Annotated in this window: 53 protein-coding genes and 1 tRNA gene (1 of these 54 running past the window's edge); 32 read left to right on the top strand and 22 right to left on the bottom strand. The window is 61.3% G+C overall.

The genetic code is table 11. From position 1 onward, the window contains the following. Nucleotides 1-167: 167 nt before the first annotated feature. Nucleotides 168-1097, bottom strand: coding sequence for a CAP domain-containing protein (locus AEYBE204_RS24150; protein ID WP_023460977.1), 930 nt, complete (start codon nt 1095-1097; stop codon nt 168-170). A 170-nt stretch (nt 1098-1267) separates the two neighbouring features. Between AEYBE204_RS24150 and AEYBE204_RS24155 the strand changes: the two genes are divergently transcribed. After that, nucleotides 1268-2395 (top strand): GNAT family N-acetyltransferase, encoded by a 1128-nt coding sequence (locus AEYBE204_RS24155; protein WP_023460978.1) that lies wholly within the window; start codon nt 1268-1270, stop codon nt 2393-2395. Here AEYBE204_RS24155 and metG read toward each other — a convergent pair. Next, complete coding sequence (gene metG, locus AEYBE204_RS24160; RefSeq protein ID WP_023460979.1) at nt 2392-4104, bottom strand: methionine--tRNA ligase; 1713 nt, start codon at nt 4102-4104, stop codon at nt 2392-2394. The genes AEYBE204_RS24155 and metG overlap by 4 nt on opposite strands. Before the next feature lie 160 nt (nt 4105-4264). On the opposite strand from metG, the gene AEYBE204_RS24165 reads away from it, so the two are divergent. Further along, nucleotides 4265-4340: transfer RNA gene (locus AEYBE204_RS24165), tRNA-Thr, on the top strand. A gap of 83 nt (nt 4341-4423) precedes the next feature. Next, nucleotides 4424-4693, top strand: a complete 270-nt coding sequence (locus tag AEYBE204_RS24170) for a hypothetical protein (protein ID WP_023460980.1) — start codon at nt 4424-4426, stop codon at nt 4691-4693. Here the strand turns inward: AEYBE204_RS24170 and AEYBE204_RS39825 are convergent. Both AEYBE204_RS39825 and AEYBE204_RS24175 read right to left on the bottom strand, forming a co-directional pair. Continuing rightward, nucleotides 4690-5778: a VOC family protein gene (locus tag AEYBE204_RS39825; protein WP_023460981.1), complete on the bottom strand. Its 1089-nt coding sequence runs from the start codon at nt 5776-5778 to the stop codon at nt 4690-4692. The two genes, AEYBE204_RS24170 and AEYBE204_RS39825, sit on opposite strands and share 4 nt — an antisense overlap. 87 nt (nt 5779-5865) lie before the next feature. Next, on the bottom strand, nt 5866-6420 hold the full coding sequence (locus AEYBE204_RS24175; protein WP_023460982.1) for a hypothetical protein: 555 nt from the start codon (nt 6418-6420) through the stop codon (nt 5866-5868). 113 nt (nt 6421-6533) lie between these two features. Here AEYBE204_RS24175 and AEYBE204_RS0119875 point away from each other — a divergent pair, with 113 nt between their 5' ends. From AEYBE204_RS0119875 to AEYBE204_RS24185, 3 genes are read left to right on the top strand one after another with little or no spacing between them, the layout of a single operon-like run. Further along, complete coding sequence (locus tag AEYBE204_RS0119875) at nt 6534-7211, top strand: hypothetical protein (protein WP_023460983.1); 678 nt, start codon at nt 6534-6536, stop codon at nt 7209-7211. A gap of 9 nt (nt 7212-7220) precedes the next feature. Next, nucleotides 7221-8255 (top strand): hypothetical protein, encoded by a 1035-nt coding sequence (locus AEYBE204_RS24180; protein ID WP_023460984.1) that lies wholly within the window; start codon nt 7221-7223, stop codon nt 8253-8255. Nucleotides 8256-8294: 39 nt separating this feature from the next. Continuing rightward, nucleotides 8295-8777: a cytochrome c family protein gene (locus AEYBE204_RS24185; RefSeq protein WP_023460985.1), complete on the top strand. Its 483-nt coding sequence runs from the start codon at nt 8295-8297 to the stop codon at nt 8775-8777. Between the two features lie 202 nt (nt 8778-8979). On the opposite strand, the gene gmk is transcribed toward AEYBE204_RS24185, so the two are convergent. From gmk to fabD, 7 genes are all read right to left on the bottom strand, one after another. Continuing rightward, nucleotides 8980-9621 carry a guanylate kinase gene (gene gmk, locus AEYBE204_RS24190; protein WP_031229787.1) on the bottom strand — a complete coding sequence of 214 codons (642 nt, stop codon included), beginning with the start codon at nt 9619-9621 and terminating at the stop codon, nt 8980-8982. Nucleotides 9622-9623: 2 nt separating this feature from the next. Then, complete coding sequence (locus AEYBE204_RS24195) at nt 9624-10505, bottom strand: YicC/YloC family endoribonuclease (RefSeq protein WP_023460987.1); 882 nt, start codon at nt 10503-10505, stop codon at nt 9624-9626. Continuing rightward, complete coding sequence (gene mltG, locus AEYBE204_RS24200) at nt 10502-11584, bottom strand: endolytic transglycosylase MltG (protein ID WP_031229789.1); 1083 nt, start codon at nt 11582-11584, stop codon at nt 10502-10504. Before mltG ends, AEYBE204_RS24195 begins: the two co-directional genes overlap by 4 nt. Nucleotides 11585-11586: 2 nt before the next feature. Then, complete coding sequence (gene fabF / locus AEYBE204_RS24205; RefSeq protein ID WP_023460989.1) at nt 11587-12870, bottom strand: beta-ketoacyl-ACP synthase II; 1284 nt, start codon at nt 12868-12870, stop codon at nt 11587-11589. 222 nt (nt 12871-13092) lie between these two features. Then, the gene (locus AEYBE204_RS24210) at nt 13093-13332 is read right to left on the bottom strand and encodes an acyl carrier protein (protein ID WP_023460990.1); all 240 of its coding nucleotides are present in this window, start codon (nt 13330-13332) and stop codon (nt 13093-13095) included. A 173-nt stretch (nt 13333-13505) separates the two neighbouring features. Next, a complete protein-coding gene (gene fabG / locus AEYBE204_RS24215) occupies nt 13506-14246 on the bottom strand; it encodes a 3-oxoacyl-[acyl-carrier-protein] reductase (protein ID WP_023460991.1) in 741 nt (246 codons plus the stop codon). 184 nt (nt 14247-14430) lie between these two features. After that, a complete protein-coding gene (fabD, locus tag AEYBE204_RS24220) occupies nt 14431-15375 on the bottom strand; it encodes an ACP S-malonyltransferase (RefSeq protein ID WP_031229791.1) in 945 nt (314 codons plus the stop codon). Between the two features lie 236 nt (nt 15376-15611). On the opposite strand from fabD, the gene AEYBE204_RS24225 reads away from it, so the two are divergent. The 11 genes from AEYBE204_RS24225 (at nt 15612) to AEYBE204_RS24275 (ending at nt 29446) form a co-directional block, all read left to right on the top strand. Further along, nucleotides 15612-17522: a S9 family peptidase gene (locus tag AEYBE204_RS24225; protein WP_023460993.1), complete on the top strand. Its 1911-nt coding sequence runs from the start codon at nt 15612-15614 to the stop codon at nt 17520-17522. Nucleotides 17523-17606: 84 nt separating this feature from the next. Further along, nucleotides 17607-18128, top strand: coding sequence for a peroxiredoxin (locus AEYBE204_RS24230; protein ID WP_023460994.1), 522 nt, complete (start codon nt 17607-17609; stop codon nt 18126-18128). A 151-nt stretch (nt 18129-18279) separates the two neighbouring features. Next, nucleotides 18280-18657, top strand: a complete 378-nt coding sequence (gene rpsF / locus AEYBE204_RS24235) for a 30S ribosomal protein S6 (protein ID WP_023460995.1) — start codon at nt 18280-18282, stop codon at nt 18655-18657. Between the two features lie 12 nt (nt 18658-18669). Beyond that, a complete protein-coding gene (rpsR, locus tag AEYBE204_RS24240; protein ID WP_023460996.1) occupies nt 18670-18945 on the top strand; it encodes a 30S ribosomal protein S18 in 276 nt (91 codons plus the stop codon). 11 nt (nt 18946-18956) lie between these two features. After that, a complete protein-coding gene (gene rplI, locus AEYBE204_RS24245) occupies nt 18957-19541 on the top strand; it encodes a 50S ribosomal protein L9 (protein WP_023460997.1) in 585 nt (194 codons plus the stop codon). Between the two features lie 99 nt (nt 19542-19640). Continuing rightward, nucleotides 19641-20294: a TIGR02466 family protein gene (locus AEYBE204_RS24250; RefSeq protein WP_031229799.1), complete on the top strand. Its 654-nt coding sequence runs from the start codon at nt 19641-19643 to the stop codon at nt 20292-20294. 339 nt (nt 20295-20633) lie between these two features. Then, nucleotides 20634-23075: a TonB-dependent siderophore receptor gene (locus AEYBE204_RS24255; protein ID WP_031229800.1), complete on the top strand. Its 2442-nt coding sequence runs from the start codon at nt 20634-20636 to the stop codon at nt 23073-23075. A gap of 340 nt (nt 23076-23415) precedes the next feature. Continuing rightward, the gene (locus tag AEYBE204_RS24260; protein WP_023461000.1) at nt 23416-25794 is read left to right on the top strand and encodes a TonB-dependent siderophore receptor; all 2379 of its coding nucleotides are present in this window, start codon (nt 23416-23418) and stop codon (nt 25792-25794) included. A 120-nt stretch (nt 25795-25914) separates the two neighbouring features. Then, entirely contained in the window at nt 25915-27537 is a 1623-nt protein-coding gene (locus AEYBE204_RS24265; RefSeq protein ID WP_031229801.1) for a S41 family peptidase, read from the top strand. Continuing rightward, on the top strand, nt 27537-27878 hold the full coding sequence (locus tag AEYBE204_RS24270) for a hypothetical protein (protein ID WP_023461002.1): 342 nt from the start codon (nt 27537-27539) through the stop codon (nt 27876-27878). The genes AEYBE204_RS24265 and AEYBE204_RS24270 overlap by 1 nt, the downstream gene beginning before the upstream one ends. Nucleotides 27879-27979: 101 nt before the next feature. After that, nucleotides 27980-29446, top strand: a complete 1467-nt coding sequence (locus AEYBE204_RS24275) for a replicative DNA helicase (RefSeq protein ID WP_235068067.1) — start codon at nt 27980-27982, stop codon at nt 29444-29446. A 48-nt stretch (nt 29447-29494) separates the two neighbouring features. Here the strand turns inward: AEYBE204_RS24275 and AEYBE204_RS24280 are convergent, their stop codons facing one another. Next, nucleotides 29495-29887 carry a PEGA domain-containing protein gene (locus AEYBE204_RS24280; protein WP_023461004.1) on the bottom strand — a complete coding sequence of 131 codons (393 nt, stop codon included), beginning with the start codon at nt 29885-29887 and terminating at the stop codon, nt 29495-29497. A gap of 137 nt (nt 29888-30024) precedes the next feature. On the opposite strand from AEYBE204_RS24280, the gene alr reads away from it, so the two are divergent. From alr to AEYBE204_RS24315, 7 genes are all read left to right on the top strand, one after another. Beyond that, nucleotides 30025-31095, top strand: coding sequence for an alanine racemase (gene alr, locus AEYBE204_RS24285; RefSeq protein WP_023461005.1), 1071 nt, complete (start codon nt 30025-30027; stop codon nt 31093-31095). 77 nt (nt 31096-31172) lie between these two features. Further along, complete coding sequence (radA, locus tag AEYBE204_RS24290; RefSeq protein WP_023461006.1) at nt 31173-32540, top strand: DNA repair protein RadA; 1368 nt, start codon at nt 31173-31175, stop codon at nt 32538-32540. Nucleotides 32541-32630: 90 nt separating this feature from the next. Continuing rightward, nucleotides 32631-33125 (top strand): CvpA family protein, encoded by a 495-nt coding sequence (locus AEYBE204_RS24295; protein WP_023461007.1) that lies wholly within the window; start codon nt 32631-32633, stop codon nt 33123-33125. A 126-nt stretch (nt 33126-33251) separates the two neighbouring features. Next, nucleotides 33252-34745, top strand: coding sequence for an amidophosphoribosyltransferase (purF, locus tag AEYBE204_RS24300; protein WP_023461008.1), 1494 nt, complete (start codon nt 33252-33254; stop codon nt 34743-34745). Beyond that, nucleotides 34745-35482: an SDR family NAD(P)-dependent oxidoreductase gene (locus tag AEYBE204_RS24305; protein WP_023461009.1), complete on the top strand. Its 738-nt coding sequence runs from the start codon at nt 34745-34747 to the stop codon at nt 35480-35482. The genes purF and AEYBE204_RS24305 overlap by 1 nt, the downstream gene beginning before the upstream one ends. 60 nt (nt 35483-35542) lie before the next feature. Next, nucleotides 35543-36871, top strand: coding sequence for an aminotransferase class III-fold pyridoxal phosphate-dependent enzyme (locus AEYBE204_RS24310; RefSeq protein WP_023461010.1), 1329 nt, complete (start codon nt 35543-35545; stop codon nt 36869-36871). After that, nucleotides 36871-37704 (top strand): PhzF family phenazine biosynthesis protein, encoded by an 834-nt coding sequence (locus AEYBE204_RS24315; RefSeq protein WP_023461011.1) that lies wholly within the window; start codon nt 36871-36873, stop codon nt 37702-37704. Before AEYBE204_RS24310 ends, AEYBE204_RS24315 begins: the two co-directional genes overlap by 1 nt. A 109-nt stretch (nt 37705-37813) precedes the next feature. Here AEYBE204_RS24315 and der read toward each other — a convergent pair whose 3' ends face one another. The 7 genes from der to AEYBE204_RS24350 all read right to left on the bottom strand — a co-directional run bounded on the left by der (nt 37814) and on the right by AEYBE204_RS24350 (nt 44191). Continuing rightward, entirely contained in the window at nt 37814-39406 is a 1593-nt protein-coding gene (gene der / locus AEYBE204_RS24320; RefSeq protein WP_023461012.1) for a ribosome biogenesis GTPase Der, read from the bottom strand. Nucleotides 39407-39531: 125 nt separating this feature from the next. Further along, the gene (locus AEYBE204_RS24325) at nt 39532-40929 is read right to left on the bottom strand and encodes a PQQ-binding-like beta-propeller repeat protein (RefSeq protein WP_369751794.1); all 1398 of its coding nucleotides are present in this window, start codon (nt 40927-40929) and stop codon (nt 39532-39534) included. A 40-nt stretch (nt 40930-40969) separates the two neighbouring features. Then, nucleotides 40970-41707 (bottom strand): tetratricopeptide repeat protein, encoded by a 738-nt coding sequence (locus AEYBE204_RS24330; RefSeq protein WP_023461014.1) that lies wholly within the window; start codon nt 41705-41707, stop codon nt 40970-40972. 159 nt (nt 41708-41866) lie between these two features. Beyond that, nucleotides 41867-42685, bottom strand: a complete 819-nt coding sequence (gene panB, locus AEYBE204_RS24335; RefSeq protein WP_023461015.1) for a 3-methyl-2-oxobutanoate hydroxymethyltransferase — start codon at nt 42683-42685, stop codon at nt 41867-41869. A gap of 48 nt (nt 42686-42733) precedes the next feature. Beyond that, nucleotides 42734-43162 (bottom strand): hypothetical protein, encoded by a 429-nt coding sequence (locus AEYBE204_RS24340; protein WP_023461016.1) that lies wholly within the window; start codon nt 43160-43162, stop codon nt 42734-42736. A gap of 4 nt (nt 43163-43166) precedes the next feature. Then, nucleotides 43167-43751, bottom strand: a complete 585-nt coding sequence (locus AEYBE204_RS24345; protein ID WP_023461017.1) for an RNA polymerase sigma factor — start codon at nt 43749-43751, stop codon at nt 43167-43169. Between the two features lie 56 nt (nt 43752-43807). Then, complete coding sequence (locus AEYBE204_RS24350; protein ID WP_023461018.1) at nt 43808-44191, bottom strand: DUF6249 domain-containing protein; 384 nt, start codon at nt 44189-44191, stop codon at nt 43808-43810. A gap of 174 nt (nt 44192-44365) precedes the next feature. Between AEYBE204_RS24350 and AEYBE204_RS24355 the strand changes: the two genes are divergently transcribed. Beyond that, nucleotides 44366-44944: a PadR family transcriptional regulator gene (locus AEYBE204_RS24355; RefSeq protein WP_023461019.1), complete on the top strand. Its 579-nt coding sequence runs from the start codon at nt 44366-44368 to the stop codon at nt 44942-44944. Nucleotide 44945: 1 nt separating this feature from the next. Continuing rightward, nucleotides 44946-45752, top strand: coding sequence for a siderophore-interacting protein (locus tag AEYBE204_RS24360; RefSeq protein WP_023461020.1), 807 nt, complete (start codon nt 44946-44948; stop codon nt 45750-45752). On the opposite strand, the gene AEYBE204_RS24365 is transcribed toward AEYBE204_RS24360, so the two are convergent. Both AEYBE204_RS24365 and AEYBE204_RS24370 read right to left on the bottom strand, forming a co-directional pair. Beyond that, nucleotides 45749-47596: an FUSC family protein gene (locus AEYBE204_RS24365; RefSeq protein ID WP_023461021.1), complete on the bottom strand. Its 1848-nt coding sequence runs from the start codon at nt 47594-47596 to the stop codon at nt 45749-45751. The genes AEYBE204_RS24360 and AEYBE204_RS24365 overlap by 4 nt on opposite strands. Before the next feature lie 4 nt (nt 47597-47600). Beyond that, complete coding sequence (locus tag AEYBE204_RS24370; RefSeq protein WP_023461022.1) at nt 47601-47948, bottom strand: arsenate reductase; 348 nt, start codon at nt 47946-47948, stop codon at nt 47601-47603. Between the two features lie 239 nt (nt 47949-48187). On the opposite strand from AEYBE204_RS24370, the gene kdpF reads away from it, so the two are divergent. From kdpF to AEYBE204_RS24405, 6 genes are all read left to right on the top strand, one after another. Beyond that, the gene (gene kdpF / locus AEYBE204_RS24380) at nt 48188-48280 is read left to right on the top strand and encodes a K(+)-transporting ATPase subunit F (RefSeq protein ID WP_023461024.1); all 93 of its coding nucleotides are present in this window, start codon (nt 48188-48190) and stop codon (nt 48278-48280) included. 22 nt (nt 48281-48302) lie between these two features. After that, entirely contained in the window at nt 48303-50012 is a 1710-nt protein-coding gene (gene kdpA / locus AEYBE204_RS24385) for a potassium-transporting ATPase subunit KdpA (protein ID WP_023461025.1), read from the top strand. 6 nt (nt 50013-50018) lie between these two features. Next, entirely contained in the window at nt 50019-52085 is a 2067-nt protein-coding gene (gene kdpB, locus AEYBE204_RS24390; protein WP_023461026.1) for a potassium-transporting ATPase subunit KdpB, read from the top strand. Nucleotides 52086-52362: 277 nt separating this feature from the next. Beyond that, the gene (kdpC, locus tag AEYBE204_RS24395; protein ID WP_023461027.1) at nt 52363-52929 is read left to right on the top strand and encodes a potassium-transporting ATPase subunit KdpC; all 567 of its coding nucleotides are present in this window, start codon (nt 52363-52365) and stop codon (nt 52927-52929) included. Continuing rightward, nucleotides 52926-55589, top strand: a complete 2664-nt coding sequence (locus AEYBE204_RS24400; protein ID WP_023461028.1) for a sensor histidine kinase KdpD — start codon at nt 52926-52928, stop codon at nt 55587-55589. Before kdpC ends, AEYBE204_RS24400 begins: the two co-directional genes overlap by 4 nt. After that, nucleotides 55586-56266: a response regulator gene (locus AEYBE204_RS24405; protein ID WP_023461029.1), complete on the top strand. Its 681-nt coding sequence runs from the start codon at nt 55586-55588 to the stop codon at nt 56264-56266. The genes AEYBE204_RS24400 and AEYBE204_RS24405 overlap by 4 nt, the downstream gene beginning before the upstream one ends. A gap of 11 nt (nt 56267-56277) precedes the next feature. Here the strand turns inward: AEYBE204_RS24405 and AEYBE204_RS24410 are convergent, their stop codons facing one another. After that, nucleotides 56278-57671, bottom strand: partial view of a hypothetical protein gene (locus AEYBE204_RS24410; RefSeq protein WP_023461030.1) — the 3' portion only. Its footprint extends 649 nt past the window's final position; 1394 of the gene's 2043 nt are visible here — the last part of the coding sequence; its start codon lies off the right edge, out of view — the gene reads right to left on this strand; the stop codon is at nt 56278-56280.

A 57671-nucleotide genomic window follows, 5' to 3' on the forward strand; every position in this document is an offset into this window, starting at 1 on the left:
GGCAGGGTCGCGACCCTGCACCCCTAATCGGGCGCAGGTGTCGAAGCCTTGAACTAAATGAAAGCCCGCTGAGTCCCCTCAGCGGGCTTTTTCTTTTCTCCCTCCTCCCTACGCAGTGGGGAGGTGGATTTTTGCCAAAGGCAAAAAGACGGAGGGGGCGCGAAGCGCTACTGAACAATCCTGAACCAGTAGCTGTAATCGCGCGGGACACCCCTCACCTTCACATTGGTGATGCTGACGTCGTAATAAACGCCGTATGACAGCGCCGGAGTCTGAACCTGCAAATTGTTCGGCATCCCGAAGCCGTAATTGTCATAGGCGATTTTCCCAAGACTCATCGCACCACCGCCGCGCCGCGTGATAGTCACCTTGGCATTCGAATAATCGACGGCCTGATTGTTCCAGCTTGAGCTCGTGTCGATGATCGCGCCGAACGATAGCAACGCTTTCGGATCGAAATATTTGGCCGGATAATCGCCGTACGGATAGGCGACGAACTCGGCCTTGGTCGTCGTCGCGCTGCTCGACGGATAGATGACCTTCATTGCGGCGCCTTCGGTCATGCCACCCGCTGTCGCCCCGCTCACACGCCCGAAAGCGATCTGTTTCAGGAACGGATCGAGTATCCAGCGGCGGTGACCGACATTGTCCGGCACGGCGTTCAGCGCATCTGTCACCCAGCCGATGACGATGGCTTCGGTCGAATCGAAACTCAAATAGGGCGATATCAGCCCGCCGTGCAAATTGCCGCTGTTAGCCCCCTTCGCGCCCGCCGGCGAATAACAACGCCAGTCTTTTGACGGCGAATGGCTCAGTTGACCGTTGGCCGCCGTCATCAGCGATATCTGCATCACCTCTTCGTCACCGGCCGGGTCGTAGACCACTGGCGGCAAGGCGTGCAGACGACGGATATCGTTGACCGTATCGAGTGCCTTTTGCTTTTCCGCCGCTGTCAGTTCACCCGACTTGCAGCCGCCGATATCCGGCGCAACGCGATAAAGCGCGGCGGCTTTCGACGCATAGGCCGGGTCTTGGGCAATAGCCTGACCGGTTATCAATGCAGACATCATGACGATGGCGGAAACAAGCGTTTTCATGGAAATCCCCTTCACGCCGGGAACTGTGCCACAGGCCCACCGGTGCAAAAACCCGCGTTCAGGGGTTACCGCATAAAAAGATACCGTGTTTACCTGTCATTTGTTTCAGGCATGTAATGTGCAGCGCGATTAAACACTGTGCCAATTCAGCCTTCAGGGGAATATCTCACATGACTATCACGCGGGTGGACGTGATCAGACCGGCTGAACTGAGCGACACCGACAAGGATTTATGGTCGCAGTGGGTCTCTGAAAATCCAGACTTGTCAGGTTCTTATTTCGATGTCCGTTACGTCGTGGCCCTGTGCGAAACCGTGCCGCACGCCCGCGTCGCCAAACTTTACGCCGATGGTTACCTTATTGGATTCCTGCCGTTTCAAAAGCGTGGTGGCGTCATCCAGCCGCTCGGCGCGCCGTTGACCGATTTTCACGGCGTGATTGCCGCATCAGGGACTCGAATCGACATCGGAGAGGTACTCAACCATCTCAAGGCGCGCCGGATCGAGTTCAATGGCTGGGTCAATCCGCTGCTACAAGGCACGGAACGATTCCGTCTTTATGCCGACCTCGGCGACGGTTTCGATGCTCATTACAAGGCCTGCTACGACGCGCATAAGAAGTTTTATCGCAACACCGAACGCTGCCGCCGCAACCTGCAAAAAGACCTGCCGGGCCTGACGTTTTCATGGGAAGCCGCCACGCCCGACCTGATCGACTGGGTGGTCACGCACAAACGCCGTCAGTATAAGCGTACCGGACTCCACGATGTCTTCGCCTGCGGCTGGACGCAGGACATGCTAAACACCCTGAGCGCGCAAACCGACGCGCGTTTCGGTCTGATGGCAGGGGTTTACCGCCACGACGGCAAGGTGATCGCCGCCGAAATCGCCCTGCGCAGCGACGACAGTTTGCACCTGTGGTTCCCGGCCTACGAACCGGACTATAGCCGCTACGGCCCCGGCATCCTTTTGTCGCTGGATATCCTGAAAGCGGCGGCGCAGGACGGCATTACCCGTGTCGATTTCGGCTGCGGCGACGAGGTCTATAAGGCGACCATGACGACTAAACGTCAGCCTTGTCGCGAAGGCTATGTCCAGACGACCGCACCGCTGATCGACCTGCATCTAAAGACGCGGGTGTCGATCATCCGCGCCTGCGAGACGCGCCTGTCGGGTCAGGTCATGGCGGGCTGGCAGCTATCGCGTCGTGTGGTCATGCGCACGCGCAAGTCGGTTCTGGCTTTCGTCAGCCTGCTTGGCCTGATCGGCGGCACGATGATCGCCGCCGAAATGTTTTAGGCCTCCCCACCAAACCGCGCGGCCCAGTCAGCGAGCATGTCCTCGTCGATCTTCTTGAACAGCACCTCGCCCGAGGCGACCAGCGTACCCGACACGAGCTTCGACAGTTCCGCCCTGGCGTCCGTGGTCGGCCAGTCGAGCGGCAAGGTTGTGCTCACCGTGGCGGCGATCTTTTCCGCCGTGAACGGGATCAGCGGTTGGGCCAGCGCCGCGAATAACCGCACCAAATTCAGCCCGTGGCGCACTACGACCCCGGCGCGCACGGCGTCGGTCTTGAGCGCGGTCCACGGCGCGGCTTCCTGCAAATAAACGTTGCCGAGCACCCAGATGGCGCGGACGGCTTGGGCGGCCTTGCGCATCTCCATCGCCTCGAAGGCTTCGGTCGCCTCGGTCAGCAGCACCGACAGGTCGGCATAGAGCTTCTCTTCCAGTTCACCCGCTTCACCGCCTTCGGGGACAATGCCGCCCATCTTGGTCTCGGTGAACTTGGTGATGCGGTTGACGAAATTGCCCAGCACGTCGGCGAGGTCCTTGTTCACCGCGCCCTGGAACTGCTCCCAGGTGAACGACGAATCCGAGCCTTCCGGCGACTGCGAGATCAGATACCAGCGCCAGTAATCGGCGGGCAGAAGCTCCAGCGCCTGATCCATGAAGACGCCGCGGTTCATCGAGGTCGAGAACTTGCCGCCGTACCAGTTGAGCCAGTTGAAGGCCTTCAGCGTATCGACCATCTTCCACGGTTCGCCCGACCCGATGATCGTCGCCGGGAAGCTGACCGTGTGGAAGGCGACATTGTCCTTGCCCATGAATTCGACATAGGTCACGTCGTCGGCGCCCTGATCGAGACGCCACCATTTCGCCCAACCGTCGGCATCGCCCTGTGCGTTGAAATATTCCTGCGTGGCACCGATATATTCGATCGGCGCATCGAACCATACGTAGAAGACCTTGTTTTCAAAGCCTTCGCGCGGTTGACCGTCTTTCGTCACCGGCACGCCCCATTTCAGATCGCGTGTGATGCCACGGTCGATTAGCCCCTCTTCGAGGTGCTTCATGGCGATGGACTTGGCCAGTTGGGGCCACTCGGTCTTCGATTCGATCCACGCGCGCAGTTGCGGCTCGACCTTGGTTTGCAACAGATAGAGATGCTTGGTGTCGCGCACTTCGAGGTTCCGCGAGCCCGACACCGCCGAATAAGGATCGATCAGGTCGGTCGGATCGAGCAGTCGCCCGCAATTGTCGCATTGATCGCCGCGCGCCTTTTCGAACTTGCAATGCGGACAGGTGCCTTCGACGTAGCGGTCCGGTAGGAAGCGCCCGTCATCGATGGAATAGACCATCTTGTCGGTGCGTTCCTCGATCAGACCGTTGGCGTCCAGCGCCTCGCAGAACATCTGCGTCAGGGCACGGTTTTCCGGCGACGACGACCGCCCGAACCAGTTATAGCTCAGGCCGAAGGCGTCACCGGCGTTTTTCTGCACCTCGTGCTGCTCGTCGCAATAGGTGCGCACGTCCTGCCCAGCCTTGGCGGCGGCAAGCTCGGCGGGTGTGCCATGCTCATCCGTGGCGCAGATGTACAGAACCTCATGCCCGCGCGCCCGCATGAACCGCGCATAGACGTCGGCCGGCAGCATGGACCCGGCCAGATTGCCGAGGTGCTTGATGCCGTTGATATAGGGAAGCGCGGAAGTGATGAGGATACGGGACATAAGACCAGCGAAACGGTAATGAAAATCAGTGCGCTGTTCTTAAACTATGTCGGACAGGGAAAACACCGTCTTCACCGGAATTAATCACAAAATTGTCGCCGCGCCTTCGTCTTTGCCGTTGCCTTTGTGACATCGCATAGGCATAACGGCCCACCTGTGTGCCGGTTTAGCTCAGTTGGTAGAGCAGTTGTTTTGTAAACATCAGGTCACGAGTTCGAATCTTGTAACCGGCACCAGACCTTCCTTTACTTTGACGCGCATTGGTTTTTTACGCGCCCCGGCGTTAGTCTCGAAGGCTAACCAATAAGGGAGACGACCCATGCCCGGTCTGGCCTATCGCTTCTTCGACAACAATACCGGTGAAGAGGTTTTCGCTTCGGACGACTTCGATTTCGTAGCGACACCGACGGTCAATCACCAGATCAAGGACCCCGACCTGATGACGCGCTACGGCGGTCCGGCCATCATCAATCGCATCGAACAGGGTGAGGTCAATAAGGTCGGCGCCGTCGAATACCGCATCTATATCGACGGTTCGGAAGAGCGGCTCAATTCTCAGGAAATCGACCAGAACTACCGGCGATCTTAAGACGCCAAACCGATCTGCCACGACACGCCGAAGCGATCATTGACCCAGCCGAAGCGCGGGCTGAAATCGTAGGCCGCCAGCGGCATCAGCACCTGCCCACTTTCGGACAGAGCGGCAAACAGCCGATCGACTTCGGCTTCTGTAGGAACCGATACGGTGACCGAGGTTGCCGGCGTAAAGCCGAATTCGTGCTTTATGGGGCTGTCGAGACAAGTGAACGGGCTGTCGTTGAGGGTGAACCGCGCCTGACGCACGGTGCCGGGTTTGCCGCCCTCTTTTGAGACGTATTTGTCCAGCGAAACGACGCGGGAGTTGGGAAACAGCGACACGTAGAAATTCATGGCCGCTTCGGCCTGACCGCTGAACATCAGGGTCGTGGCGATCATGGGCGCGGCTTCCTGCCCAGGCTCATCCCTGACCATGTCGGGGAAATCGGCATCGCGTGACACCGCCTGACGCAGCAGGGATTGCACGTCCTCCCGCGCATCCAACTGGCTTTGCAGGCTGCGCAACATCTCAGCATTTTGCTCAAGATCGTTGATCAGGCGCACATTTTCCATCGCGACGGAGGCCGAGTCCGCCAAAGCCTGAAGGATCATGACTTCTTCGGGCGTCGGACGGTGCCGGTAAGCCCAGTAATTGCCGATCGAGCCCACCGGCTGATCCGAGCGAATAGGCACCATAACGAGACTTTTGACGAAGGTCGGACGATAGGCTTCGTGCGGGATGCGCGGGTCACTATAGATATCCTCGATGACTGCCGTTTCGCGGTTGAGCATGGCCCAGCCGCTGATGCACAGGCTCAGGGGAAAGCGCTTGCCTTTCCACAGGGGCGCGATGGCGTTTTCATCGACGTAGTAGCACTGCTCGCCGTCGCGCAGAACGAAGGTGGCTCCGTCGGCGCCGGTAAGGTCTCGCGCGGCATCCCGCACGATACGAATGACGTGATTCAGGTCGCGGGCACGAGACAAGTCCTGCACCACCTCGACCAGACGCTCCATCGCCGAGGCATACAGGGCCGAATAGGCTTTTTCGCCCTGAGGCAGAAACGGCAGATCCGGCAATGCCGTGCGATACGCCGCCATATAATCCTCCCGCGCACAAATATTTCCTCAACCTTACGCTGATTATATTAACGAAAATTACCGGCGGCGGCGGTCAAAACCGCGTGACTAGGGCTGGATAAGGTTTGGGCGATACGTCTTTATCTGATCAAGCAATACTGTGTCGCTGACGGTCAGGCCGCCGAGCCCGACATGCAACTCAGGGCATTTTTGCCAGCGGGCCGCCAGACGGTTGAGAGCAAAGATCGGATAGGCCATCGACGGGCGATAATCCTCCGGCCAATCCACTGGGGCCGGTTTCAGGTCCATTTGCAGCACCCATTGCCAGCCTTTGCGATAAAGGCGCAGGGTTGCGATATCGTCCCAGCGCACCGGGCCGCGCGTCAAACGCCGGTCGAACAGGCCCGTGTGGTCGATGCGCAGGATCAAGCCGGGCCGGATCAGATCGATCGCGTGCGTCAGCCACAAAGGCACGAAGACCAGACACATCAGGGCGATAAATAGCGCGCCCTGTGTAAATTCGAACCGCGTCCCTTCCGGCGTGTGCACGATTTCCCAGCCCGCGCCGAGGCCGATCAGCAGCCACGCTTCAAAACCCAGCAAGGCGGCGATACCCATGATGACGATGAGATTATAGAAATGCGTAAAACGGGCTTCGAGCATGCCTCGTCCTAACCGAATCGTGCGGCAATTTCACATGACAAGGTTTGTAAGTGGGGGCTTTGCTGATTTGCGCCTAAGCATAGTGACGTTATCAAAAATCAGGGGAAACATCTATGTCCGACATTCTAGCCCGCCGCGCCTTGCTCGGCACACTCGCGCTCCTGCCGCTGGCCGCCTGTGCCAAGCCCGAAGCGACCGGCGATGCGACCGCAACCGAACCGGCTTCGGCCCCTGCCACCGATGTGACTCAATGGATGACTTGGGAAGGTGGGGTCGATCTGGCCGCCGTCACAGACGCGTCGCTGAAGCAGCCCAATGTCATCGTCCACGTGGCCCGTCTGGTCACCACGCCCAGGGGCAGCGCCGCCAGCGGCATGATTCTGTTTCAGCCTGACGCCGCCAAGCCGCCGCTGGTCATGGGCTTCGTCTCCGGCAAGCCCGAAGTCGGCGCCTATTTCGGTCCGCAAATCTTCAAGGGCACGCCGTTCGAGACCGCGCCCGCCCTGCCCGCCGAGATCGTCATCGACGACAGCAAGGCCCCGTCAAGCGTCTCGGCGAAAATCACGGTCGGCGGCCACGTGTTCGAGGTAACGCTGGACGGCCTGTCGCCGCTGCAAACCGTCACCCGCCCCGCCGGTGCTCTGCCCTTCTCGCAGCAGGGGATCGAGGCCGCCGCCAGCAAGGCCAGCCTCAAGGTCGACGGCAAGGATGTCGTCATCGTCGTGCCGCCGGTCGGTGTGTCGGGCGGTCCCGCCGCCGTGTGGTCGCCTGCCGGCACCTATGCACGTTAGATCACGCACATGAAGCGCCTGAGACAAGCCCTTATATTCGCGTTGTTTTTGGCCATCCCGTTCGTGGCCTCTGCGGCTCGGCCTCAGCCGCCGAAGGTCGTCGCCGATGCGGCCATGAAGATGTATTTCGACTACGACTACGCCGATCCGGATAACGCCTGGGCCCCGCGCCCAAGGTCCGATCAAACGGCCTACTTCGTCAAAAAGCAGGTCCTGCGACCCGTTTATCTCAGCGGCAATGCCGAACCGGACTGGATGATCGACGTCGAAGCCGATCCACAAGGCGCGCTGTGCGGCACCGGCGGCTGCCCGCTGCAAATCTGGGTCAAGGAGGGCGACGGCTATACACTAGTCATGGACAAGCAGGTCCGTGAATGGAAACTGCACGCGGTTCAGAACGAAAAGCGTCAGTGGCTGTGGGTCGATCTGCATGGCACGGCCTGCGGCAGTTTCGGGGCCGACGAATGCCCGTTTGCCTTTGAATGGTCGCCGGACGGCTATCTGATGCCGTCGGCACGCTACGCCAAAGCCCCCCTGGTCCACATTGCGGCTCTGCCGCAGGCGATGGACAACTATCTGAGCGACGCCCCCGATCCGCCCGCACCGCTCGCGGTGCTGATCGCAACCACCAGTGAGGCCTGTAAATCGCGTGGCGGCGAACTGGCCAGCGAACAGGCCCTCGCCAATCGCACGCCCGACCTCAACGGCGACGGCATTGGCGACTGGAGCTTCGACAACGACAATTCCTATTGCGCGTTCCCCGACACCGAAGACTTCGTAGCCAGACGCGCCGAAGATCCATGCGGCTATCTCGACTGCCGCACCGTGCTATTCGTGTCGATCAAGGCTGCCAACGGCACGAAATGGCGCCAGCAGGACATCGGCAAGAACCAATACGCCTATCGCGTCGATCCAGTCGCCGGTTTCACGCCCGTACACCTGATCCCGCTGGCAGGGCATGAGGACAGCAACAGCGAGCCCTGCGGCGTTTCGACGCTGCAATTCTGCCGCATCGAGCCGATTGTCGTCTCGCCAAACTTCTGAGCCTGCGCTACATCGTCTCCGGACTAAGGGAGGCAAACGATGCGTGTGGCGATAACGGTTGTGGCGGCGGGATTGTTGTTGACGGCATGCGGCGAAAAACCAGCCAGCGCGCCAAAGGCCGCCCCACCGGCCGGCCCGACCGAGGCCGAAAAAGCCGCCCTGCTCGCCACCTTGCCTGCGCCGTACAATACCGCCGATCTGGTGGCGGGCGAAAAGGCGTGGAACAAGTGCCGATCCTGCCATACGGCGTTTGAGGGCGGGATTAACATGGTCGGCCCGAACCTGCACGGTGTCTTTGGCCGTGTGGCGGGCAGCAAAGCCGATTATCAGTTTTCCGACGCCATGAAGGCCCACGGAATTAAGGACAAGGTAACCTGGGACTATGCGACGTTGGACGACTACCTGACGCACCCTCAATCCACCGTCCCCGGCACCAAGATGGGCTTTCCGGGCATCAAAGACGAGACCGAGCGCCATAATCTGATCGCTTATCTTAAGGTCGAAACGACACCGAAGAAGTAAACGTTGTCTGCATATCTATACCTCCCCAGCTTGCTGGGGAGGGGGACCGCACGAGCCACGAAGTGGTGAGATGTGGTGGTAGGGGCCAGCGCTTCAATTCCAACGCACGGAGGGTGAACCATCGTGAGCGAGCCCACCTCCGTCTGCTTCGCTTGCAGCCACCTCCCCCAGCGCGCCGGGGGAGTATAAGAAATAGCCTCGTTTAAATCTCTTCGCCCATCAGTTCATCGACAAACGGCGCGATCCACAAACCGCGCGAGCGGCGCGCCGTTTCCGAGTGATAGATGTGGACCAGTTCCGCATAGGACCGGTCGAAATCGTCGTTTAAAATTACATAATCATATTCCGCCCAGTGCGCGATCTCACCCTTGGCGCGACTGAGGCGGCGCTGGATCACGTCGTCGGCGTCCTGCGCACGGGCATAGAGACGGCGCTTGAGTTCTTCCATCGACGGCGGCAGGATAAACACCCGCACCACGTCGGACGGGGCCTTGGCCGAGATACGCTGCGCCCCTTGCCAGTCGATGTCGAACAGGACGTTCTGACCCTTGGACAGCGCGTTTTCGACCGGTTCGCGCGGCGAGCCATAACGGTGATCGTGAACCGCCGCCCATTCCAGCAGGGCATCATCGCGGACCAGCCCGTTCATCGCGTCGTCGCTGATGAAGTGGTATTCGCGGCCATCCTTTTCACCCGGCCGCGCCGAACGCGTCGTCACCGAAATCGACAGATCGAGATCCGGATGATCGGCCATCAAACGGCGGCACAGAGACGTCTTGCCCGCGCCAGACGGCGAGGAGACGATCAGCATGAGACCACGACGAAGACGCTGGGAATTGGGCATTTCTACTCTACGTTTTGAACCTGTTCACGGAACTGATCGATCACGGCCTTGAGGTCCAGACCGATTTTCGTCAGGTCGTTGAAGGCCGATTTCGAACAGAGGGTATTGGCTTCGCGCATGAATTCCTGCGACAGGAAATCGAGTTTACGCCCCTGCGACGCCGCATCGGTCAGCAGTTCGTGCGCCGAGGCGATATGAGCGCGCAGGCGATCCAGTTCTTCGCGCACATCGGCCTTGACGGCCATGACGGCGGCTTCCTGAAGGATGCGCTCCTGAAGATCGCTGTCGGGGAGAAGCTCGTTCAGGCGGCGCGAGAAGCGCTCGCGGATCGTATCGGCCTGCTGCGATGTGAGCGCTTCGGCGCGATCGACGCCGTCGGTAATGGCCGCCAAATGCTGGCTGAGGATGTCGTGCAAGGCGCGACCTTCGTGCAGGCGCGCTTCTTTCAGTTGTTCCAGCACCGCGCCGAGATCGGCCAGCAGCGGCGCTTCGATCGCTGCGAATCCGTCCGGCGTTTCTTCGGTTCCGGCAGCTTCGATTACACCGCGCAAGGACAACAGACCGTGCAGGCTGGGCATGGTTGCCTGCCCTTGCGCCATCAGGCTTTGGCCGACCTCCAGATAGTAGTCGAGCAGCTTGTGATTGACGGTAAATTCGGATTTGGTTTCCGCCGTGCGCACGGTAAGCGTCAAGGACACCTGTCCGCGCTGAAACCGCGCCTTGCCGAGATCTTTTGCCGCGCGCTCCACGGCATCGTACCCGGCGGGGGTACGCACCTTGATATCGAGCGATCGCCCATTGACCGAACGCGCCTCATAGACCCAGCCGATATCGCCATGGCGGCCTTCGACGCGGGCGAAACCGGTCATGCTCGACAAGGTCATTGGCCAGACTCCTTGGGGGCGTCCTTTGCCACGGTTTGCGCCGCATCGGCCTTGATCTTGCCGCCGTCGGCCTCGATGACGCGCCATTTGGCGACATTAAGCAGGTGCTGCTCGTAGGTCTCGGCAAAGACGTGACCGCCCGTGCCGTCGGCGACGAAATAGACGTCCTTAGTCTCCGGCGGATTCAGCACGGCCTCAAGCGCCGCCTTGCCCGGATTGGCGATCGGCGTCACCGGCAACCCGTCGATCAGATAGGTGTTCCACGGTGTCGGCGTATCGAGTTCCGAACGCTTCAGACCACGCCCCAACGGCTCGCCCTTCGACACGCCATAGACCACGGTCGGGTCCGATTGCAGCCGCATCCCGGTACGCAGGCGATTGACGAAAACCGCGGCCACCTTGGGGCGTTCCGAGGCGATGCCGGTTTCCTTCTCGACCACGGAGGCGAGGATCAGAGCCTCTTCCTTGGTCTTGATCGGCAGGTTTTGCGCGCGCGTTTCCCACAGTTCGTCCAGCGTCTCACGGCCCGCCGCCAGCATCCGGTCGAGCACGGCCTGACGCGTCTCGCCGATCTCGTACTGATAGGTTTCCGGCAGGATGGAGCCTTCGGGCGGTACGTCGATGTCGCCCTTGAGCCCGGTCGTCGCCATCAGGATACGCACGGCCATCGCGGAAGTACGGCCTTCGGGGATGGTGACGAAATGCTGGACGACACGGCCTTCGAGAATCTGATCCAACACACCCATCATCGACAGGCGCGAGGGAAACTCGTAGGTCCCGGCGCGCAGGGATTTATCGCGGCCGTCGAATTTGGCCGCCAGACGGAAGGCTGACACCGAGCGGATCACTCCGGCGGCCTTGAGTTTTTTGGCGATGGCGTTGAGTCCCTGCCCGCGCTCGACGACGACCCAGGTTACCTCGCCGCCCTTAGCCGATGGACCGGGGCCGTAGGTATTGGCATAAACAAAGAGTCCTGCCGCCAGAAGCAGCAGGACGATTCCGGACAAAAGGCCCGCCACAGGCGCCATCAGGCGCTTGGATTTTCGCCGCGGGGCAGGACGGGCCTTTCGTTTCGTCATGGCTAGTCGACTTTGCCGAGGATGAGCGCCGCATTGGTGCCGCCGAAGCCGAACGAGTTCGACATGACGGTGTCGATCTTCATCGGCTTGGCTTTATGCGGCACAAGGTCGATGGTCGTCTCATAGGCCGGATTGTCGAGGTTGATCGTCGGCGGGGCGACCTGATCGCGGATGGCCAGGGCGCAGAAGATCGCCTCGACCGCACCCGCGCCGCCGAGCAGGTGCCCGATGGCCGACTTGGTCGAGGAAACCGTGCCGGTCGCCGCGCGCGCGCCAAGGAACTTCTCGATGGCTTTCAGCTCGATACCGTCGGCCATGGTCGACGTGCCGTGCGAATTGACGTAGTCGATGCTTGCCGGGTCGATATTGGCGTTCTTGGCCGCCGCGATCATGGCGCGGTAGCCGCCGTCGCCGTCTTCCGAAGGCGCGGTGATGTGGTAGGCGTCGCCCGACAGGCCGTAGCCCAGCACTTCGGCGTAGATTTTCGCGCCGCGCGCCTTGGCGTGTTCGTATTCTTCGAGGACGACGATGCCCGCGCCTTCGCCCATGACGAAGCCATCACGGTCCTTGTCGTAGGGGCGCGAGGCCTTGGTCGGTTCGTCGTTGAAGGCCGTGCACAGGGCGCGGCAGGCGATGAAGCCCGCTATCCCGATCGGCACGATCGCCGATTCGGCGCCGCCTGCGACCATGACGTCGGCGTCGCCGGACTTGATCAGGCGGGCAGCGTCGCCGATGGCGTGGGCCCCGGTGGCGCAGGCCGTGACGACCGCGTGGTTCGGGCCCTTGAGGCCGTGACGGATCGAGACCTGACCCGATGCCAGATTGATCAGGGACGACGGAATGAAGAAGGGCGAGATGCGCTTCGGCCCTTTTTCCTTAAGTTCCAGCGCGGTTTCGGCGATGACGCCCAGGCCACCAATGCCCGATCCGATCATGACACCGGTACGGAACTGATCATCCTCGGCTTCGGGGTGCCAGTTGGCATCGTTCAGGGCTTCGTCGGCGGCGGCGATGGCGTAAAGGATAAAGTCGTCGACCTTGCGACGTTCCTTGTTCGACAGGACTTTCGACGGGTCGAACGAGCCTTCGATGTCGGGACCGCCGCCACCGCGTCCATCGACGCTGGGGATTTCACAGGCGATGGTACAGGCATAGTCCGTCGTGTCGAAAGCGGTGATCGGACCGGCGCCCGATTGACCTTCCAGCAGACGTTTCCAGGAAATTTCGACCCCTGCGCCCAGCGGCGAGACGAGACCAAGACCTGTGATGACAACGCGACGAACCATTCGATACCCTTATCGTCTTAGAGCGATATGCTGAAAAGTGTGAGCGCTTTTCAGCTACCATATCGCGACAAAACAAGAAATTTAGATCGGAATGACGATTCTATCTAAGTCATTCTGATCTATAGAACGCATCCTGAAATGCGTCCTGAATAGCAAGAGGGCGCGGCTTAGGACCGGTGTGAAAACCCGTCGTAAACCACGCCCTTTTTCCGGTAATTCAGATTAAGCGGCAAGCTTTTCCTGAATGTAGTTGACGGCGTCGCCAACGGTCAGGATGTGCTCGGCCGAATCATCGGGAATTTCGATGTCGAACTCTTCTTCGAAAGCCATGACCAACTCGACGATGTCGAGGCTGTCGGCTTCCAGATCGTCGATGAAGCTCGCCTTATCGGTGACCTTATCCGGATCGGCATCCAGGTGATCGATCACAATCTTGCGAACACGTTCAAGAACTTCAGACATATCGGGCCCTCTAGAGGTTTTGGTAAACACGACCCAAAGCGGCTTAAGGCTTTGTTGGGGCCGGGTAGAAGAATCTAAGCCAACTGCCTTTTATGCACACTGTGTGCAGGTTTCAAGCGGTTTTAACGGTGGCTCAGGGTGGTCTTGCACAACTAAACGCGATGAAACGTCGATTAGATCATCACCATGCCGCCATTGACGTGCAGGGTTTGACCGGTGACGTAACCCGCCTCGTTGCTGGCGAGGTAGACGGCGGCCGACGCGATGTCGGCCCCTTCCCCCAGCTTGCCAGCGGGTATCTTAGCCAAGATGGCCTCACGCTGGGCATCATTCAAGACGTCGGTCATCGGCGAGGCGATAAAACCGGGCGCGATGCAGTTCACCGTTATGTTACGGCTGGCCACTTCCTGTCCCAGAGCCTTGGAAAAGCCGATCATGCCGGCCTTCGAGGCGGCATAGTTGGTCTGGCCCGGATTGCCCATGACGCCAACCACCGAGGTGATGCCGATGATGCGACCGAAGCGGCGCTTCATCATGCCCTTCACGGCGGCGCGCGACAGGCGGAAATAGGATTCGAGATTGACCTTGATCACCGCTTCCCAGTCCTCGTCCTTCATACGCAGGATCAGGCCGTCCTTGGTGATCCCGGCATTGGCGACGAGGATGTCGAGCGGCGACCCGGCGGCGGCTTCGGCCTTGGCGATCAGACCGTCGACTTCGGCGGCGTCGGACAGGTTGCAGGGCGCGATAAACGCATTGTCGCCGAGTTCGGCGGCCAGTTCCTGAAGCACGGCTTCGCGCGTGCCGGACAGGACGACCTTCGCGCCCTGCTTGTGCAGCGCGCGGGCGATATTGGCCCCAAGGCCGCCGGTGGCACCCGTAACGAGCGCGGTCTTGCCGGAAAGATCGAACATGGTGGCTCCTTAATTCAAGGGAAGATTTACCACGGAAAACACGGAAAGCACGGACTTCTTTGCGCTGAAATCCCGCCCGAAGGGCCGTCCTTCTATTTTGTTGCTGGTGAAGGTTTCAGGCGCTTTGCGCTGATATTCTCACTGTTTTTCCGTGCTTTCTGTGTTTTCTGTGGTCAAAAATACTTTAGAGACTCTTGACGAAGGCTTCGAAATCAGCCGCACCGTTCAAGGCAACGGATTCCGCATCGGGCGCAAGCCGCTTGATCATCCCGGTCAGCACCTTGCCCGCACCCAGTTCGGCAAATTTCGTCACGCCGCCTTCAGTTGCCAGCCACTGCACCGATTCGCGCCAGCGGACGCGGCCCGTGACCTGTTCGACCAGCAGCGGAACATATTGCGCTTTGTCGCCGACGGGTTGCGCCGTGACATTGGCGACCAGCACCGACTTCGGATCGTGGATCGTTGTCTTGGCCAGAGCCGCAGCCATTTCTTCGGCGGCGGGCTTCATCAGCGGGCTGTGGAAGGGGGCGGAGACGTTCAGCAACATGGCCTTGGCGCCCAGTTCCTTGGCCTTTTCGATGGCCAGATCGACCGCGGCCTTTTCACCGGAAATGACGATCTGACCGGCATTGTTGTCATTGGCCACCACCACGACACCCGCCGCACGACCGGCCTCACAGGCGGCTTCGGCCAGATCGAGATCGGCCTTGGCCCCGATCAGGGCCGCCATAGCGCCTTCGCCCACCGGTACGGCGCGCTGCATGGCCTGACCACGCAGTTTCAGCAGACGCGCAGCATCTGAAAGCGTCAGGACCTCCATCGCCGCCAGTGCGGAATATTCGCCGAGCGAGTGTCCGGCACAGAAAGCAGCTTGCGACACGTCGACGCCGAAATCGGCCTTAAGCACCCGCACCACCGCCAGCGAGGTCGCCATCAGGGCGGGCTGGGCGTTTTCAGTCAGGGTCAGATCGGCTTCCGGGCCTTCGCGCATCAGCTTGAGCAAGTCTTGCCCCAGAGCGTCATTGACCTCTTCAAACACCGCGCGCGCCGCGGCGAAGGTGTCGTAAAGCTCTCCGCCCATACCGACGCTCTGCGCGCCCTGCCCCGGAAAAACGAATGCCAAAGTCATGTGTCTGGGTCCGAACCTGTTGATATCAAGGGCGCATGGGTTAGGCCAAACCGCCCCTGAGGGCAAGAGGGTCACCTGATTTTGAGCGAAGCGACATAGTCGAACACTTTTTATTCACAGGCCCGATCACAGTTTCATCTTTAATCGGGTTGGCGAATAATAAAGCTTATGGTTACATTTGCATCCGTCGGATCGGCCTTAAAAGGCCGTGTCCGGCCTGTTTTGGGGGAAATATCATGACGACATCCACGGTGACGCGCCGCCATTGGCTGCTGACGGTCAGCGCCCTTTGCACCGCACAGGCCCTGCCGGTTCGTGCCGCCGGGAACATAGCTCCGCCACCGCTCGATGCCTTCGGACGTCTTCCGGCGGTCAGCGAGGTCGCTTTGTCGCCCAAGGGCGACCGCATCGCAATGATAATGCGCAAAGGCGATGAACGCGTCCTGTTCGACTATAATATCGTTACCGGTGCCATCAACACCATGCCCATCGGCACGGTTAAGGTGGACGACCTGACATGGATAGACGAGACCTATCTGCTGGTCACGACGCACGAGACCTTGACGTTCGGGCGCAAGGTCGATTTTTATCAAAATATAATCATCGATCCCGGCCTGAAACAACAACCCAAGGGGCTGTTCAAGGACCCGGTGTTGTCCAACGGCACCCCCAACACCATAGAGGTCGATGGCCGCAAACACCTGATCTACCTTGCTCAGGGCAACCTGATCCTCCAAGACCCTGCCACACGCAAGACGCGGTATCTGCGCACGGGCCTACCCCATTATACGTTCCTCATTTCCGATACCGGCGAACTTCTGGCCGGTTACGACTATGATCTGGATCGCAGTAAGTGGATACTCGCCTATCCCGACGGTAAAGGCTGGAAAACGGTCTTCGAGCGCAAGGGGCGACTGGAACTGCCTTCGGTCGCGGGGATGAGCCGCGACGGTAAATCCGTCATCCTTTTCCTTCAGGATGACAACCGCCCGCACGGTTATTACGAAGTCCGCAGCGACGGATCGATCGGCGAACAACTCAACCCCGATCACCTCAACAGTGATCTGATCTTCCATCCACGCACCCGACGGCTGGCTGGTTTCACCAATTACACCACATGGGTGGACTACGTTTTTGAAGACGCTGAACTGAAAGCGGTTTCCGATACGGTGTCCGCTGCCCTCAAAGGTCGGCGATTCAGCTTCTCTGCCTTTGCCGAAGACCCGCAGAAGTGCCTTGTACGGACCGAGGGCGACAAGGATGCCGGGACCGTTTTTTATATCGATCTGTCCACCGGCACGGTGGCCCAGATCGGACGCACCTACCCCGATATCCCCGAAGCATGGCTCGCACCCAAAAAGCCCATTCTGTATAAGGCACAGGATGGACTTGAGATCGACGCCTACCTGACCCTGCCGCCCGATCCCGTGCTGAATGGCCGTGAGGCGAAAAGCCTGCCGCTGATCGTCATGCCGCACGGCGGGCCGGAATCGGCTGACGATATGGGCTTCGACTATATGGCTCAGGCCGCCGCCTCACGTGGTTATGCCGTTTTGCAACCGAATTTCCGGGGATCGTCGAACAAGGGCCAGAGCTTTGCCGCCAAAGGGTACGGCGAATGGGGTCGCAAGATGCAGACCGACCTGTCGGACGGCGTACGTCATCTGGCGACGCAGGGTACGATCGACCCCGCGCGCGTGGCGATCTGCGGTTCGTCCTATGGTGGCTATGCGGCGCTGGCGGGCGCGGCCTACGACAAGGGCATCTATCGCTGCGCTGTGGCGGTGGCCGGAGTCAGCGACCTGCCGCTGATGATGAAGGAAACCCTGCGCGAGAACTATAATTACGAATTCGGTTCCGTGCTGTATGTGCGTCGCATGCTGGGGGACGAAGCGCAGTGGCCCGTCTATTCTCCCGCCCGAAATGCCGAGAAAATCGATATTCCTGTGCTTTTGATCCACGGCACCCATGATTCTGTCGTAAGCATCGAACACAGTCAGAAGATGCATGCAGCCCTGCAAAAAGCCGGCAAACCGGTGGAATTCATTACGCTGGAAGGCGAAGGTCACCACATGCAGGACGAGGCCAGTCGCATCACGAAACTGAAAGCCGCACTGGCCTTCATCGAAAAATACAATCCTGCCTAGGGCCGGTGTGTAGACGTTTTGACAATTTTCGTAAGCCGAACCGCCGGTATTGACGTATAAGGTCGAAACCTCAGGAGACTCGCCATGAAAATCGCACTGACCGTTGCCGCCCTCGCGCTGGCCGCCTCATCCCCCGCCTTCGCCGCGCTCAAGGTCGGCGACAAGGCCCCCGATTTCAAGGTCAGCGCTGCCACCAACGGCGATGTGGCGGATTTCTCGCTGAAGCAGGCATTGAAAAAAGGGCCTGTCGTCGTCTATTTCTACCCCAAGGCCTTCACCGGCGGCTGTTCGCTGGAGGCGCGTCAGTTCTCGGAAAACATGGATACTTTCAAAGCGCGGGGCATCAGCGTCGTTGGTCTGTCCGCCGATGACGTGCCGACCCTGACCAAGTTCTCGAAAGCCGACTGCGGCGGCAAGTTCCCGGTGGGCTCGGACCTCGGCGCCAAAATCGCCGCGAAATACGACGCCAAGCTGCCCGCCGTCGCCATGTCGGGCCGTGTGTCCTACATTATCGGGAAGGACGGCAAGATCGCTTTCGTTCACGACTCGGGCAACGCCTCAACCCACGTGCCCAGCCTACTGGAAGCGTCCGCCAAGCTGAAATAATACCGTCGGGCCTTGTACTTTCGGGCGTTATCGACTATAGCGCCCGCTTCGCCGCGAGGTGGTCACTCCGTATTCCACGGAATCTGATCCATCGTGCCCTTGAGACTTCCGCTCAAGAGTGCGCCACCTCGCCTTTCGGAAGAGGATATAAATGGCACTCTACGAACACGTCGTGATTGCACGACAAGACATTTCGCCGCAACAGGCGGAAGGTCTGAACGACACCCTGAAAGCCCTGATCGAAGAAAACGGCGGCTCGGTCGCCAAGATCGAATACTGGGGCCTGCGTAACCTCACCTACCGCGTGAAGAAGAACCGCAAGGGTCACTATTCGCTCCTCGCCATCGATGCCCCGGCTGCTGCCGTGAAGGAAATGGAACGTCAGTTGTCGATCAACGAAGACGTCATTCGCTTCCTGACCGTCCGCGTCGAGGAACTCGATCTGGAACTGTCGCCGGTTCTGTCGCGCCGCGACCGTCCGGAGCGCCCTGAGCGCGCCGAACGCACCGCCGAATTCGCCGAGCAATAAGGAGCATTGACCATGGCTGAAGATACCACTGCCGCCGTCGGCTCGCCCGTCGGCAACGGCCCTGCCCGCCGTCCGTTTTTCCGCCGCCGCAAGGTGTGCCCGTTCTCCGGCGCCAACGCCCCGAAGATCGACTACAAGGACGTGAAGCTGCTGCAACGCTACATTTCCGAGCGCGGCAAGATCGTGCCGTCGCGCATCACCGCCGTGTCGCAAAAGAAGCAGCGTGAACTGGCCAAGGCCATCAAGCGCGCCCGCTTCCTGGCACTGCTGCCGTACGTTGTGAAGTAGGAGACACCCACATGAAAGTTGTTCTCCTGGAACGAGTCGAAAACCTCGGTCACATCGGTGAAGTCGTCTCGGTTAAAGACGGTTTTGCCCGTAACTTCCTCCTGCCGCGCCACAAGGCTCTGCGCGCCAACGCCCAGAACCTGAAGTTCTTCGAAGCGCAAAAGGAACAGATCGTCGCCCGTAACGCCGCCAACCGCGCCGCTGCCGAAACGCAGGGTTCGGAGCTTGACGGTCAGCAGTACGTGATGATCCGTCAGGCCGGCGAAACCGGTCAGCTTTACGGTTCGGTCACCGGCCGCGACGTCTCCGACGCCATCGCCGAAACCGGTGCCAAGGTCGAGCGCAACCAGATCGTTCTGGACACGCCGATCAAGACGCTGGGCGTCCACAGCCTGAAGGTCCGCCTCCACGCCGAAGTCTCGATCACCATCACGGTGAACGTGGCCCGTTCGGCCGAAGAAGCCGAGCGTCAGGCCGCTGGCGAAAACGTCATCGCTTCGCAATTCGAAGAAGACCGTCAGGCGGATGATGCCGCTGCCGCGGATCTGCTCGAAGGCGGCGCTGGCCAGGCCATCGCTGACTCTTACGAATACTAAGAATATTCTGCGTTTCTGACGCGGATATTTGAAGACAATTGACCCCTGAGCCATTCTGGTTCAGGGGTTTTTTGATAAGAAACGCCGCCAAGGGGGAACATGATGAAAAACATACCGGCACCCGGATCGCTGACGCCGCTATTCGTCACCGAGGTCTACCGAACCGAGCTGGCCGGTACGTCCGCCGATTCCCTGATCACGCGGCTGGAACAGGCGTGCCTGCGCCTCGCCGCCGAAGACACCAAGGGACAGGCGTGGTCGGAAGCTCAGGGCTATCTGGGCTATACATCTTACGAGAGCATCGTCGATCCGACGAAGATCGATCCCGACTTTGCCGAATTGAAGGACCTGCTTGACGTTCAGGCCCTGATCTTTGCGAAGCTGCTCGAACTGGACCTGCGCGGCAAGACACCCCGGCTTGCCGCCGTGTGGATCAACATCCTTGAGCCGCACGGTTTTCATGGCGGCCATATCCATCCGCACAGCATGTTTTCCGGCACGATCTACATCAGCGTCCCGGAGGGCGCCAGCGCCCTGCAATTCGAAGATCCGCGGCTCGGCTTCATGATGCACGCGCCGGAACGCCTGCCGACCGCCCGCCCCTATCGTCAGATCATGGCGCCGATGGCGCCCGCCCGCGGCACCCTGCTTCTGTGGGAAAGCTGGTTGCGTCACGAAGTGCCGGTTAATCGTGCTAAATCCAAACGCATTTCGATCAGCTTCAACTACGATGTCGATTTCCGCCAACCCTGAGACGAAAGATTCAGGAGATTGCGGCACGGTCGTGTCATAAAATTGATACATATTTCAATTTTTAATTCCCACCTCGACCGCACTTAATTCGCAATTGCAGCATAAATTATCGCCGCATCGCACCATGATCCGTTTGCCGAACATTAAGCAAACCGAGGAACACGTAGATTTCATGAAAAATTAAACGTCTTAAGGTTTGAGAAGCCCATAGCCTGCTTATTTTGAAAACGTTTTACGCTCAGGGTTCGCAAATTTTTACCGCAGTGCACCCACTTCCAAATTGATACAGTTGTGACAACCTTTCGTTCGTCGGTTCAAAAACAACGAAAGTGTACCCTTATGACTCGTTCGAAATTCCGCCTATTGATGCTGGGCACAGCGCTCACCCTGTCCATGTCTCTGCCCGCCACCTTTGCTGCCGCTCAGGATACCGCAGCGGACGAACCGACCGAGGTCGTAGTCACCGGCACGCGCACGGCCCGCCGCTCAAAGCTCGAAACCCTCGCCCCCGTCGATGTCATCAAGGCCGATACGCTTCAGGCGCAGGGCTCGTCCGAACTGGCCGAAGGCCTGTCGCGTCTGGCGCCGTCGATTACCTTCCAGCGCCCGGCAGTCACCGATGGTACCGACAGTGTACGTCCAGCGTCCTTGCGCGGCCTGTCGCCGGATCAGACCCTAGTTCTGCTGAACGGCAAGCGCCGCCATGCTTCGTCGCTGGTCAATATCAACGGTTCGGTCGGTCGCGGTTCGGCCGCTGTCGATCTCAACACCATTCCCGAAACGGCGCTGGGTTCCGTCGAAGTGCTCCGGGACGGCGCCTCGGCCCAATACGGGTCCGACGCCATCGCCGGGGTGATGAACCTGCGTCTGCGCGAAGCGTCCTCCGGCGGCAGCCTCGGCCTGTCGTTCGGCTATTACGACACCAAGGTCGAAACCGCCAATACCAGTTACGACGCCAAGGATGGCGAAACCACCACGGTCAGCGGCTGGATCGGTCTGCCGCTGTTCTCGGACGGTTTCCTGACCCTGTCCGGCGAAATCAAGGATCGCAAGCCGACCTCGCGCGGCGGTCTCGATACCCGCATCACCCCGGCAGCGGTCAAGTCGCGCTACGGCGATCCGCAGGAACGCGCCGTCACCCTGTTTGCCAATGCGGGTAAGCCTATCAACGATGTCTGGTCGGCCTATGGCTGGGCCAGCTATCAGAACCGCCGCGACGACAGCGCCGCCAACTACCGTCAACCCGCCAACGCCGGGAACGTGCTGGCCATCTACCCGAACGGCTTCCTGCCGATCATTCAGGCCCATACCAAGGACTATTCGCTCACCGGCGGCCTCAAGGGCATCATCGGCGGCTGGGATTCGGATTTCAGTCTGTCCTACGGCAATAACAAGCTCAGCTACGCTACGGTCAACAGCGTCAATGCCTCCTACGGCACGGCGTCGAAGACCTGGTTCTATTCGGGCTATCTGCAATATGGCCAGACCCTGCTCAATGCCAGCTTCAGCAAGCCCTACGAGGTAAGCTGGTTGGCGGCACCACTCGACGTCGCCTTTGGATTCGAGGCGCGCAAGGAGACCTATAAGATCGGTCAGGGCGAGACTCAGTCCTGGGCCCTTGGTCCCATCGCCGCCCAGCAGGGCGCGCAAGGCTTCCCCGGCCTGTTCCCGCAGAACGAAGCCGACGTCGATCGCAATAATTTCGGCGCCTATCTCGATTTCGAAACCAAGCTGACCGACAAACTGAGCGCCGGTGTGGCGGTTCGTTATGAGGATTATTCGGATTTCGGCGACAATGTCTCGGCCAAGCTGTCGGGGCGTTACGACTTCACCGACTCGTTCGCCATTCGCGGCTCGGCCTCGAACGGCTTCCGTGCCCCGTCCTTGCAGCAACAATACTTCTCATCGACCGCGACCAACTTCGTCAGCGGCGTGCCACTGCTGATCACCACCTTCCCGGCGACCAGCAATGTCGCCAAGGCGCTGGGCGCGGCACCGCTCGAAGCCGAAACCTCGGAAAACCTGGCCCTCGGCTTCGTCTTCCACAAGGGGCCGTTCGATATCACGGTCGATGCCTACAATATCAAGATCGAGGACCGCATCGTCCTGACCGAAAACCTGATCGGCAAGAGCGGCCCGACCATCACCAATCAGGGTATCTACAATCTGCTGGCGCCCTTCGGCGTCGATGCCGCCCGCTTCTTCATGAATGGCGTCGATACGACGACCAAGGGCATCGACATCGTCGCCAACTATCGCCTGAACACCGACAGCTTCGGCGACTATACCTTCAGCCTCGCCGCCAACCACGGCGAAACCGAAATCGATCGTTTCCCGGCCAACAATACACTGTCGTCACTGCCCGTGCCGCCCGCTCTGTTCGCGCGCGTCAATCAGAACCTGCTCACCACCTCGACCCCCGAAGACAAGTTCAATGCCTCGGTGGATTGGAAACTCGGTGGCTGGGGCGCATCGATCAACGCCGTACACTATTCGTCGATCCTGTCGGCCCAGACCAATGCCGTCTACGACTTCGAAACCGGCGACAAGACCGTGGTCAATGTGTCGGCCAATTATCGCTTCGCCAATAAGGTCGTCTGGTCGGTGGGCGTCGACAATATCGGCGACGTCTATCCCGACCCCACGCCAATCACGACGCTGGCCGGGACTCTGACCCCGACGGCGACCACCGCCTATAACGGCGGCGCCGGGTTCAGCCCGCGCTCACCGTTCGGCTTCAACGGTCGCTTCCTTTACACGCGGATCACCAAGAGCTGGTAATTTTTTACCCGTGAAAAGCATTTTGCCCCGCAGGTCCGCCTGCGGGGTTTTTCGTGGTCATCATCCTGTCGCCGAATTGCCACTATTTCCTATCTAAATAGTTTTATATTAATGGACGCAGCACCCTAAAGCGTTTTAAGTTTTGAGTTGCAACTTAAATTAAAATTTTGATATTATTTAACTAAATGTCATTTTTACTTTTCAAGTCATCTTCATAGTTAGATTTTCTAACGCTCTCCAGCAGAACATTTGCCTTCATGCGCCCCTTTAAAACGCTCTAAGCGAGGGCGAGATATGGCCCAGTTTCAGCCATAAACCTTTCCTTCCCGGAGCCTTCCTAATGTCCAGAACCTCTTTGTTTGTCGCCGCCCTGACGGCCTCCACCGCCCTCACCTTCGTCCCCGCCTATGCACAGGACACCGCCAGTGACGAGGTCACCGAAGTCGTTGTCACCGGGTCGCGCGCTCAGCCGCGTTCGCGTCTCGATACACTCGCCCCTGTCGATGTGATCCGCAAGGACGCCCTCGATGCGCAAGGCTCGACCGAACTGGCGCAGGCCCTGTCGCGCGTCGCCCCATCCCTGACCTTCCCGCGCCCGTCCGCCGTCGACGGCACCGACTCGATCCGTCCGGCGTCTCTGCGCGGCCTGTCGCCGGATCAGACGCTGGTTCTAGTCAACGGCAAGCGCCGCCACACCTCGGCCAATGTGAACACCAACGGCTCCACGGGCCGCGGCTCGTCGGCAGTCGATCTCAACGCCATCCCGACCGCCAGCCTGAGTAATGTCGAAATCCTGCGCGACGGTGCTTCGGCCCAGTACGGTTCGGACGCCATTGCCGGGGTCGTAAATCTGAAGCTGCGCGAAGCCCGCTCTGGCGGCGGCCTGACCGCCACCTACGGCCAGTACAATACAGAAGTCGAGGCCGCGCGTTCCTCGCGCAAGGAAAACGACGGCCGCACCTATAATGTCGGTGGCTGGATCGGCCTGCCACTCGGTACCGACGGCTTCCTGACCCTGTCGGGCGAATATCGCAACCGCGAATCTACCAACCGCGCCGACACCGATCCGCGCGTCACGCCGAACCGCGTCACCAGTCGTTACGGCGATCCAGAGCAGGAAAGCCTCGCTCTGTTCGCCAATGCAGGTAAGCCGCTGGCAAATGGCTGGGAACTCTATGGCTTCGCCGGGTTCCAGGACCTGCAATCGCAAAGCGCCGCCTTCTTCCGCGATCCGGCCAATTCGGGCAATGTCGCCGCGATCTATCCCAACGGCTTCTTGCCGCTGATCGACGTCAAGTCGAAGGACTATTCGGCCACCGTCGGCACACGCGGCAACTGGGGGGAATGGACGTCCGACTACTCGTTGACCTTCGGGCGCAATGAGCTTGAGTTCAACACGCTCAACTCGATCAACGCCTCGATCGGCGCGACATCCAAGACGAATTTCTACGCCGGTCAGGTCACCTATGATCAGGTGGTGTTCAACGGCGATATCAGCCGCCCCTACGACATCGGCCTGCACGGTCCGCTGACGCTCGCTCTGGGCGTGGAAGCCCGTCATGAAAACTACCAGATCGAAGCCGGTGAGCTTCAGTCCTACGTCTTCGGCGGCGTCTCCGGCAAGACCGCCGGGGCTCAGGGCTTCCCCGGCTTCCAGCCGTCGAACGCCATCGACGTCAACCGCGACAATATCGGCGCCTATATCGAGCTTGAAGCCGATGTCACCGAGCGCCTGACCCTGAACGGCGCGGCGCGCGTCGAAAATTATTCGGACTTCGGCGACAACCTGTCGGGCAAGCTGTCCGGCCGTTACCGCCTGACCGACTCGCTGGCGTTCCGCGCCTCGGCCTCGACCGGCTTCCGTGCCCCGTCTCTGGCCCAGCAGTACTTCACCTCGACCGCCTCGGTCGTCAGCAATGGCGTCGTGGTCGAGACCGGCACCTTCCCGGTGTCGTCCGTCGTGGCGAAGGCTTTGGGCGCTCCGGCGCTGGAGGCCGAAGAATCGACCAACTACGCGGCGGGCTTCGTCTTCCGCAAGGGACCGTTCGAACTGACGCTCGACGCTTATAGGATCAATATCGACAACCGCATCGTCCTGACCGAAAATCTGTCGGGTACAGCGGAAATCACCGCCCTGCTCCAGCCCTATGGCGTTACGGCAGCGCGCTTCTTCACCAATGGCGTCGATACGGAAACGACCGGCGTCGATGTTGTAGCCAATTACCGTTTGCCGACCGACAGCTATGGCCGCTTCAACTTCAATCTGGCCTTCAATAGCGGCAATACGGAGATCACGCGTCTGCCGGGTGCCAGCACGACGTCGAACCTGAGCAATCCACCGGTCCTGTTCGCGCGCATCCGTCAGTACATCATCACCAACTCGACGCCTGAGAACAAAGGCTCGGCGACGGTGGACTGGAGCGGCGGCAAGTGGTCGGCCAATGCCCGCGCCACCTATTACGGCGACGTGATCGACGCGGCCTCGACGGCGGCGACCGACATCCACACGGGTGAAAAGACGCTGGTGGACCTGTCGGCCAGCTACAAGCTGACTGACAAGACCTCGGTATCGCTGGGGGCGGACAACGTCTTCGACGTTTATCCGGATCAGACTCTGGCGTCGCTGCAAGGCTCGCAGGGAGCGCTGGCCTTCACACGCTTCTCGCCGTTCGGCTTCAATGGCCGCTTCGTCTATGCGCGCCTGACGCATAACTGGTAAGGCGCAGCCTGTAACCGAAAGCCCCGCAGGACCACCTGCGGGGCTTTTTTATTGCCGCCATACCCGTCTTGCGGAACCCCGGTTTTCGTGATGATATCCCACGAAACAAACAGGTGTTTTATGCGTAAATTGCTCATGGCCATGTCCCTGATCGGGGCGCAACTGCTTCTGGCATCCTGCGGCGGAGGTGGCGGTGGGGGCGGTTCAAGCACTACGCCGTCGACGGGCGGCGGCACCGTGACCGGGTGGGTCTCCGGCGTGTTTCAGGCTGCCAGCACCTTCAAGAGCAAGTGCGAAACCGTGCGTACCGGCGTCGATATCGAGGGTACGCGTTTTACCGACACGGCCGGCACGGCCACCGACGAGAAAAACTGGCTGCGGTCCTGGACGCGCGAGACCTATCTGTGGAACACCGAGGTCATCGATACCGATCCGGCTTTAGGCGGCACGCGCACGGCCTATTTTGCGACTCTGCGTACCACGGCCAAGACGGCGTCGGGCAAGGACAAGGACAATTTCCATTTCAGCCAGTCGACCGAAGAGTATCTGAAAGCCCGCAACTCCACCGCCAGCGCCAGCTATGGCCTGAAACTGGTCGCCTATTCGACGACGGTGCCGCGCGACTACCGCATCGTCTATACCGAACCGGGTTCGCCCGCCGCCGGTATTGTGCCGCGCGGGGCGCGCATCATGAAGGTCAATGACGTCAGCCTCGTCACCGGCGGCACGCAGGCCGACGTCAATGTGCTGAACGCGGGTCTGTTTCCGGCCAGCGCGGGTACGGTGACCAAGTTCGAGTTCCTGCTGGTCGATGGCTCGACGAAGACCGTCAACCTGACCTCGGCCAATGTCAGCCCCAAGGCGGTCAATACGACGGCCGTTATCAATCGCGGCGCCAGCAAGGTCGGCTATATCCTGTTCAACACCTTCAGCCCCTATGCCAGCGAGACAGAAATCGTCACGGCCATGCGCGATATGCAGACGGCGGGCGTCAATGATCTGGTGCTCGACCTGCGCTACAATGGCGGCGGGCTTCTGGCAGTCGCGTCGGAACTCAGCTACATGATCGCCGGTAATACGCGTACCACGGGCCGCACCTTCGAGAAGCTGCAATTCAATGCCGCTGCGGGAACCCGCAATCCGGTCACGGGCGACGCCAACAACCCGGTGCCGTTCTACAGCTCCTCGCTGGGCTTCAGCCTGACCGCCGGGACCGCCCTCCCGACGCTGAACCTGTCGCGCGTCTATATTCTGGCAACCGACAGCACGTGCAGCGCCTCAGAAGCCGTCATCAACGGCCTGCGCGGCGTCGGCGTCGAGGTCGTCCTCATCGGCAGCAAGACCTGCGGCAAGCCTTACGGCTTCTACCCGCAGGACAATTGCGGCGAGACCTACTACACCATCCAGTTTCAGGGCGTGAACGATCTGGGCTTCGGCGACTATGCCGACGGCTTCGTCCCGCTTAATACGACCGATACCACCGGCGTCAAGCTACCCGGTTGTCAGGCCTCGGACGATCTGAGCCGCGACCTCGGCAATTCCAGCGAACGCTTGCTGAGCACCGCCCTGTCGTACCGCGATACCCTGTCGTGTCCGGCCATCGCTTCGTCCGAAATCCAGAAAGCCACGCTTGCCGTGCAGTCGTCCAGCGCTTCGGCGGGCGGATCGCCGGGCATCGAACTCGCCCCGCTGAACCACATCATGGACGTCAACCGCGACATGACCCTGCCAGGGCGGATGTGATGCGCGCAATCTCAATCGCCGCCGCTCTTGTTCTGTCCGGTTGTCAGACTCAGGCGGCCGCCGTACCCGCCCGCATCGACCTGAGCGATCCGGCGGCGCATCAGGCGGTGACCGCCGCCTTGGCCAAGTCCGTCGGTCGCGCAAAGATCAACCTCGGCCCTGTCGATCCGGACGGTCGCGTCATCACCGTCCTGCCACCCGCGCCGGGACCGCTGGAGACGCATTCGACCGCCCTGCCGATCCGCTTCGACATCGTCCGCGAAGGCGGTAAATGCTACGCCGTGCGTCAGGATACGAAAGCGCGCGTCGCCCTGCCGAACGTGACCTGCACGGCCAATTAATCCCCGCTATCCACAGGCTGTGAATCGGAGTTAAGTGGACAGTCGTGCATAAGGCGAATCGTCTCGCGACACGGCCTTCAGCGTTCTCTATGAGTATCGCCATGCTTGACACCCCTCTCCCCCAGACCGACGTCCCCTCGGCCCTGCCGCACAATCTCGAAGCCGAACAGGCGCTGCTCGGCTGCCTGATGTTCGACAATGGCGCCTATGAGCGCATGTATGACGGCTTGACCGCGCGCCATTTCTACGAACCCTTCCATCAGAAGCTGTTCGCCACCATCGAAGAGCAGATCCGCATCGGGCATCTGGCGGAACCCATTGTTCTGCTGGATAAATTCAAGCACGATCAGGCGTTCAACGACCTTGGCGGCATCCGCTATCTGGCCGATCTGGTCGATCGCGCCCCGCCGGCGGCCAATGCGTCGGACTATGCCCGCGTCATCTACGATCTGGCCCTGCGCCGCGACCTGATCCGTCTGGGGGGCGAAATCGCCCGTTCGGCGACGCAGGAAGGCAATGGTCGCGACCAGATCGAGCGCGCCGAAGCCCAGCTTTACGAGATGGCCGAAAAGGGCACCTCCTCGACCGGGTTCAAGACCTTTTCCGAGGCCGTGACCGGCGCGATCAGCCACGCCGAGGAAGCTTTCCACAGGGACGGCGGTCTGTCGGGCCTTGCCACGCGGCTGGACGACCTCGACCGTCAGATAGGCGGTCTGCACAAGTCTGACCTGATCATCCTCGCCGGACGCCCCTCGATGGGCAAGACCGCGCTGGCCACCAATATCGCCATGAACGTGGCGAAGAAATACCGCTTCGAAATACAGCCCGACGGCTCGCGCAAGACCGCCGACGGCGGCGTCGTCGCCTTCTATTCGCTCGAAATGTCCGCCGATCAGCTCGCCACGCGTCTTCTGGCCGATGCGTCCGGCGTCTCGTCCGACCGCCTGCGTAAGGGTGAAATCGACGCGGTGGAGTTCGGACGGCTGAAAGACGCGGCGATGGAGATCGCGTCCTATCCGCTCTATATCGACGACACCGGCGGTCTGAGCCTGGCCAAGCTGACCGCCCGAGCGCGCCGTCTGAAGCGCACCGCCGGGCTCGACTGCATCGTGGTCGACTACCTTCAGCTGGTGACGCTGGGCGATTCCAATATGAACCGCGTGCAGGAAGTCTCGACCATCACCATGGGACTGAAATCGCTGGCCAAGGAGCTTCAGGTGCCGGTCATCGCTCTGTCGCAGCTCTCGCGTCAGGTCGAATCGCGCGACGACAAACGCCCGCAACTGTCCGACCTGCGCGAATCCGGCTCGATCGAGCAGGACGCCGATATCGTGATGTTCGTCTATCGTGAAAGCTACTATCTGGGCCGCGCCGAGCCCAAGGAAGGCACGCCAGAACACCTGCAATGGCAGGAGGATATGGACAAGCTGCGCGGCACCGCCGAGGTCATCATCGGCAAGCAGCGTCACGGTCCTATCGGTACGGTGCGGCTGTCGTTCGACGAAAACGTCACCCGCTTCGGCAACCTCGCCCATTCGGATCGCTACTCAAGCTACAGCAACGAATAAAAAAGGCGGCTCAAACGAGCCGCCTTTCCTTTCTGAATTAGCTTGCGCCTATTCTTCTTTTTCGAGCTTCACGACCAGCGGATTGGGCACCAGATCGAGCATCGAGCCGTTGGAGCCGTCAACCGCCGCGCCGATGATGCCGCCGACCAGCACGTTGCCGGCCATGGCCGCACCGCCGCCGCCCGCGACCTTATTGGTCACATTGCCGGTCCAGGTCTTGTAACCCGGCTTGCTGATGGTAACCTGAAACTCCGACTTGCGCGGCATCTTGAACGAGCACGGCGTGGCGTCGCAAGTGAAGCCGTTGGTGGTCACCACCTTGGCGCCGATCGGATCGGTTTCGACGACAAAAACGTCGTTGGTGCCGCGCGTGATGGTAGCGCACGAGACGAGCGGAAGGGCCAGCGCAGCAAGCGCCACGGCCTTGAGTACGATTTTCATGATTTCCCCCCAAAGGAAATACAGGCGAAGAGCCGCCGTGGCACAAAGAACATTGATTTCAGGCGTTTGTCAAAGCCAATCCTTTCACGCTTGCAACAAGACTTGCCTTTTGATGGGGAGCGATTTAACCCCGCCACATGTCCGATCTGCCGACCGCCACACTGGAAATCGACCTCGCCGCGCTGCTGCACAATTATCGTGCGCTGAAGGCGCTGGCCGGTCGTGCCGAAGTCGCACCGGTGGTCAAGGCCGACGCCTATGGTCTCGGTATGGCCGAGATCGCGCCGTTCCTGCACAGTCACGGCGCGCGGACCTTCTTCGTGGCACGTCTGGAGGAAGGGATCGATCTGCGCCGTATTCTGCGCGACACTTCGGCGGATATCTATGTCTTCGATGGCCTGCGCAAAGGCCAGAACGCACTATTTGTCGCACATAATTTACGCCCTGTTCTCAACAGCCTCGACGACTATGCCCGCTGGATCACCGGCCCGTCCGAAGTGGTGGCCGCCGCGCAGATCGACACCGGCATGAACCGTCTGGGGTTAAGGCCGGATCAGGTTTCGCAATTAAAATCAAAGCCCAATACGCACAGGCTCAGCCTGATCATGAGTCATCTGGCCTGTGGCGATCAGCCCGATCATCCGATGAATGCCGATCAGTTGCATTTGTTTCATCATCACACCGACGGCTTTATCGGCACGCCCAAAAGTCTGGCCAACAGCGCGGGCACCTTTATGGGACGCGACTACCATTTCGACCTCGTCCGACCGGGGATCAGTCTTTACGGCGGCGGGCCTTTCGGCGAATCGCATCCCGATCTGCGTCCGGTCGCGCATCTGTCGGCGCGGGTGCTTCAGGTGCGCGATCTGAAAGCGGGCGACAGCGTCGGTTACGGCGCCCAATTTACCGCACCGAGCGACATGACCATTGCCACGATCGGCATCGGTTATGCCGACGGCCTTTTGCGCGCCCTGAGCGGTCGCGGGCATGTGACGATCAGAGGCCGCCGCAGACCGATCCTTGGACGCATCTCGATGGATGTGACCAGTATCGACGTCACCGGCCTGAACGTTCAGACGGGCGATAAGGCCGTATTGTTCGGCGACTCGCCCACGCTCGACGAACAGGCCACCGCGGCCCAGACCATTTCCTATGAATTGCTGACGCGATTGGGATCACGGTTCGAACGGACCTACAAGCGAATTTAGTTCCCACTTTGTTCTGGATTTTATGCCGGGAACCGGATATCAAAAACGCGATCTGAACTATCGAGAGCGCGAATCGTATGTCCAAGGCCCAAGCCGTCTTTGTCTGTCAGTCCTGCGGCATGACCCACACCAAATGGGCCGGTCAGTGTTCGGGCTGCCTGACGTGGAACACACTGGTGCAGGAGACCTTTTCGACGCCGCCGGGGGGATTGAAGCCCGAAACCTCGAAAATTTCGCGCCTGACCAAACTCAATTTCGAGACGCTCGACGCCGAGGACGACGCGCCCGCCCGCATGGTTACCGGCATCGAGGAATTCGACCGCGTCTGCGGCGGCGGCGTGGTGCCGGGCTCGGCGATCCTGCTGGCCGGTGATCCCGGCGTCGGCAAATCGACCCTGCTGCTGCAAGTCACGGCGCGCGCCGCCATGAACGGCCTGCGCGTCGCCTATATTTCCGGTGAAGAGGCCGTCGAGCAGATTCGTGGTCGCGCTTCGCGCATGGGCGTCACCAAGGCCCCGGTCGATCTGGCGGCGGAAACCAGCCTGCGGACCATTCTCGATGCCCTGAAACGCGATACGTACGACCTCGTCGTCGTCGATTCGATCCAGACCCTGTGGTCCGACGCCATCGACGCGGCGCAAGGGTCGGTGTCGCAGGTCCGCGCCTGTGCCGGGGAACTGGTCCGGCTGGCCAAGAAATCGCGCACGGCCATGATCCTCGTCGGCCACGTCACCAAGGAAGGCCAGATCGCCGGACCGCGCGTCGTCGAACACATGGTCGATGCTGTGCTGTCGTTCGAAGGCGAGCGCGGCTATCCGTTCCGCATCCTGCGCGGGTCGAAGAACCGCTTCGGCGCCACCGACGAAATCGGCGTCTTCGAAATGGGCGACGGGGGGTTGCGCGAAGTGCCGAACCCTTCGGCGCTATTCCTCGGCGATAATGACGAGCGCTCGTCCGGTTCAGCGGTCTTCGCCGGGATCGAAGGGTCGCGGCCCGTCCTGGTCGAAATTCAGGCCTTGGTCGCCCCGTCGGCTTTGGGCACACCGCGTCGCGCCGTTGTCGGCTGGGATTCGGGGCGGCTGGCCATGATTCTGGCGGTACTGGAATCGCGCTGCGGGCTAGGGTTCGGCGGCAAGGACGTCTATCTCAATGTCGCGGGGGGGCTGAAAATCAACGAGCCCGCCGCCGATCTGGCCGCCGCCATGGCGCTGGTTTCGGCGCTTCTGGATCAGCCCCTGCCGAAAGCCTCTGTTATCTTTGGGGAAATCAGCTTGTCGGGCGAGGTGCGCGGCGTATCCCGTATGGAAACGCGGATGAAGGAAGCGCTTAAGCTCGGTTTTTCCAATGCCATCGCCCCATCCACCGCTTTGGAAAACGCACCCTTTGAGGTAAAAGCCTATTCGCACTTGGTTAACGCCATGGGGGCGTTCGACATGAACGGGTGAAGCGGCCTATCGTTTTTTTATACGAAAGGCCACAATGGTTAACGAGCGCCATAACGGCGGTACGTCAATCAGCCGCGCACGGGGACACACATGCAGGCCTACGACCTTATCTTTCTGGCGATCTTCCTGTTTTCCTGCCTTTCAGGCTTTACGCGCGGCGCGACCCGCGAAATCGTCGGCACGGCCTCCTTTATTTTGGCGGTTCTGATCGCCATCTGGCTGGCACCGTGGCTGCAAACCACCTTCAATCTCGACGATCTGCTGACCATAGCCGTCGTCGTCTGCGTCTTTATCGGTGCCTATTTCGGCATCCGGGCACTCGGCAATAACTTGTCGGAAAAGGTCAATAAACAGCAGATGATGGGCTATGCCGACCGGACGCTGGGTGTGGCCTTCGGGGTGTTACGGGCGCTGGCCATTCTGGGCTTTATTCACCTGCTCTTCTCGGTGATCCTGCCGAAAAGCAAACCGGACTGGTTCACTCAGGCCAAGGTCTATCCGCTCAGTGTTCAGTGTGCCAAAGCCATAGTTTCGGTCGCACCGTCCTGGGCACGGTACGCCGACAATGTGGCACCCAAGACCTAGAAGCCAAACGCACGGTCAAAAAGGAAAGCTTAGGGCTTTCCTTTTTCCTTATACCGACTATATGAGGCGCGAACCTGCTCTGCTCCTGCGTTTTGCGTCCGGCCGCGAGGCCGAAAGGTATTCTCCATGCTGAACTCGCCCTCGGAATTGTCGGAAAACTTCGTTTCGCGCGATCCCGACGACGACACCCTGCGTCTGGAATGCGGGGTCTTCGGCATCTACGGTATGGACGACGCCGCCGCCGTGACGGTTCTGGGATTGCACGCCCTGCAACACCGCGGTCAGGAAGCCTGCGGTATCGCCTCGTGCGACGGTCGCCGTTTCTACACCGAACGCTCGCACGGTCTGGTCAGCGACGTCTTCACCGGTTCCGACCTGATGAAGCGCCTGCCGGGACATTCGGCCATCGGCCACACGCGCTACGCCACCGCCGGCGGTTCGCATCTGCGCAATGTGCAGCCGATGTTCGCCGACCTTGATACCGGCGGCATCGCCATTGCCCACAACGGCAACCTGACCAATTTCATGTACCTTCGCACCAAGCTGGTCGCCGAAGGGGCCATCTTCCAGTCGACCTCCGATTCGGAGGTCATTTTGCATCTGATCGCCCGTTCGCGCGGCATGAAGATCATGGATCGCTTCGTCGACGCCCTGCGCGACATCGAAGGCGGCTTCGCTTTGGTGGCTCAAACCCGCAAGGCTCTGATCGGCGCGCGCGATCCGCTTGGTATCCGTCCGCTGGTCATCGGTAAGTTGGGCGACGCCTATGTGCTGGCGTCTGAAACCTGCGCGCTCGACATGATCGGCGCGGTCTTCGTGCGAGACGTCGAACACGGCGAAGTGGTGCAAATCGACGAGGACGGCCTGAAATCGATCAAGCCGTTCGAGCGCAAATCTGCCCGCCCCTGCCTGTTCGAATATGTCTATTTTTCGCGCCCCGACTCGGTCGTCAACGGCAAGTCGATCTACGAGGTCCGCAAGGCCATGGGCCGTCAACTGGCGCTCGAACACCCCGCCGACGCCGACATCGTCGTGCCGGTGCCCGATTCCGGCGTCCCCGCCTCGCTCGGCTTCTCCGAACAGTCGGGCCTGCCGTTCGAACTGGGCATTATCCGCAATCACTATGTCGGACGCACCTTCATCCAACCGACCCAGAATATCCGCGATCTGGGTGTGCGCAAGAAGCACTCGCCCAACCGCGTCGTTCTGGAGGGCAAGCGCGTCATTCTGATCGACGACTCCATCGTGCGCGGCACGACCTCGGTCAAGATTGTGCGCATGGTCCGCGCCGCCGGGGCTAAGGAGGTCCACCTGCGCTCGGCCTCGCCGCCGATCCTTTGGCCCGACTATTACGGTATCGACATGCCGGACCGTGCCAAGCTTCTGGCCGCCCAGCATTCGATCGAGGAAATGCGTCAGATGCTGGAATGCGACAGTCTCGGCTTCCTGTCGGTCGATGGTCTGTACAAGGCGATGGGCCACGACGGCCGCAATAACGATCAGCCGCAATATACCGACCACTATTTCACCGGCGACTATCCGACGCGCCTGACCGACAAGGAAATCGCCGCCGAGTCGGAAAGCGCCGGTCAGCAATTGTCGCTGCTGGCCAATACCTGATGAGCGAACAACTGCTCTCTAACCGCATCGCCCTCGTCACCGGCGCGTCGCGCGGCATCGGTCGTGCCTCGGCGCTCGGTCTGGCCCGCGCCGGTGCCCACGTCATCGCCTGCGCCCGCACGCAGGGCGCGCTCGAAGAACTGGATGACCAGATTTTCGCCGAGACCGGTCGTCACGCGACCCTGATGCCGTTCGATCTGGCCGACGGCGCGGCTCTGGAGCGCATCGGTCAGGCCGTGTTCGACCGTTTCCAGAAGCTCGACATCTTCGTTCATGCCGCCGCCACGCTAGGCTCTCTGACACCGGTCTCGCATTACGAGCCCAAGGACTTCAACCGCGTTATCACGCTGAACCTCAACGCGACCTATCGCCTGATCCGTCAGCTCGAAACCCTGATGAAACTGTCCGACGCCGCCCGCGCCATCTTCATTTCGTCCGGCGTCGCCAATCATCCGCGCGCCTTCTGGGGCGCCTATGCCGCCTCGAAAGCCGGGATGGAAGCCTTGGTCAAGACCTGGGCCGACGAGATGGAGGTCACCCCCATCCGCACGGCGCTGGTCAATCCCGGTGCCATGCGCACCCGGATGCGTTACGAGGCCTTCCCCGGCGAAGATCCGGAAACCCTGCCCCTGCCGGAAGAGATCATTCCGCTGATCGTCGATCTGGCGCGCGCCGACAAGGTGCCGCCGCTGGACGTCATCGACCGGCGGGCGTGGAACGCTAGGCAAGAGGCATAAATTGCCGTGAATTGAGCGTTTTGGGTTCACTTTCGTCCGCGAACCGTTCTATCTAGCGGCATGACTCAGACGCCCGTTTTTCCCAAAAGCCACAGTGCCGCCCTGCTCGATGAGCTGGGCCAGTACGTTATCGCCGAGCCCTATCCGTTCGTCGTCGATCTGGAAAATTCCAGCGGCATGGAACTGGCGACGGTGGATGGCGACCGCATCACCGACTGGTGCGGGCTCTACGGTTCGCGCCTGATCGGCTACAACCATCCGCGTCTCTACGAGCCCGACTATATGCGCCGGTTGGTCACGGCGGCCAATACCAAGATGGCCAATCCCGACTTCCTGACGCGCGACTGTCTCGACTATTACCGCCTGCTGCACACCCTGCGTCCCAAATGTATGCGCGGCGAACGCGTCGAGGTTTACGCTGTGAACTCCGGTGCCGAAGCCGTTGAGAACATGATGAAATATCTCATCAATCTCCATAGCCGCCGGATGCAAGCCGCGGGCAAGCCCGTCGCCAATCCGCGCTTTATCTATTTCGAACAGGCCTTCCATGGGCGCACGGTTTTCGCGCTCAACATCACGCGTTTGTCCAACGATCCGATCGCCACCCGTGATTTTCAGGGTCTGATTCAGGGCAACTTACAGGTGCCCTTCCCCGAATATGACAGCCGTCGCCGCGAAGCCGATAACCAGCGCGAAGTCGACAAGTGTCTGGCGACGCTCGACTATCTGATGTCGACCTATCGCGACGAAATCGCCGGAGTCATTCTTGAGCCGTTGCAGGGTGCGGGCGGCCACCGTCTGGCCCTGCCGCGCTTCTATCAGGAACTGTCGCGCCTGTGTCACCACCACGGAGTGGCGTGGGGGCTTGACGAAGTCCAGACCTCCGGCGGCCAGACCGGCGAGGTCTTTTCCATCGACCTGTTCGACGTGCCGCATCCGCCGCAAGCCGTCGCCACGGCCAAGAAATTCGGTAACGGCGTCGTCTATATGCTGCATTCGATGGACGATATCGGCGTGCTCGACTCGACGTGGGGCGGGACGCTGTCCGACATGGTCCGCTTCTGCGAAGAGTGGAAAATCGTCGAAGACGAAGGTCTGCTGGCCAAGGTCGAGGCCAAGGGCAATCGCCTGTTCGGCGGGTTGAATGCGTTGGTCGAGAAGTTCCCGGATAAGATCGGCAATGTGCGGGGCTTGGGCCTCTATCTCGGCTTCAGCCTCCTTTACGCAGCCAACAAAAGCCGCCTGATCGACATGGCGCTGGAGGCAGAAAACCTGCTCCTGCTGGGGGCTGGAACGGATTCGATCCGCTTCCGTCCGCCGCTCGATGTCAGCGAGGCGGATATCGATGAGTTGCTGCGAAAGCTTACGCGGTTATTAGGAAAACTCTGATGCAGCGCCGTTTTCAGATGGTTGATGTGTTCCACAGCGGTAATTTCACCGGCAATCCGGTCGCCGTGGTGCTGGATAGCGAGGGCCTGACCACCGAAGACATGCAGCGCATCACGCGCTGGTTCAACCTGTCGGAAACGACCTTTCTGCTGTCGCCGGGCACGCCAGAGGCCGATTACCGCGTACGTATTTTTACGCTGGATCGCGAATTGCCGTTTGCGGGACACCCGACCTTGGGGTCTGCCTATGCGTGGAAACTGGCGACGGGTTCGGCCAAGACCGAGATCGTGCAGCAATGCGCCGTTGGTCTGGTGCCTGTGGCGTTCGAAGGCGACCGTCCGGCTTTTGCCGCACCGCTGCTGCTGAAATCCGGTCCGGTCGATGACGACAAGATTGCGGAAATCGTATCGGTCCTGCGCATCCGCCGCGACGATATCGTCAGCGTCGAATGGGCCGATAACGGCCCCGGTTGGGTGCTGGTGCAACTCGCATCCGCCGAAGCCGTGCTGAACGTCGATGCCATCAAATACTGGGATAACCGCATCGAAATCGGCCTCGTCGGGTCCTGTCCCGCAGGCCATGAGACGGCCTTCGAGGTCCGCGCCCTGTTCAGCGATGCTTTCGGCGGAATCGTAGAGGATCCAGTGACGGGCTCGCTCAACGCCGCCGTTGCGCAGTGTCTGCTGGCTAACGGGCGCGCTACCGCGCCATATGTCGCCGCCCAAGGGACGAAGCTCGGCCGCGCCGGACGAATTTACGTCACGCAATCCGATGGTGACATCTGGATCGGTGGGGAAACCCGGACGCTGTTCAGCGGCTTGGGCGATTTCTGATATTGCTATCCGATTAGGCGGAAATTTAGCAAGATACCCCACCACCACATCTCACCGACTGCGTCGGCTCGTGCGGTCCCCCTCCCCAGTAAACTGGGGAGGAATGACTTTACCGCTTCCCTTTGCCCGCCGGTTTGGCGCGACCACCGGGACCGGCAGCGCCGGGCTTGGTCGAAGGCACGGCCTTGCTGCGCGTAGTGCGCGCCTTGACGGTCACCTTGGGCGCCACTGGCGTGCCCTTCGGCTTCTGCTTGACGCGGTTCGGGTGCGCGGGCTTCTCGCCCGGCTTGACCTTGGGTTTGGAACGCACGCGCGGCGGGCCGGAAGTGTCCTTGCCGCCCGCATTTTCATCGAACGGATTGATCCCGGCATTGGCCTTGACCGTCAGACGGATCGGCACGCCTGGCATATCAAAAGATTCGCGCAAGCTATTGATCATATAGCGTTGATAGTGCGCGGGCATGGCATAGGCGCGGCTGGCGAACAGCACGAAGGTCGGCGGACGGCCCTTGGTCTGGGCCATATATTTCGGCTTGATGCGCTTGCCGTCGACGGCGGGCGGCGGGTGTCTCTGGATAGCCAGTTTCAGCCAGTCGTTCAGGTCGCGCGTCTTCACCTTGGCCGACCAGTTGCGGTAGGCCTTGAGGATGGCGGGCATCAGGCGATCCAGTCCGCGCCCGTTCAGCGCCGACAGAGCCACGAACGGTGCGCCGCGCAATTGCGGCAACATGCGCTCGGCGACCTCGGACAGTTCCGACAGGCGCGCCTGCGGTTCTTCGGTCGTGTCCCACTTGGAGATGACATAGATCAAAGCGCGGCCTTCGCGTTCGACCAGATCGGCGATTTGCAGGTCCTGCGTCTCGAAGGCGTTTTCCTGATCCATGACCAGCACGACAACCTCGGCAAAGGTGATGGCGCGAATGGTGTCGGCGGTGGACAGCTTCTCCAGTTTTTCCTGCACGCGCGCCTTGCGGCGCAGACCGGCGGTATCGACCAGACGGATCTTGCGGCCTTCGTATTCCCAGTCGACCGAGATCGAATCGCGGGTGATCCCGGCTTCCGGCCCGGTCAGCAGGCGGTCTTCGCCCAGCAGACGATTGATCAGGGTCGATTTACCGGCGTTCGGGCGACCGATGATGGCGATGCGGATCGGCTTGGTATCCTCGTCCTCATCTTCTTCCTCGTCGACGATATAGTCGCCTTCGAACAATTGGCGGTACTTTTCCAGCGCTTCGTAAAGGTCGGAAATGCCTTCGCCATGTTCCGCCGACAGGTGTAGCGGCGCGCCGAAACCCAGCACGTGCGCTTCTTCGGCCCCGGCAAAACCGGCGTGGCCCTCGGCCTTGTTGGCGATCAACAGGACCGGCTTTTCCTTGTGGCGCAGGATGTCGGCGAAGATGCGGTCCAGCGGCACGACGCCTTCGCGGGCATCGACGACGAACAGGGCGACATCGGCTTCTTCGATAGCCTTTTCGGTCTGGATACGCATGCGCGATTCGAGCGAGGTGTCCGCGACGTCTTCGAAACCGGCCGTGTCGATCAGATCGAGATCGATGTCGCCGATATTGCCCGTAGCATAGCGGCGGTCGCGCGTGACACCGGGCTGGTCATCGACGATGGCCAGTTTCTTGCCCGCCAGGCGGTTGAACAGGGTGGATTTGCCGACGTTCGGACGTCCGACAATGGCTATTTTCAAGGTCATGAACGGGTGTGTACAGGATATGTTGTGTAAAAAAAAGAAAAGATGCAGGGGGCATCTTAAGCAGCGCTACCGCTTCGCTGCTTGAGCGCACCCCTGCACCCCAAAACTTCAGATTGTCGGCTCAGCTACTGGATCGCGATCAGGCGCCCCTTGTCGGTGACGACGAACAATTTATCGCCGACGATGATCGGCGCGACGAAAGCCGGGTCGCCCAGCTTGAGGCTTTCCTTGCGCTCCCCGGTCTTGGGGTCGAAAGCCACCATGTCACCTTCGGAATTGACCATGACCAATCGACCCGACGCCAGAACCGGCCCCGTCCAGGTCGGCAGCTTGGCGGGTTTTTTGCCTTCGCCCATCGCGAAGAAGCTCGATGCCGTCTTCTTGCGGCCCTTGTTCAGGTCAGCGATCCAGTAGACCTGACCCGAGGTGGCATTGGCGGCCATCAGTTCGCTTTGCACGGTCGAAAGGTAAACGGCGTCGCCCGCAACCCAGGCCGAATTGGTCGAGTCGGCCGGAATGCTCCAGCGGCGCTGACCCGACTTGGCGTCCATCGCGGCAAAGACGCCCGAATGGCTGGCGGCGAAGACCATGTTGTTGGCGATCAGCGGACGGCCCGAAATATCGCGGATTTCCGACAGGGCATTGGTGCGCGTCGATTGCGCCAGAACCTGCGTCCACACGGGCTGACCCGACGCGGCATCGAGACCGATCAGTTCGCCCGACGAAAACGGCGCGATGATCAGGTTTTCATAGGGCACGGGGGCAGCAGTGCGCAGGATGCGCGCCGGTTCGACGATCGCCTGATAGGTCCAGCCGGGTGCGCCGTCGGCCTGATTGAGCGCGACCGTGCGGTTATCGACATCGGTGAAGACGACGAACTTGCCGCTGACGGTCGGTGCGGCGCGCAGCGGCGTTTCCACCGTCTTCGTCCATTGCACCTCGCCCGTCGCGGCATCCAGCGCCGTGACCAGGCGATAACCCGACGTAACAAACAGCTTGCCGCCCGACAGGGCCAGACCGCCACCGAAGGCGTCCTTGTCGCGGCGGATACCGGGATTGAGATCGCGCGCCCAGGCCTCGTTACCCGTATTGACGTCAAAGGCGCGGACGCGGGCTTCGCCATCCAGCGTATAGATCAGCTTGCCGTCCGAGACCGGCGTCGCCATAACCTGAGCCGTGGTCGAGGAGCCTGCGCCGATCGATTTAGACCAGGCGACCTTGAACTGAGCCGCCGCAGCAGCGTGCTCGATTGTCTGAGCGGGACCGGTCGCCAGGGGCCAGTCGGCCACGGGCTGTGCGGAAGGAATATAGAAGTCCTGCCCTTTCAGGCGTTCCGACGGCGCGATCTTGTCTTGGAAGGCGACGATAGAGATGCGTTCCCCCTGAGCGGCGCTTTCTGCGGGTTCGTCCTTTTTGAGTGGATTGAGCTTCTGAACCGTCGAACAGCCCGCAAACCCCGCCGCCATGACCAGCGCCAGAGCGGTGGCGGCGATCCGGCGGCCCATTGTCGTAGTATGTTTCACGGTCATCGTCTCTTCAAAATCTCGGTGTGGAATCTGTGGTTTATTGGGCGGGCATCTGAGACGGCGCGCCGGTCGGCAGTTGCGGCGTGCCCTTCATTTCCGGCAGTTTCAGCGACTCGACCGCCACCTTGGCACCACCGGAGTCGATAAGCGCGACCGCGATCTGCGCGCGTTGCTTGAGACCGTCGGAGGCGTCGAGCGACAGGCCGAGCGCCTGAAGGTCGCCGCGCGCCCCTTGCAGGTCGCCCTTCTGGATCTTGGCCATGGCCAAAGCTTCCTTGGCCAGCGGCGCGAACGGACGACCGTCCTTGATCAGCGGCGTCAGGCGCTTTTCGACGTCGGCATAAGGCGCCTTGTCCATGATCAGATAGACAGCCTTGAGCGCGGCGACATCCGAAATCAGCGGTGCGGGAGACGCCTTGGCGGCTTCGTCGAACAGTTTCAGGGCCTCGTCGGGCTTGTTCTCCTCGACGGCGATCGCACCGAGGTTCGACAGCGCCATCGCCTTGTAGGCAGGCGCACCGGCCTCGACGACCTTCTGGAATTCGGCCTTGGCTTTGACCAGATCGCCTTTGGCAGCGACTTCGGCGGCGGCGACGTACAATTCCGACGCCTTGTTCACCTTGGCATCCTGCCACGAGCTATAGCCCCAGAAACCGAGCGCCAGAATCAAGGCACCACCGAGGACGCCACCCACCCAGGGGGCGCTTTTTTTGGCGATAGCCGTCCAGCGGTCGTTGCGAAGACCTTCTTCGGCTTCTTCAAAAATGTCGCTCAACTTAATTCCCTTACCTTATGGGGTTCTTGTCGAACCTCAAACCTCATCAGTGCGACAGCCTTGCCGGAGCTTCCGGCAGCCGTCAAATATCGCGCGAACCTAGCCGCAAGCCGCCCGATGCGCAATCACCATTCGGTTAATCCCCATAGTCGTCGCTATTTACTTAGCAAAATATGTCTCTTGTGGGGCGGGAAAGTCGCGCGCCCTGACATCTTTGGCATAGCCTTCCGCGGCCTCCGAAATCGTCTCGCGCAGCGCGGCATACCGACGGACGAACTTGGGCGACCAGTCGAATTGCCCCAGCATATCGTCGACCACCAGAATCTGCCCGTCACAGGCCGCCGAAGCGCCTATGCCGATTGTGGGGGCCTTGACCGCCGCCGTGATTTCCCCGGCCAGATCGGCGGCCACGCCTTCGACGACGATGGCAAAGGCCCCGGCGGCGTCCGAATCGCGGGCCTCCTGAAGTACCTTGTCGCGCTCGGCCTGGGTCCGGCCCTTGGCCTTGAAGCCGCCATCGACGTTCACGGCCTGAGGTCGCAGGCCGACGTGGCCCATGACAGGGATGCCGCGCTGGGTCAGGTAGGATATGGTGTCATGCACCGTCGGGCCGCTTTCCAGCTTGACCGCCTGAGCGCCGGTTTCCTTGAGGATACGCACGGCATTGGCGAAGGCCTGTTCCGGACCGGCCTCATACGACCCGAACGGCATGTCGACCACGACAAAGGCTTTCTTCGCCCCGCGCATGACGGCCTGACCGTGCAGGATCATCATTTCCATCGTCACGCCGATGGTGCTGGGCAGGCCGTGGACGACCATGCCGACACTGTCGCCGACCAGCAGGATGTCGCAAGCCTCATCGAGGATTTCGGCCATCGGCGCGGAATAGGCGGTCAGACATACCAGCGGCGTTTGCCCCTTGCGGGCATAGATTTCCGGCGCGGTCAGGCGTTTGACGGATTGGGTATGGCTGCTCACGCAAGGCCCCTTTTTTAGTCGCGCGTCCGTATCCGAAACGCGCTTGTCCTAAAGGGCGTCCTCGCGTCCATTCACGAGGTATAGCCCGACGATGGCCATACATAGCGAAAAACTGACCCAAAAAAAGAGGGGCGATTGCATGACGGTCAAATAATCGGTGGAGCGGCTCAGGCCATTGGCCAGATAATTGGCCGCGGCATCGAGAAGATCGCGCCCGACGCCCAACCCCGCCTCGAAACCGGTATCGGTCTTCGCGACCACCTCGCGCACCTCGGATTCGGCGGCCGGCGTCCAGCCGGGCAGATGCACGAACTGCATCAGGGCATAGAGGCCGCCGATAATGCCGGAAAGAGCGATCAGCCCCTGACGCAGCCAGGTCCCGGTTTTCAGGCCGCGCATGACTTGGTCGTGGAACTGCGCCTCGTCGTCGAAGCGTTGCGGCGTATTGAACAGGGTATGAAAATCGTCGTCTTTCATAGCTCTACGACTCCATCGCCACGCGGTCATTACCGACCGCAAGGCTTGATTTCAGCGCGGCCAGAGCCCGCTTGATATGACTCTTGACCGTACCGAGCGGCAGGCCGGTTTCCGTGGCGATGTCCTGATGGCTGAGCCCACCGGAAAAATTCAGCGTCACGCATAACCGCTCGGCGGGTTTTAATTGTGACAAGGCACCGTCCAGATCATGGATTTGCCCTTCCCGCGCGCGATTTTCGTGAATGTCGGGCGTGGGCTCGAAGGGCTGCATATCGTCCACGAACAGGTATTTCTGCGTCTTTTTGAGCTTCCGCAGATAGCGGCGCGAGGCGATCATCTTGAGCCAGTTCACGAACGGCCCGTCGGCGCGGTATTCGCTCAGGCGCTCGTAAGCGGCAATAAAGGCTTCCTGCGCCATGTCGTCGGCGTCCGGCCCCTGCGCCCCCATGCGGCGCAGGTGCGTCCGCAGGGCAGAGGCGTGCCGCCGCGCCAGTTCGCCGAACGCTGCCGACGCACCCAGCAGGGCCTGAGCGATCAGGTCATGATCGGACAGATGTTTCAGGCCAGCCGTGGACAAAATATCGGACATGCTCGGTTTTCAAAAGGATGTAGCGGGAAGCAGGACGGGCAACAGTCTAGGTAAGCTCAGCGCTTACGATTGACCCCGATAATGCCCATGATCAGCAGGGCGACACCAATGAAACCGGGAATCGCCGCGATGCCCGTCAGCCCGCCGAAAATAAAGCCGCTATTCACATAGTCCATGACGCACAAACCACCTGCCACCGCGATGAGGATCAGGCCAGAGCGGATATCGCGTTCGGGGGTTTTTTCCTTGAGCGGGGCAGCCTTTTGCAGGCTTTCGAGAAATTCCGGCGGCAGGGTCTGGCCCTTTTCGATGGCCATACGCACGGTTTTCTGGGTTTCTTCGCGATCCTTGGCTCGAAAATAGCTGACGATTCCCACGATAAAAACCGGCATGAGAACGCCGAAGATCGGGATGAGCAAAGCCATGCTGTGATTATTCATAATAGGCTCCTTTGTGTATGAGGCGCGGGCGGAATTTCGCCCTGTAATGATAAGAGGCCCAGATCGCGCCATTTGGATGCAAAAATGCGGATTAAATAAAATTCATGATAACCGTCTTGATTTAGATGCAATTTCGATATATCTAAATATTGTCTAATTAAGAAGGAAAATTCAATGAGACTGTTTCATCATATGCGCCACGGGCGCACACATCCTCACTTTTCGCGCGACGACATGTTCGGCGGATTCGGCGGACGCCGGGGCGGCCCCGAAGGTCGTGGCGGCGGTCGAGGTCCCGGTGGCGGACGCATGTTCGGCCACGGCGGCCTGCGTCTGGTCCTGCTGTCGCTGCTGAAAGAAAAACCCAGCCACGGCTACGAGCTGATCAAGGCCGTCGAAGACCGTCTCAACGGCGCCTATGCCCCCTCCCCCGGCGTCGTCTATCCGATCCTGACCTGGATTGAGGAATTGGGCTACGCCACGGTCGAGACCACCGACGGTAACCGCAAACTCTATACCCTGACCGAGGCTGGCGAAGCCTATCTGACTGAGAACGCCGACATCGTCGCCGAGGCCATGTCGCGACTGGATCGCGGCGGCAAGCGTGCCGGCCGTCCGCCGCAGATCGTCCGCGCCATCGAAAACTTCAAAACGGCCATGCACCTGCGGCTGGAGCGCGACCTGACGCCTGAGCAGATCGACGCCATCGCCGACATCCTCGATGCCGCCGCCAAATCGGTGGAGCGTGTTTAGGATGGAAGAACTGCAAACCATCCTGCGTCAGCCGACGCGCGTCCGTCACGAACTGAAGCGCCGCAGCCTGAGCGTCGTGTCGGTGCAGGCCCTGACGCCGCATATGATCCGCGTGGTGGTAGGCGGCGAGGACCTTGCCGGTTTTCGCTCCCTGTCGCACGACGACCATGTTAAGGTTTTCTTCCCCGATCCGGTTACGGGCGTCATCAACACGCCGGAGTTTTCCGGCAATGGCGCGCCCGTGTTTCCGGCGGGCAAAACCGTCATCGCACGGGACTATACGCCCCGGGCGTTCGACGCGGCGCGCAACGAACTGACGCTCGATTTCGCCGTGCATGAGGCCGGTCCGGCCACGGCCTGGACGCAGTCGGTCACGGTCGGCGATCCGCTGATGATCGGCGGCCCCAAGGGCTCGACCGTCGTGCCGCTGGCTTTCGACGGCTATGTGCTGATCGGCGACGACACCGCCCTGCCTGCCATCGCGCGGCGGCTGGAGGAACTGCCCGCCGGGGTCAAGGCTTTGGTCATCGCCGAGGTCGAGGATGAGACGGCACAACTGACGTTTACGACCGAGGCCGATATCGATCTGCACTGGGTACATCGGACAACGGGCGAAAAGATCGAAAGCGCGCTTGAGACGGCGGCCCTGCCCGACGGCGACATCTATGTCTGGGCGGCCTGTGAAGGGAGTGCGGCGCGACGTCTGAGGCCGCACCTGATCGCGCGCGGCGTCAATCCGAAATGGCTCAAGGTCTCGGCCTACTGGCAACGCGGAACCGCCGATACGCACAGCACTATCGAAGATTAAAACGCAAAGACCGGCTTTGCGGCCTCGACGGCATCCCCGGCATTGACGATGGCCCGTTGCGCGCGCGGGTCGCCGACACGCAAACCGCGTAAGGTCGCCACCACCTCATCCGGATGATCGGCAAAACCGTCCAGCCTATGCAGGGCGAGCATTGCCGCCTCTGCCGTCTCTGGCTCTACGGCCAGCCGCTGCAATCGCGTGATGGCGTGGCCGAGATTGAGCGCCGCCAGCAGACCGTCGGGCGCGTTCTCCCCAAGCTTGCCGGCGCGCCCCAGATGCAGCATCAGCCGCAGGATCTGCCGCGTCGTATGCGGGTGCCAGTCATTGACATCGGGCGGCGTGTCGCGCCTCAGCATGGCTTCAAGCTCGCGCCGGATACGCGCAGCGGCATTGCCGGCGTGGTTTTCGGCGCGCGGCGGGAACAACATGAAACCCGTGCAGACCGAGCCCATACCTAAGACAAACGCCAGCGACGACCCTAGAACGTGCAGGGCTGGAATGGCCGCCGCCCCCGCCTGACTGGTCAGCAGGAAGCCCATATTGGCCTCAAGGGCGGGGATAGCGGTTTTCGGACTGACGCGGCCCAGACCGCCTAAAACCAGAAAAGGCAAGATGGACAGAAGGCTTGCCCAAGGTCCGGTCACATGCGGCTGAATCGTCAGGCGGTAAAGGATGGCCAGAACCACGCCGACGATCATGCCTTTCAGCAGTTGCGGGGCTATAGCCTGCGGTTTCGGCATCTGTCCCAGCACCATCGAGAAGATGCACACCCCCATGGCCGTCAGTTCGGCCAACGGCCATTCCGACGCAAAGGCGGCGCCTGCGGCGATCAGGGTGGCTCCACCGGCCACGACAGCGGCCCTGAGCGCCATCGATCGGTCGCGATGCGGCGCCAGATAGACCGCCTTCTGCCCGAAGGATTTGGCGTCGGCATCGTCCGACACGGCAAACAACCGTCGCTCGGCTTCGGCCAGTTGCGTCAGGGAATCGACCAGCCGTGCCGCTTCGGGAATCAGGTCGGTCGGCGGGATGCGCGCGGGGTCGTTCAGCGCCTCGGCAAAACCGTCCGGCAACCGGTCGCCGTGCCTTAGCCGCGAGCGCACGGCCCGGCCCGCCGCCATAACCGCCAGCGACGCCGCGATAAGGGCATCCAGATGCCGCAAACGCCGGTATCCCTCCACCGAACCGGCGGAAATCAGGGCCGCCGACGCCTCGACCTCGCTGATGTCGTTCAGTATGCGCCGTTCGGCCTTAGCGCTGTCCTCGGTCGGCTGCGCGATGGCCCTGGTGGCGAAACCGATGGCCTCACCCGATATCTGTTTGACCCGGCGATAAAGCTCGTCGCGCGGCGACACCGGCGTGAAAAACCCGGTCACCAGCGTCACCACAGCCACGCCGATCAGGGTGCAGATGACCCGCGCTTCGGCGACATGCAGCGCCGTCTGGGGCGCGACCAGCGACGGCAGAACCACGATGGCCGCCGTCATGCCCCCCATCAGCGCGCCATAACCATGCACCCCGCGCAGGATATGGGTCAGGCCCGCATTCACCGCGACCCACAGCGCCAGACAGAGGATCGCCGCATAAGGTCCGGGCGCGAGGGTCAAAATCGCGAACCCCGCCCCGGCCCCGACGAGCGTCCCGAAAACACGAAAAAAGGCGCGCTCCAGCAGCAGGCCGCGCGAAGGTTGCGATACGACCCACACCGGCATCGCGGCCCAGTAGGCGTGTTCGATATGCAGGAACGAAGCAATGGCAAAGGCCAGCCACGCCGCAAAGGCCAGCCGCAAGGCCTGATGGACGCCGGCACGGTCGATCTCAAGCCATGTCCATAAGCGTTTCATAGGCTTATCCGAATATCTTCGCGTAAATGTCCGGCTTGAAGCCTACCGTAATCTCGCCGTTGCGGTCCAATACCGGGCGCTTGATCATCGACGGGTGGGCCATCATCAGGCGAATGGCCTTGGCCTCGTCGATATCGGCCTTGTCGGCGTCGGGCAGCGCGCGAAACGTCGTTCCGGCCTTATTGAGCAACACTACCCAGCCGACCCTGGCCGACCACGCCCTGAGGTGCGCTTCGTCGATACCGGACGCCTTATAATCATGGAAATCGTAGGCCATACCCTTTGCCGCAAGCCAGTCGCGCGCCTTCTTCATCGTGTCGCAGGATTTGATGCCGTAAATCTTAAGGGTCATGCGCCCGACTTACCCTCAGCGACCATACTGCGCAAGCATGTACAGTTCTATACGCAATCTATACGCCATCCGCCGTCAATTATACGCCAGCTATATGCCGCCTGTTATATCTGGCGGGCCTCATTCCTGAATCCTCGGAGGGGCTCTGTGTTTATCGTTTATCTATTGGGCGGCACGGCGTTTTTCGCCCTGTGCATCGCCTTTGTCGGTTTTGCCGACCATCTGCGTGAGGGCGGCTCATGAGCGCGCTCTATATCGTCGCCGGTGTCATCGTGCTGGCTTTGGCTGGTTATCTGATCGTCGCCCTGATCAAGCCGGAGCTCTTTCCATAATACTAATCTTCGGAGAACCGACATGATGTTCGGCATCACGGCCAATAGCTGGTTGCAGCTTGGCCTCTATATGTGTGCGCTCACGGCCCTGGCGGTGCCGCTGGGCGCGTTCATGGCGCGCGTCCTTTCGGGCGAACGCCATTTCTTGTCGTCCGTGCTCGACCCCGTCGAGCGCCTCATGTTTGCCCTGTGCGGCGTCAAACCCGAAGCGGAGACCAACTGGAAAGGCTATGCGCTGGGCGTGATTTCGTTCTGGCTGGCCGGTTTCCTGCTGCTGTTCGTCCTGCTGATGACGCAGCAATGGGGTCCGCTCAATCCGCAAGGCATAGCCAATCTGACGCCCGATCTGGCGTTCAATACGGCGGTCAGCTTCGTCACCAATACCAACTGGCAATCCTATGCCGGTGAAACGACGATGAGCTATTTCAGCCAGATGGTCGGGCTGACCGTGCAGAACTTCGTCTCCGCCGCCGTCGGTATCGCGGTGATGGCGGCCCTGATCCGCGGTCTGTCTCGGCATTCGACGGACAAGGTCGGCAACTTCTGGGCCGACATGATCCGCGCCAATCTGTACATCCTGCTGCCGCTGTCGCTGATTGTCACGGTGGCGCTGGCGTCTCAGGGCGTCATCCAGACCTTCGACGCCAATGTGACGGCTAAGACGCTGGAAGGCGCCGATCAGGTCATAGCCCTGGGGCCCGTCGCGTCGCAGGAAGCGATCAAGATGCTCGGCACCAATGGCGGCGGTGTCTTCAACACCAACTCGGCGCATCCGTTCGAGAACCCGACGCCCATCAGCAACTTCATCGAGATGTTGTCTATCCTGATCATCCCGGCGGCCCTGTGCTTCACCTTCGGCAAGATGGTGGGCGACCGTAAACAGGGCGTGGCCATTTTCGCCGCCATGACTCTGGTCTTCGTGCCGTTCACCGTGGCGGCCATCGGCTTTGAGCAGTGGGGCAATCCGCATCTGGTCGCTGCCGGAGCCGATACGGCTGCGAATATGGAAGGTAAGGAAACGCGTTTCGGCATCACCAATTCCGCCATCTGGGCCGCAGCGACGACCGCCGCCTCGAACGGGTCGGTTAACGCCATGCACGACTCGTTCACGCCTCTGGGCGGCATGATCCCCATGCTGCTGATGAAGTTCGGCGAGGTCATCTATGGCGGCGCAGGCTCTGGTCTTTACGGCATGCTGGTTTTCGTCATCCTGACCGTGTTCATCGCAGGCCTGATGGTCGGCCGCACGCCCGAATATCTCGGCAAAAAGATCGGCGCCTACGAGATCAAGATGGCCTCGATCGCCGTGCTCTTGCCCTGCGCCTTCGTGCTGATCGCCACCGCGCTTGCGGTGATGACGCCTTTAGGTCAGGCGGGTATCTATAACCCCGGCGCTCAGGGTTTCTCCGAAGTCCTTTATGCCGTCACCTCGGCGACCAACAACAACGGTTCGGCCTTTGCGGGCCTCGGTGCGAACACCCCCTTTTACAATACGCTGCTGGGAGTGTGCATGTTGTTCGGACGGTTCTTCGTTCTGCTGCCGGTGCTGGCCATCGCCGGATCTCTGGCGGCCAAGAAAACCGTACCCGTCTCCGCAGGCACCTTAGCCACCCATACTCCGCTGTTCATCGGCATCCTGATCGGCGTCATCGTGCTGGTCGGCGTCCTGACCTATGCCCCGGCGCTGGCGCTGGGCCCCGTGGTCGAACACATTCTCATGATCAAAGGCTAAACGGCCATGTCCACCTCTACGCAAACCCATAAGACCGACATCATGTCGGCCGCGCTTCAGGCCTTTCGGCGCCTCGATCCGCGCTATCAGATCCGCAACCCCGTCATGTTCCTCGTCTGGGTCGGCTCGCTGGTCACCACCCTCGTGCTGGCCATCGTGCTGGCTCAGCCGGACAACGTCATCGGCGGGGGGCAGCCGGTGTGGTTCGTCGGCCTGATCTGTTTCTGGCTGTGGTTCACCGTCCTGTTCGCCAACTTCGCCGAAGCCCTGGCCGAAGGGCGCGGCAAGGCGCAGGCCGATAGCCTGAAGAAAGCCCGCCGCGACGTGTCGGCGAAAAAGCTCGACAAGAGTAAAAAGCAGACTGTCGTGGCCGCCAATACCCTGCGCAAGGGCGACGCGGTCATCATCGAAGCGGGCGACGTCGTCCCCGCCGACGGTCAGGTCATCGAAGGCATCGCCTCGGTCGACGAAAGCGCCATCACCGGCGAATCCGCCCCCGTCATCCGCGAATCCGGCGGCGACCGCGACGCGGTGACCGGCGGGACGCGGGTACTGTCCGACTGGCTGATCGTGCGCGTCACCGCCGATCCGGGCGAGAGCTTCCTCGACAAGATGATCGGCCTCGTCGAATCCGCCAAGCGTCAGAAGACGCCGAACGAGATCGCCCTGTCGATCCTGCTCGCCGCCTTGACGCTGATCTTCCTGATGGCCTGCGCAACGCTTCTGCCCTTCTCGCTGTTCTCGGTCGAGCGCGCCGGTTCGGGTGTGGTGGTGTCTATCACGGTCCTGATCGCCCTGCTCGTCTGCCTGATCCCGACCACCATCGGCGGGCTTTTGTCCGCCATCGGGATTTCGGGGATGCAGCGCCTGATCAAGGCCAATGTCATCGCCACCTCGGGCCGCGCGGTCGAAGCCGCCGGCGACGTCAATGTCCTGCTGCTCGACAAGACCGGCACCATCACCTTCGGGAATAGACAGGCCGTCGAGTTCATCCCGTCCAATCAGGTCTCGGTCCAGCAACTGGCCGAAGCCGCCGAGCTGTCGTCGCTGGCCGACGAGACCCCGGAAGGCCGCTCGATCGTCGCCCTGGCGCGCGGTCAGTTCGGTCTGCCGGAACGCACCGCCGCCGATGTGACCGCCGAGTTCATCCCCTTCTCTGCCGAACAGCGCGTGTCGGGCATCGTCATCAACGAGCGCCATATCTTCAAGGGCGCGGGCGATGCGATTACGAAACTGGTGGCGCGCAAGGGCGGGGCCATGCCGGTCGAAGTCACAGCCGCCGTCGAGGAGATAGCGAAAAAGGGCGGCACCCCGCTCATCGTCGCCGAAGGGCCTAAGGTGCTGGGCGTCATCTACCTGAAAGACATCGTGAAACCCGACATCAAGGCGCGTCTGGCCGAGCTGCGCAAGATGGGCATCAAGTCGATTATGATCACCGGCGACAACCCGCTGACCGCCGCGGCCATCGCATCCGAGGCCGGGGTCGATGACTTCATGGCCGAAGCGACGCCCGAAGCCAAGCTCAAATATATCCGCAAGATGCAGGAGGGCGGCGAGATGGTCGCCATGGTCGGCGACGGCACCAACGACGCCCCGGCACTGGCGCAATCCGACGTGGCGGTGGCGATGAACTCCGGCACGCAGGCGGCCAAGGAAGCCGGGAACATGGTCGATCTCGACTCAGATCCGACCAAGCTGATCGAGATTGTCGAGATCGGCAAACAGCTTCTGATGACGCGTGGCGCGCTGACGACGTTCTCGATAGCGAACGATCTGGCCAAGTATTTCGCCATCATCCCGGCGGCCTTTGCGACCACCTATCCGGCGCTCGGCTTGCTCAATGTGATGGGGCTGTCGTCGCCGCAAAGCGCCATCCTGTCGGCGGTGATCTTCAACGCCGTCATCATCGTGGCCCTGATCCCGCTGGCGTTGAAAGGCGTCAGGTACCGGGCGGAATCGGCCTCGAACATGCTGACGCGACACGCCTTCATCTATGGCGTCGGCGGTATCATCACCCCGTTCATCGGCATCAAACTCATCGACCTCGGCCTGACGGTGGTGGGATTGGTGTAGCGCGACTTCATACTCCCCCAGTTTACTGGCGGGTATAGCGTCGCGAAAGTATAGCTTTCGCAAGCGATGGGATGCGAACGAAGTGAGCAGACGGAGAGGGCTCGGGTAGAATCCGCGCCTGAATCTGCTGGCTCATTTATGCTCAACCGCGACCGCGCAGGCCCCCACCACCACATCTCGCTGATCTTCGATCATCTCGTGCGGTCCCCCTCCCCGATACACCGGGGAGGTATAAAGGAGGGGCCTTATAAAATTCAGAGTTCAATAGGAACACACCATGTCACTCGTTTCGCAAATCCGTCCCGCCGTGGTTTCCCTCGGCCTTTTGACCCTGCTGCTGGGCGGGGCCTATCCCCTCGCCTCGACGGCTCTGGTCGGCGCGATCTTCCCCAACCAGTCGGCGGGCTCGCTGATCAAACAGGGCGACACCATCATCGGCTCGCGCCTGATCGGTCAGAACTTCACCCAGCCTCAGTATCTGTGGGGCCGCCTGTCGGCCACCGGCCCAGCGCCCTATAATGCGGGGGCCTCGTCGGGCTCGAACCTTGGGGTCAACAACCCGGCCCTGCTCGACGCGTCGAAAGCGCGCCTCGACGCCCTGAACGTAGACAGCCCCGTGCCGGTCGATCTGATCACCGCATCAGGATCGGGGCTCGACCCGCACATCAGCACCGCCGCCGCAGAGATTCAGATCCCGCGCATCGCCGCAGCGCGCGGCCTGCCCGAAGACCGCATCCGCGCCGCCATCGCCGCGTCGACCAAAGGCCGGACCTTCGGAATCCTCGGCGAAGCGCGCGTCAATGTGCTAGAGGTCAATCTGAGACTCGACGGCAAAGTGAAGTGACCTCCGATACCCGACCCGACCCGGATAAACTGCTCGCCCTCGTCGGCAACGACGGGGGCGATGGCGCGCGTCGACGCGGGCGTCTCAAGATCTTCTTCGGCGCCAATGCCGGGGTCGGCAAGACCTACGCCATGTTGTCCGAAGCCCGCCGCCTGCACAGCGACGGCCACGACGTCCTGATCGGAGTGGTCGAGCATCATGGCCGCGCCGAGACGCTCGCCCTGATCGACGGCCTGCCGGTTCTGGCCCGACGCGAGATCGTCCACCGCCATGTGCATCTCACCGAGTTCGACCTCGACGCCGCGCTGGTGCGCAAGCCCGGCCTGATCCTTGTCGACGAATATGCCCACACCAATGCCCCCGGATCGCGCCACCCCAAGCGCTGGCAGGACATCGAGGAGCTACTCGACAACGGCATCGACGTCTGTACGACGCTGAACGTGCAGCACCTCGAAAGCCTCAATGACGTCGTGGCCCGCCTGACCGGCGTCTGGGTCAAGGAGACCGTGCCCGACGCCGCCTTCGACACGGCGGACGAGATCGCCCTGATCGACATCCCGCCCGACGAATTGCTGAAACGCCTGTCCGAAGGCAAGGTCTATGTCTCTGACGGCGCGCACACCCGCGCCGCCGACAACTTCTTCAAAAAAGCCAATCTGGGCCGTCTGCGCGAGATTGCGCTCCGCCGTGCCGCCGAACGTGTGGACGCCCAGAACGACGCCCTGAGTGCGGCGATGGGCCAATCCGAAGCCGCCACCGGCGACAAGATTCTGGTACTGGTCGGCCCCGATCCCCTGTCGGCTTTGCTCATCCGCCACACCAAGCGCATGGCCGACCGGTCGCGCGCCCAGTGGTTCGCGCTATACCTTCAGACCGACCGCCACGAGACCCTGTCCGACAATGCGCGACGGCGGATCGAGAACCACCTGCGGCTGGCCGAACGGCTGGGCGCGCGGGTGGTCAGGCTCAATGCCGGTCGCGCGGCGTCCAGCATCCTGACCTATGCGCGGCAGAACGGCTTCACGCGGCTGGTGCTCGGCCATACGAAACAGCCGTGGTGGCGCAGCCTGTGGGGCGGGCAATCCTTGTCGCAGAAGCTGATCGCCCAGGGCGCGGGGCTTGAGATCATCACGCTCAACGCCGACACGCCGACGCAGACCAAGGACACCGGATCACGCTTCCGCCTGACTCCCTCGCCGCGCGACTATCTCATCGCCACAGCAATTACGGGCATAGCGACGGCGCTGGGCGTGCCGTTCCGCGCCGTGATCGACCCCGACAGCTTCATCATGCTGTATATCACCGGCGTTGTCGTCACGGCGGCGCGTTACGGCATCGGCCCGTCGCTGTTCGCCTCGGTCCTGTCGGTCTGCGCCTTCAACTGGTTTTTCGTCGCGCCCTATTACAGCTTCACCTTCGACAATGTCAGCTATGCCCTGACCTTTGGGGTGATGCTGGTCACCTCGCTGATCGTCGGGTCGCTGACGGCGCGGCTGTCGCTGCACGCCCGGCTGGCGCGGCGCAGCGAGGCCGAAACGCGGCTGCTCTACGACGTGTCGCGCGCCCTGTCGTCGGTCAGCGCCCCCGAAGCCATCGGTCAGGTCACGCAACGCCAGTTGCAGCCCGCCTTCGACGCCGACATCGCCCTGTGGCACGACAGCGTACAAATCACCGGCGAGCCGATCGGCGACCCGCGCGAGATCGGCGCCATGCAGTGGGTCGCACAGAACCGTCAGATCGCCGGACGCGACACCGACACCCTGCCGACCGCGCAAGGTCTCTACCTGCCGATCGCGCTGGAGGGCACAAGTCTCGGTGTCCTGTCGCTGACGCCGAAGGACCGCTCCCGGCAATTCAGCGGGGCCGAACACCTGATCTTCGAGACGGTGGCCAGCCTGATCGGCGGCGCGCTGCAACGCGCCCGCCAGACGCAGATCGCCGAAACCTCGCGCGTCGAAAGCGAGAACGAGAAGCTGCGCAACGTGTTGCTGGCCTCGCTGTCGCACGACCTCAAGACGCCGCTGACCGTGATGAACGGCGCAGTCGGCACGCTGCTCAAGATGCGCAAGAAACTGCCGCGCGAAGCGGTCGACGAGTTAACCGCCATGTGGAACCATTTGACGCGCCTACAGAAATTCGTCAGCAACCTCCTGCGCATGGCGGCCCTGACCTCGGGGCAGTTGAAACTGAACTTCGAGCCCTATCTTATTCAGGAAGTCGCCGGGGCGGCATTGGCCCGCATCGACGCGCAAAAAGGCCAGCGCCGCGTCCAGACCCAGACCGTCGGCACGGTGCCGATGGTCCGCATCGACGGGGCGCTGATCGAGCAGGTGCTGATCAACCTGTTTGAGAACGCCATCGCCCATACGGCGGAGGACGGCCTGATCAGCCTGACGTTCGAGACCGACGCCGATCGGGTGCGCGTCCGTATCGGCGACAACGGTCCCGGTCTCAAACCCGGCGAAGAAGACCGCATCTTCGAGAAATTCTATACCTACGGCCAGCAAACCTCGGACCGCCAGACGGAGAGCACGGGCCTCGGCCTCGCCATCTGCAAGGCCATTATCGAGGCGCATGGCGGCCTGATCTATGCGAAAAACAACCCTTCTGGCGGCGCCAGCTTTATCTTTACCCTGCCCGTAGATAATACCGAGACATGACTACCGTCCTTATCATCGAAGACGAAACCGACATCCGGCGCTATCTGCGGGCCACCCTGACCGCGCAGGATTACGAGGTGCTGGAGGCATCCACCGCCAAGGAAGGCCTGCAAAAGCTCACGCTCAACCGCCCCGATCTGATCATCCTCGACCTCGGCCTGCCCGATACGGACGGTCAGGACTTTATCCGCGCCGTGCGCGACTGGAGCCGGACGCCGATCATCGTCCTGTCGGCGCGCGAACATGAAACCGACAAGGTGACCGCGCTGGAAAACGGTGCCGACGACTATCTGACCAAGCCCTTCTCCCCGGCCGAACTTCTGGCGCGCCTGAAGGTCGCCCTGCGCCATGCCATGCCTGCTCAGGCCGAGGTCAGCGATATTTTCGAGCACGACGGTCTGAAGGTCGATCAAACCGCCGCTCAGGTCTGGCTTGACGGTCAGGAAATCCACCTGACCCCGATCGAATTTCGCCTGCTGACGACCCTGATCAAGCACCCCGGCAAGGTCCTGACCCACGCGCAGTTGCTGAAAACCGTCTGGGGCCGTCACACGACCGAGCAGAACCACTATCTGCGTATCCATACCCAGCACCTGCGCGAAAAGCTGGGCGACGACCCGCTCAATCCGCGCTTTATCCTGACACGCCCCGGCATAGGTTACGGGTTCAAGGCCTGAGGTCTACACGCTCACTTTTGACCTTTCAGATAGGGCAGCCCGATCATCAGCCGCCGGGAAAGGCTAAGGGCCGCGGCGGCTTTCAGAAAGGCTCCGGGCGCGTCGGCGCTCTCGACGCGCGCGCACTTGCCGACGACATCGCCAAGGGTGGGGAAACCGACATTGTGAAGGTTTTGGGCGTGGCGCTCCAGATGGCCGCTTACGATCCTCATCGCCTGACCCGGTCCGATTTCCAGAGCATCGAGCAGGGATTGCCACACCGCCTTAACGGTCTGAGACGCCTGAGACGGCGGTAGGCGGACGAAGGCTTTCGGGGTCTGGCCGAAGGCCGCCTTCATATCCCGGAGCCACGAAGTCGTTTTGCGCCCTATGCCGTCTCGCGTCAGCGTATCGAAATCGTCGAGCCCGGGATTATAACCCTTATCGTTGTCGATCAGGGCGACAGGGCGAAGGCGAAAATGCCGACCTTCGATCGACCCCAATGCCACGATCACCCCGGACCAGCCCGACTCGGCGGCCTTTTGCAGCGCATCAAGCGTGGCCGCCCGATCACGGCCGTGCTCCAGCGACAAGGCCACCCAACGCCCCTTCTTGTCTTGCACCGGCCACGTCAGAACCTGACTCAGATCGTCGAATTCCGGCCGCGCCAAGGCCGCAGGCCTAAGGAGGACGAGCTCGCCCCGCCCGCTTGAGGCTCGGCTCGTCAGCCGGGCCTCAAGCGCCTGCCAATCGTCGAACAGGCAGGGCCAGGCCTCGATATCGATCAGGTTTCGCGCCTGAATGGACATGACGGCGACGCCGGACGCCGCCGAGAGCCGGCCATCGTCCGACACCTGCGCCTTATCGAGATGAATGCCCGCATGTGCAAGGTCCTTGAGCGTCCTGCCGCTCCACAGGCTTTCCCGCTCATAGGCCCGGACAGGATCGAAACCGGGGTCCTGATTGGCGCCGCGCATCAGGCTGGCCGTCAGCCAGCGGTCGGCGGCGGGCTCGTAGAAATAGCCGGTCACACCGCGTGCGCCGGAAGGCGTGGTCCACACATCGGTGCCACACCCGACGATATGCAAGGTGCCGCCCGACGCATAAGCTCGCCGTGACTGGCCGAAGAGCATGTCCCTGAGGTCGGGGGGCGTTGTTTCACCGACACCGCGCAGGGCCGAAACCAGCAGGAAAGCAGCGGAAACTGTCTCAAGACATCGGTCGGGATCGAAGGCGAAATCTCGCCTCCGGCGACTGCGTATCTGGGCCGACAGGGTGCGCAACAGCGCGGCCAGCCGCGGCAGGGCATCGGCCCGCGAAGAAACCGACAGCAGGAACAGGCGCTCTTCCAGCGATTCCGGCGCCAGATTGAACCCCAGACGGAGAACGTCTTCCAGCGTCGCCGTCACGGCATCCAGAAACTCCG

The sequence above is a fragment of the Asticcacaulis sp. YBE204 genome (genome assembly GCF_000495855.1).
Lineage (GTDB): Bacteria > Pseudomonadota > Alphaproteobacteria > Caulobacterales > Caulobacteraceae > Asticcacaulis.

Coding starts and splice junctions, on each gene's coding strand:
- AEYBE204_RS24340 (WP_023461016.1), bottom strand. CDS start 43,162: ATGAAAGACGACGATTTTCATACCCTGTTCAATACGCCGCAACGCTTC.
- AEYBE204_RS24255 (WP_031229800.1), top strand. CDS start 20,634: ATGACTCGTTCGAAATTCCGCCTATTGATGCTGGGCACAGCGCTCACC.
- AEYBE204_RS24295 (WP_023461007.1), top strand. CDS start 32,631: ATGCAGGCCTACGACCTTATCTTTCTGGCGATCTTCCTGTTTTCCTGC.
- AEYBE204_RS24275 (WP_235068067.1), top strand. CDS start 27,980: ATGCTTGACACCCCTCTCCCCCAGACCGACGTCCCCTCGGCCCTGCCG.
- AEYBE204_RS24210 (WP_023460990.1), bottom strand. CDS start 13,332: ATGTCTGAAGTTCTTGAACGTGTTCGCAAGATTGTGATCGATCACCTG.
- fabF (WP_023460989.1), bottom strand. CDS start 12,870: ATGGTTCGTCGCGTTGTCATCACAGGTCTTGGTCTCGTCTCGCCGCTG.
- AEYBE204_RS24250 (WP_031229799.1), top strand. CDS start 19,641: ATGATGAAAAACATACCGGCACCCGGATCGCTGACGCCGCTATTCGTC.
- fabD (WP_031229791.1), bottom strand. CDS start 15,375: ATGACTTTGGCATTCGTTTTTCCGGGGCAGGGCGCGCAGAGCGTCGGT.
- alr (WP_023461005.1), top strand. CDS start 30,025: ATGTCCGATCTGCCGACCGCCACACTGGAAATCGACCTCGCCGCGCTG.
- purF (WP_023461008.1), top strand. CDS start 33,252: ATGCTGAACTCGCCCTCGGAATTGTCGGAAAACTTCGTTTCGCGCGAT.
- AEYBE204_RS24355 (WP_023461019.1), top strand. CDS start 44,366: ATGAGACTGTTTCATCATATGCGCCACGGGCGCACACATCCTCACTTT.
- radA (WP_023461006.1), top strand. CDS start 31,173: ATGTCCAAGGCCCAAGCCGTCTTTGTCTGTCAGTCCTGCGGCATGACC.
- AEYBE204_RS24180 (WP_023460984.1), top strand. CDS start 7,221: ATGAAGCGCCTGAGACAAGCCCTTATATTCGCGTTGTTTTTGGCCATC.
- AEYBE204_RS24360 (WP_023461020.1), top strand. CDS start 44,946: ATGGAAGAACTGCAAACCATCCTGCGTCAGCCGACGCGCGTCCGTCAC.
- AEYBE204_RS24310 (WP_023461010.1), top strand. CDS start 35,543: ATGACTCAGACGCCCGTTTTTCCCAAAAGCCACAGTGCCGCCCTGCTC.
- kdpA (WP_023461025.1), top strand. CDS start 48,303: ATGATGTTCGGCATCACGGCCAATAGCTGGTTGCAGCTTGGCCTCTAT.
- fabG (WP_023460991.1), bottom strand. CDS start 14,246: ATGTTCGATCTTTCCGGCAAGACCGCGCTCGTTACGGGTGCCACCGGC.
- AEYBE204_RS24305 (WP_023461009.1), top strand. CDS start 34,745: ATGAGCGAACAACTGCTCTCTAACCGCATCGCCCTCGTCACCGGCGCG.
- kdpC (WP_023461027.1), top strand. CDS start 52,363: ATGTCACTCGTTTCGCAAATCCGTCCCGCCGTGGTTTCCCTCGGCCTT.
- rpsF (WP_023460995.1), top strand. CDS start 18,280: ATGGCACTCTACGAACACGTCGTGATTGCACGACAAGACATTTCGCCG.
- AEYBE204_RS24405 (WP_023461029.1), top strand. CDS start 55,586: ATGACTACCGTCCTTATCATCGAAGACGAAACCGACATCCGGCGCTAT.
- AEYBE204_RS39825 (WP_023460981.1), bottom strand. CDS start 5,778: ATGGCGGCGTATCGCACGGCATTGCCGGATCTGCCGTTTCTGCCTCAG.
- kdpF (WP_023461024.1), top strand. CDS start 48,188: ATGAGCGCGCTCTATATCGTCGCCGGTGTCATCGTGCTGGCTTTGGCT.
- AEYBE204_RS24150 (WP_023460977.1), bottom strand. CDS start 1,097: ATGAAAACGCTTGTTTCCGCCATCGTCATGATGTCTGCATTGATAACC.
- kdpB (WP_023461026.1), top strand. CDS start 50,019: ATGTCCACCTCTACGCAAACCCATAAGACCGACATCATGTCGGCCGCG.
- AEYBE204_RS24195 (WP_023460987.1), bottom strand. CDS start 10,505: ATGACCTTGTCGAGCATGACCGGTTTCGCCCGCGTCGAAGGCCGCCAT.
- AEYBE204_RS24185 (WP_023460985.1), top strand. CDS start 8,295: ATGCGTGTGGCGATAACGGTTGTGGCGGCGGGATTGTTGTTGACGGCA.
- AEYBE204_RS24345 (WP_023461017.1), bottom strand. CDS start 43,751: ATGTCCGATATTTTGTCCACGGCTGGCCTGAAACATCTGTCCGATCAT.
- AEYBE204_RS24280 (WP_023461004.1), bottom strand. CDS start 29,887: ATGAAAATCGTACTCAAGGCCGTGGCGCTTGCTGCGCTGGCCCTTCCG.
- AEYBE204_RS24260 (WP_023461000.1), top strand. CDS start 23,416: ATGTCCAGAACCTCTTTGTTTGTCGCCGCCCTGACGGCCTCCACCGCC.
- AEYBE204_RS24230 (WP_023460994.1), top strand. CDS start 17,607: ATGAAAATCGCACTGACCGTTGCCGCCCTCGCGCTGGCCGCCTCATCC.
- rpsR (WP_023460996.1), top strand. CDS start 18,670: ATGGCTGAAGATACCACTGCCGCCGTCGGCTCGCCCGTCGGCAACGGC.
- gmk (WP_031229787.1), bottom strand. CDS start 9,621: ATGCCCAATTCCCAGCGTCTTCGTCGTGGTCTCATGCTGATCGTCTCC.
- AEYBE204_RS0119875 (WP_023460983.1), top strand. CDS start 6,534: ATGTCCGACATTCTAGCCCGCCGCGCCTTGCTCGGCACACTCGCGCTC.
- AEYBE204_RS24350 (WP_023461018.1), bottom strand. CDS start 44,191: ATGAATAATCACAGCATGGCTTTGCTCATCCCGATCTTCGGCGTTCTC.
- AEYBE204_RS24370 (WP_023461022.1), bottom strand. CDS start 47,948: ATGACCCTTAAGATTTACGGCATCAAATCCTGCGACACGATGAAGAAG.
- AEYBE204_RS24225 (WP_023460993.1), top strand. CDS start 15,612: ATGACGACATCCACGGTGACGCGCCGCCATTGGCTGCTGACGGTCAGC.
- AEYBE204_RS24170 (WP_023460980.1), top strand. CDS start 4,424: ATGCCCGGTCTGGCCTATCGCTTCTTCGACAACAATACCGGTGAAGAG.
- rplI (WP_023460997.1), top strand. CDS start 18,957: ATGAAAGTTGTTCTCCTGGAACGAGTCGAAAACCTCGGTCACATCGGT.
- der (WP_023461012.1), bottom strand. CDS start 39,406: ATGACCTTGAAAATAGCCATTGTCGGACGTCCGAACGTCGGCAAATCC.
- AEYBE204_RS24265 (WP_031229801.1), top strand. CDS start 25,915: ATGCGTAAATTGCTCATGGCCATGTCCCTGATCGGGGCGCAACTGCTT.
- AEYBE204_RS24270 (WP_023461002.1), top strand. CDS start 27,537: ATGCGCGCAATCTCAATCGCCGCCGCTCTTGTTCTGTCCGGTTGTCAG.
- mltG (WP_031229789.1), bottom strand. CDS start 11,584: ATGACGAAACGAAAGGCCCGTCCTGCCCCGCGGCGAAAATCCAAGCGC.
- metG (WP_023460979.1), bottom strand. CDS start 4,104: ATGTCCCGTATCCTCATCACTTCCGCGCTTCCCTATATCAACGGCATC.
- AEYBE204_RS24175 (WP_023460982.1), bottom strand. CDS start 6,420: ATGCTCGAAGCCCGTTTTACGCATTTCTATAATCTCATCGTCATCATG.
- AEYBE204_RS24155 (WP_023460978.1), top strand. CDS start 1,268: ATGACTATCACGCGGGTGGACGTGATCAGACCGGCTGAACTGAGCGAC.
- AEYBE204_RS24365 (WP_023461021.1), bottom strand. CDS start 47,596: ATGAAACGCTTATGGACATGGCTTGAGATCGACCGTGCCGGCGTCCAT.
- AEYBE204_RS24315 (WP_023461011.1), top strand. CDS start 36,871: ATGCAGCGCCGTTTTCAGATGGTTGATGTGTTCCACAGCGGTAATTTC.